This window comes from Microbacterium sp. zg.Y909 (genome assembly GCF_024626565.1).
Genome location: NZ_JANJFJ010000003.1, coordinates 1 through 47,008 on the forward strand (window position 1 = coordinate 1; position 47,008 = coordinate 47,008).

Genomic DNA, 47,008 nt, shown 5'->3' on the forward strand with positions numbered 1-47,008 from the left:
GCATCGAGGACCGCTTCCTGGTATCGGTCGCGCAGGTCGGCGATCTTGCCGGCGGTCGTGGAGAGGTCGGGCTGGTCCGTCACCGTTCCACCCTAGCGACAGCGCCCTCCCGGACGTTGGAGGGTGGAGACAAGGGGTCGCGGCATCCGCTGTGGGAATCCGTCGAGGCGTAGGGTGTCGCCATGACGCTCCCCACCGCAGGCTTCCCGCTCGCAGCGGCCGTCTCGCCCCGGCTGCAGGTCGTCGAATCGACCGACTCCACCAATGCCCACCTCATCCGCGACGTCGAGCACGATCCCGCCGGTCACCCGCATCTGTCGGTGCTGCTCACCGACGACCAGCGGGCCGGTCGCGGTCGCCTGGACCGCTCCTGGACGACGCCGGCCGGCACCGCGCTGGCGGTGTCGGTGCTCGTGCGCGTCCCCGATCTTCCGCCGCACGCGCGCGGCTGGATCCCCCTGGTCGCCGGCGCCGCGATGACGCGCGCGCTCACCGATCAGCTGCGCGGGCACGCCCACGAAGTGGCGCTGAAGTGGCCGAACGACGTGCTGCTGGACGGCGGCAAGGTGTGCGGCATCCTCGCCGAGGTGGTTCCCGGCGATCCTTCGGCGGTCGTCGTGGGGGCAGGGGTGAACACCAGCATGCGCCGGGTCGACCTGCCGGTGCCCACCGCGACGTCGTTCGCCGCCGTGGGCGTGGACATCGACCTCGACGCACTGCTCGCCCGCTATCTGCGTTTCATCGAGGAGCAGCTGGCCGCCCTGACAGCCGCGGGCGGCGACGCCGCGGCATCCGGAGTGCGCGCCGAGGTCGAGGCGGTCTGCGACACGATCGGCCGCGACGTGTCGGTGAGCATGCCCGACGGCGGCGTGCTCCTCGGCCGGGCCGTGCGGCTGGATGCCGACGGGCGCCTGGTCGTCGAGGTCTCGGGCGTCGAGACGATGGTCTCGGCCGGGGACGTCGTGCACGTGCGCTGAGCGGCGTTCCGCGTGCCGGACGTCTGCTGTCGTCCCCGCCCGTCACAATGGTGGGGTGACCCAGCCCATGAGCTTCGCGGGGCGTCCGCTGACGCCGGCGCCCGGCGCGCCGACGCCCGAACTGAGGGTGGCGCGCCTGCGCGGCCATGCGCGGCGCATGTTCTGGCCGGCGCTGGTGCTCATCGCGGTGGCCGGGGCCGTCGGCTACTTCTACGGGCACGTGCCGGCGCCGTTCGAGGACTGGATGCTGCCGACCGCGGCGGCCGCGATCGTGCTGATCGTCGTCGTGCTGCCGTACCTGTCCTGGCTCTCGCGCACCTACACGATCACGACCCGACGGGTGATCGCGCGTTCGGGGCTGTTCACCACCCACCGCACCGAAGTCGCCCACGCCCGCGGGTACACCATCCGCGAGCGACGGGGACCGCTGCAGCGACTGTGGGGGGCGGGCACGCTGATCCTCTCCAACGGGGTGGACGCGCCGGTGGTGCTCAAGAACATCCCCGCGGTGTCACTCGTGCATGAGGTGCTCGCCGACCAGGTCGAGGTGAGCCAGATCCTGGCGCACCGCGATTCCCACGCCATTCAGACGATCGCCGACGCCGCCGGACCGCCGCCGCCCCTTCCCGGTCGCTGAGCGCGTGCTGCCCCGCGCATGCGGGAGGATGAAGGGGACGAAAGGAACGGCATGGCGCTGCGAGTCGGAGTCGTGGGTGGGGGGCAGCTGGCCCGCATGATGATCGCACCGGCGGTGGAACTGGGGGTCGAGCTGCGGGTTCTGGCGGAGGAGCCGGGCATGTCGGCCTCGCTCGCAGCGTCGGCGGTCGGCGATTACCGCGACGCCGACACGGTGCTCGCCTTCGCGCGGGAGGTGGACGTCGTCACCTTCGACCACGAGCACGTGCCGCAGGACGTGCTGCGCGCCCTCGTCGATGCAGGAGTGCCGGTGCACCCCGGGCCCGACGCGCTGAGATTCGCGCAGGACAAGCTGCTCATGCGCGCCCGCCTGGACGAACTCGGCATGCCGCAGCCCGAGTGGGCCGCCGTCGCCGAGGCATCCCAGCTTCAGGACTTCCTCGACGCGCACGGCGGACGCGCGGTCGTGAAGACCCCGCGCGGCGGCTACGACGGCAAGGGAGTGCGGGTCGTCGCTGCGGCGGCCGAGGTCGAGGACTGGTTCACCGCTCTCGCCGAAGACGCCCGAGGCGGCGAGCTGCTGGTGGAGGAGCTCGTCGATTTCACCCGCGAACTCGCCCAGCAGGTGGCGCGCCGGCCCTCCGGCGACCTGCGCTCGTATCCCGTGGTCGAGACCGTGCAGCGCGACGGGGTGTGCGCCGAGGTCATCGCTCCCGCCCCGCATGCCTCCGCACGGCTCATCGACGTGGCCCGCGGCATCGGCGAATCCATCGCCACCGGGCTCGGGGCCACCGGCATGCTGGCCGTCGAGCTCTTCGAGACCGTCGATGGGCGGGTGCTCGTCAACGAGCTGGCCATGCGCCCGCACAACAGCGGCCACTGGAGCCAGGACGGCGCGGTCACGGGTCAGTTCGAGCAGCACCTGCGTGCGGTGCTCGACCTTCCGCTGGGGGACCCGTCGCCGCGCGCGGCGTGGTCGGTGATGGTCAACATCCTCGGGGGCCCCGCCTCGGGCGGGCTCGACGACCGCTTCGACCGGGCGATGGCCGAGCACCCCGGTGCCAAGATCCACACCTACGGCAAGGCGCCGCGGCCCGGCCGCAAGGTCGGGCACGTCACCGTCGCCGGCCCCGATCTCGACGACGCCGTGTACGAGGCGCGTGCCGCCGCTGCCCACTTCGACGGCTGATCGAGGCTGCGAGAGGGTGCCCGAGGCTGTCGGGGCGACGCCGGGCGCGCGCCGTTGCGGGGAACTTGCAGGAGCGCGGCCTAGCCTTGACAGGTGACCCGGCCGCTGCATTCCTCTGAAGAACCCCTCGTCGGCGTCGTGATGGGCTCGGACTCCGACTGGCGGGTCATGAGCGACGCGTCGCAGGCGCTTTCGGACTTCGCGGTGCCGCACGAGGTCGAGGTCGTCTCGGCCCACCGCACGCCCGACAAGCTGCTGCGCTACGGCCGCGAGGCGCGGGCGCGGGGCCTGAAGGTCATCATCGCCGGCGCCGGGGGAGCGGCGCACCTTCCCGGCATGCTGGCTTCGGTGACGGAGCTGCCGGTGATCGGGGTTCCGGTGCAGCTGGCCACCCTCGACGGTCTCGACTCGCTGCTGAGCATCGTTCAGATGCCCGCCGGCATTCCGGTGGCGACGGTCTCGATCAACGGCGCGAAGAACGCCGGCCTCCTCGCGGTGCGCATGCTGGGCATGTCCGACGATCGGCTCGCCGAGCGCGTGGCCGGCTACGCCCGCGACCTCGAGGGCCAGGTGGAGGAGAAGAACCGCCGGCTGAAGGGCGCCCTGTGAGCGTGACCACGCCGCCGCGCGTGAGCGCTGCGGGATCGACCGGCGCGCGGACGCGACTGCTGCAGGAGCGCCCGCTGCGGCATCCGGATGCCACGTCGCCCGCGGTCATGACCCGTCGTGCCTGGTGGCTCGTCGTCCTGAACTTCTTGGTGCCCGGCTCTGCGCAGGTGCTCGCCGGCAGCCGCCGGCTCGGCCGCGTCGGCCTCGCCGCGACGCTGACGATGTGGGTGCTGGTCGTCGTCGTCGGGCTCCTCGCGCTCCTCTGGCGCCCGGCGCTGTTCACGCTCGGCAGCAACTGGTTCGCGCTCACCGCCGCACAGGTGCTGCTCATCGGCTACGTCGTGCTGTGGTGCGTGCTCACGGTCGACACGCTGCGTCTCGTGCGACTGGTTCGCGTTCGGCAGCGCGCCCGCGCCGGCATCGCCGCGCTCGCGGTGGCACTGCTCGTGATCGCCGGTGGGGGCACCGCGTATGCGGCGTACTCGGTGGGCACCCTGCGCGGTGCGTTCGGCAGCATCTTCGGGCAGAGCGGCCCCAGCGTGCCGCCGTCCGACGGCTACTACAACATTCTGCTGCTGGGCGCCGACAGCGGCGACGGCCGCGACTCGATGCGCTTCGACAGCATCTCGGTGGTGTCGGTGAACGCCGACTCCGGTGCCGTGACGATCACCGGCATCCCGCGCGACATCCAGAACGCGCCGTTCTCGGAGGGTCCCATGCGGGACCTCTACCCTGACGGCTTCGAGGGCCATGCCGACCTCTCGTGCGGCTGGGGGGCCGGAATCAACCAGCTGATGAACGCGGTCCAGGTGTGCCGCGACGGCTCGGGCCTGTACCCCGACGCGGCGGACCGGGGCTCCACGCCCGCCGTAGAGGCGACGAAGGATGCCGCGGAGGGAATCCTCGGCATCGAGATCCCGTACTACGTCTTCATCGACATGCACGGCTTCGCCGCCATGATCGACGCGCTGGGCGGGGTCGACATCACGGTCGCCGAGCGGCTGCCCAAGGGCGGGGGGCCGGCGTACGACGGCCAGCCCGCTGACGAGTGGGCGATCGGCTGGATCGAAGCGGGCGATCAGCACATGGACGGCGACACCGCCCAGTGGTACGCCCGCTCCCGCTACACCACCAGCGACTGGGACCGCATGCAGCGACAGCGGCAGCTGCAGCAGGCGATGCTCGAGCAGCTCGATCCGTTCAACGCGCTGACGCGGTTCAACGACATCGCCGCCGCCGGGCAGGACCTGATCGAGACCGACCTGCCCCAGTCGATGCTGGCGTACTTCGCCGACCTGGCGCTGAAGGCCAAGGAACAGCCTCTGACGACGCTCGAACTGACCCCGCAGGGAATCGGCATCGACCCGGACGACCCGGACTACGACCGTGTGCACGAAGCGGTGCAGGCGGCACTGCATCCGCCGACGCCGACCCCCGCCTCGGAGGGCTGAGCGGTGACGACGACACTGCGGGTCGTGCTGGAGGCGCCGGCGCCCATCGGCGACAGGCAGGCCCAGGCAGGGCGCGAACTGGCCGGGGCGATGGTGCGCACGGCGCCGTCGGGCTGCGATGTGGCCGCACTCGTTCCGTCGGTGCCCGACGACGTGCTCGCAGACCTGCAGGCGCAGGTCCCCGGTCTCGCGCGGGTGGACACCGCACCGCTCGCGCGCCGCGAGCTGGCGGCATCGTGGCAGCTGGGCATCGCTGCCGGGGTCGGCGGGGGGATGATCCACGCCACCGGCCTGGCTGCGCCCCTGGTTCGACACGACCGCGTCTACCACCACGACCAGACCGTCGTCACGATGTGGGACCTCGCCGCCTGGGAGGCGCCCGACGAACTGGCGAGACCGTTCGTGTCGTGGCAGAAGGCCATGCTCAAGCGGGTCGGCAAGCACGCCGATGCCGTCGTGGTGCCCACCCACGCGCACGCGGAGCGTCTCGCCGAGATCGCGAAGCTCGGTGAGCGCATCCGCGTGATCGCCGGCGCGGCTCCCGAGGGGTTCGGCGTGCCGACCGACGAGGTCGGGCGACGGCGCGCGCTGGAGCTTCCGGGGGAGTACGTGCTGGTGGACGGTACCTGGCGTACGGGGCTGGATGCCGCATTCGCCGCCGTGGCCCGCGGCGGGGCGGGGCTGCCCATCGTCGTGACCGGCGTCGCGGGCTCCCGTGGCGCCGAGGTCGCGGGGCTCGCCGTCGAGGCCGGTCTCGCCGCAGACCGGGTGCATGTGCCGAGCGGCCTCGACGCCGCCGACCGTGCCGCCGTGCTGAGCGGGGCCTCGGTGCTGCTCGCCCCGGCGGCCGTCACCGCCTTCCCCTGGCTCGTCGTCGACGCGCTGACGCTCGGCACGCCCGTGATCGCCGCGGACTGCGCGGTGCATCGCGAGGTCGTCGTGGATGGCGCCGTGCTCGTGCATGCCGCGGCCGAGGGACTCGCCGACGGGCTGCGGCAGGTGCTCGAGTCGGATTCCGTGCGCGAGCGGCTGTCGGTGCTCTCCGCAGACCGCGGACGTGCATTCTCGTGGCAGGGAGCCGCGGAGCGGGTATGGCAGCTGCACGCGGAGCTCTGACGCCGCGCGCGCCGCGCTACCTCGGCGAGATCCCCGCGGTGTTCTCGTAGCGACTCAGGAAGGCAGCGAGGGCTTCGCGCGTGACCTCGGCTTCCGGACGGAAAGTCGGCAGCCCGCGATCCTCGTCCCACCCTTTGGAGATGCCGGTATCCCGTAGCCAGGCGATCGCGCGGAAGTCGCGGTGGGCGGTGTCCACGTCCCGGAAGGGCGATGTCCGGGGCGCGGTGAAGGGTGGGCGACCGGCCGTGTCGTAGAGGTGGGCGGCGAGGGACGCACGCTCGAGGGGGCGGTCTTCGCCATCCGTCTCCGAGCGACCGCGCGCCGGGGGGGAGCCCAGAGCGGCCAGCGCCGCGCGCAGCTCGCCCTCGGTGACGGTGTCCGCCGGGCGGAACAGCTCGCGTCCGGAGTCGTCGGTCACGGTCGGGAGGACACCGCGCTCGGTCAGGCCGAGGATCTCCTCGAAGAAGAGGTGATCGCGCGATACGTCGGCGAACGGCGAGGTTCCCAGGCGACGCAGGCGCTCCACCGCGGCGCCGGAGTCGCCATCGAACAGCACCCTTCCGCCGCGCAGCAGGATGCCGCGGCTGCACAGCGCCGACACCATATCGAGGTCGTGGGACACGACGACGAGCGTCTTCCCCTGCGCGTGCAGCTCTCGGATGCGTGCCAGACACTTCTTCTGGAACGGCTCGTCGCCCACGGAGAGGATCTCATCGATCAGGAGGACGTCCTGCTCCGTGTGGATGGCGACAGAGAAGGCCAGGCGCAGGAACATACCCGACGAGTAGTGCTTCACCTCGGTGTCGATGAACTTCTCGATCTCGCTGAAGGCGACGATGTCGTCGAAGCGCTCGTCGATCTCCTTGCGGGACATGCCGAGGATCGCGGCGTTCAGGTAGATGTTCTCGCGCCCGGAGAGGTCGGGGTGGAAGCCGGCTCCGACCTCGATGAGCCCGGCCACCCGGCCCCGGGTGAGCACTTTCCCCGAGTCTGGCCTCAGCACCCCCGAGATGAGCTTGAGGAGTGTCGACTTTCCGGAACCGTTGAAGCCGAGAAGTGCGACCGCCTCGCCTTCTTCGATTTCGAACGACACGCCGTCGAGGGCGTGGAAGCTGGTGGACAGCGGTTTGCGGCGCACGGCGGCGACGAAGGTCTCCTTGAAGGAGTGTGTGTGGCGCAGTGTGAACTTCTTGCGGACGTCGTCGACGACGATCCGAGCCCGTGACGGCGATGACTCAGAGATCCTGCGCAAAGCGCCCCTCCAGACGACGGAAGACGAACTGCCCCAGAAGCAGGACGGCAACCGACAGTGCGGCCGCGTAACCCGCATACAGCCACATGTCGGGCAGCGGCTGCGCTCCGCCCGGGCCGAGGGGGAACCAGATGCCGTAGTGGAACAGCTCGACTGCAGGAGTGAGAGGGTTCAGCCGATACAGCACGAACGCCCAGTCGGGGACCTGGTCGGACACCATCCGCCACTGATACATCACCGGAGAGGCCCAGATGGCCATCATCACGATGATCTCGACGAAACTCTGCGCGTCGCGGAAGGTGACGTTGATCGAGCCGAACAGCATTGCGAGCCCGGTTGCGAGGACGGCGACGATGGCGAGCGCGACGAGCAGGGCGACGATCTGAAGAAGGCTGGGCGCCCAGCCGAAGAGCAGCGCGATCGCGACGATGACGATGATCTGGGGGATCACATTGACCGAAGCCACCAGCACGCTCGCGATCGGGAACATCTCCCGCGGAAGGAAGATCTTCTTGATCAGCGCCGCGTTGTCGACCAGCGAGCGGGTGCCGTTGGAGAAGGCCTCGTTGAAGAACGTCACGATCGTGATGCCTGCGAGCAGATAGATCGGGTAGAACTCGATGGACTTGTTCAGCCCGAGGAAGACGCCCAGCGCGACGAAGAATACGACGAACTGCACGAGCGGTTTGACGTAGGACCACACCCAGCCGAGGACGGAACCGCGGTAGCGGATCTGGACGTCCTTGCGCACGATCAGCGAGAGGAGGTAACGCCGGCGGAAGACGTCCGCGATGCCGAGACTGCGCCCGGGGTCCTCCAACGATGAGGAGTCGGGAGACAGCGTGGACATCGTTTCCTTCTCGAGGTTGACAGGTGCCGGAGGCGCTTACATCCTATGCGGCGCAGCTCACGGGTCGGTGTGAGGCGGCGCTGGTAGGCTCCGGGAGGTGTCCTCCACCTCCGACCTCTCGCGTGTCTCACTGTGACTCTCTTCAACGCTCTCGGCCAGCCCGCACTGTTCAGCATCCTCGACGGCGCTGACCGCACCGCTGAGTTGTCGCCGCGTGAGACGCGCGTCCTCGTCGGAGCGATGAACTTCCACGCGCTGGTCGCCCCCGGACGAGAACTCGATGTCCACGTCTACGACGGCCCTCCCGCGGCGGTACCGCGCACCACGGATGATCGGACGTTCGACGGCCTCGATCCCGTCTTCCGCACGCGACGATTCAGTCTCCGGATGCAGAGTCTCGTCGCCCCCGAAGACCGTGCACGGATCGCCGCCGAGGCGCCGGCGGCCGCGCTGGCGGACAGCCCGGCGCGTCACATCCTCCTCACGCGCGACAGCGCGCTGGAGGCTGATCCGCCGCGCTACGCGCCCCGCGGCGTCCTACGGCGTGTCGCCCGCTCGGTGCGGACCCGATGGCCGCTTCTGTACGACGACCTGCGTGATGTCGAGCTCGCCCGACACCGACGGCCGCTGCACAACGCGGTGGCGCGGGTGGACTACCCGGCATTGTTCGAGCCCGGCGGCATCCACCACGATTCGCAGATCCTTCTGGCGCCCCCGGCTCCGCAGGACGCGCCGCGGGCGGTGCTGTTCGGTCTGCACTGGTTCGAGCTGGGCGGCGCCGAACGGTGGGCCATCGAGACGATCCGGATCGCGCGTGCGGCGGGTTTCGTCCCGGTCGTGATGACGAACCGGGATTCGCACCAGCCGTGGATCACCCGGGCAGAACTCGACGGCGCGGTGGTGGTGCCGTTCTCGGAGCCGACCGTGGTCTCGCAGACCCCGGGCGTGGAGGAGGCGCTGCGCGCGGTCCTGCACACCTTCGACGTGCGCGGTGTCGTCGTGCATCACAATCAGTGGCTTTACGACCGGCTTGCGTGGGTGCGTGCGTCACGACCGCAGATCCCCATCGTGGACTCCACGCACATCGTGGAGTACCGCGGTGGTGGGTACCCCGTCAGCAGTGCCGTGGTCGCCGACCAGCTCACCGCACACCATGTCATCTCCCCGTCGCTGCAGCGCTTCATGGTCGAGGTGCAGCGCGTCCCTGCGGAGAAGGTCGTCATGGCGCCGCTCGGCGGCCTCACGGTCGACACCGTCGGTGCTGACGAGGTGACCTTCCGGCCGCGGCAGCAGGGGGCGCCGCTCACGGTGGCGTTCGTCGGACGCATGGCACGCCAGAAGGGTCCGGAGGTCTTCGTCGAGACCGTCGCGCGGCTGCGCAAGCGCGGCGGCGACCGCATGCGGTTCATCATGCACGGCGATGGCGACCTCGCCTCATGGGTGGATGCGATGATCGCGGCACGCGGACTCGACGATGTCATCGAGCGACGGACCTCCGCCTCCCCGGTGCAGGACACGTTGCGCGATGCTCATGTGCTCGCGGTCTCGTCGCACAACGAGGGCCTCACGCTGACCACGCTCGAGGCTCTCACACACGGGGCGGCGGTCGTCTCCACCGACGTGGGGGCGCAGGGCGATATCGTGCCGGCACGGGCGCGCGTGCCGCGGGAGGCGCATCTGGCAGTGCGCGGGCTCGCGGAGGTCATATCGTGGCTGGAGCGCGATGAGCGCGCCCGCGAGGAATTGTGGCGCGAAGAGCGCGCTGCAGAGATACGCCTGTTGCGGGCGACGTCAGCGACCGAATGGTTCGCACAGGAGGTACGTACGTGGTGACAGTGGCCGCCGTTGTGGTGACCTTCAACCGACTGGAGAAACTGAGGCGGGTTCTGGCATCCATCGCCGCTCAGACCCACCCGGTCGAGCGACTGATCGTGGTGGACAACGCGTCTACTGATGGGACGGGCGACTACCTCGCCTCGCTGCAGCTCCCCGTCCCGGTCGACGTGGTGTCGATGCCCACCAACGCGGGCGGTGCGGGCGGATTCGCAGCCGGCATGGAGCGCGGGTATGCGGCCGGGGCCGATCACGTCTGGATCATGGACGACGACTGCTACCCGGAGCCGACCGCGCTGGCGGCGCTCGTCGGGGGGTTCGACGACGCGGTGGCCGAGCTCGGCGCTGACGTTCCGTTCGCATGCTCGGTGGTCACCTTCACAGACGGCACCATCTGCGAGATGAACAACCCCGTGCCGACGTGGGACTGGGGACGGCTGCTGGTGCGCGGGCAGCGCAACGTGATGGTGACGACGTGCTCGTTCGTGTCCGTGCTCATTCCGCGCTGGGCGATCGCCGAATACGGGCTGCCCTACGCCGAGTACTTCATCTGGTTCGACGACCGGGAGTACACGCTGAGATTGAGCGCGCGCTGCCCCGGCGTGCAGGTTCTCGACAGCGTCGTGGTGCACGACATGGGCGACAACAAGGGCGTCAATTTCTCGATGGTCACGGCCGCATCGCTGTGGAAGTTCGCGTACGGGGTGCGAAACGAAGCCTCGTATCAACTGCACCACCGCAGTTTGCTGTATTTCCTGGAGTTCGGCGCACGCCTGTTCGTAAGCCTGCACCGTGGCCGCGTGCCCCTGCGACTGCGGTTGACACTGGCACGCAAGTGGCTGTCGGGAATCACCTTCAACCCGAGCATCCGCTACCCGTCACCTCGACGCGCTTAGCCGCGGCCCGCTCGCTGGTAGGCTCGCGGGAGCACTACTGGGGAGTATTCTGATGCGATTTCACATGCGCGCCGCTGTCGGCGCGCTGCTGTCCCTTGCCCTCGTCGGGCCGCTGAGCGCGGCTCCCGCGGCGGCAGATCCCGTCGGCGGGAACGCGCACGTCTCTGCGGTGCCCGCGATCGCCGAGGACACGCGACTCGATTTCACCGACGTCGGAGAGGGCACCGCTTTCTACACAGAGATCATGTGGCTCGCTGACAGCGGCGTCACATCCGGCTGGGCCGACGGGACGTTCCGCCCCTATCAACCGGTGACCCGCGACGCGATGGCGGCGTTCCTCTATCGCTTGGATGGTTCGCCGAGCTATACCCCGCCGTCGGTTTCGCCTTTCGTCGACGTGCCCACCTCTTACCAGTTCTACAAAGAGATCTCGTGGCTCGCGGAACAGGGCATAACGACCGGATGGGATACCGCTGCCGGCCGGGAGTACCGACCCTGGAACCTCATCACACGCGATGCGATGGCGGCGTTCCTCTATCGCTACGACGGCAGCCCCTCGTTCGAGCCCAGCGCGGCATCGCCATTCCGTGACGTCTCGGCGACGAGCTCGTTCTATCGAGAGATCCTGTGGCTGGCCTCTCGCGGGATCTCGACCGGCTGGGACGTGGGAAACGGATGCCGTGACTATCGTCCCTTCGGTAACGTCGCCCGCGATGCGATGGCCGCATTCATGTACCGGTCGGTGAACGGCGGAACGTCGCCCGTCGTCGGCGGCACGTGCTCGCCCCCGCCGCCCGGGCCCGTCGTGTCCGACCCCGTTACTCCCGGTGCATTCTGCGCCAAGGAGCTGGCCGGATGGTACGGGCGAAGCGCACAGGGGGTGCTGATGCAGTGTGCGACTGCGCCGCACGACAGCAGGCTCCGCTGGCGAGCGGTGTGAAGGTCGAACCGTGACTCTCTGACGCAGGAGCGTCCGGCTCAGCCGCGGAGGTACTGAGTCAGCATTCGGCTCGTCTCACCCGTGGTGAAGCCGGTGCTCTCGAGCTTGCGCCCATCCAGGACGCTGTTGCGAGGGCGCGGTGCTACGGGCGCGCTGGCGGAGCTGAAGTACTCCTCGGTGGTCACCCCGGTGACGCGCGCAGGGTCGTTGCCCGTAAGCGCGAAGACCCGGCGTGCGACGTCCGCCCACGTGGTCGGCTCGCCGCTCCCCGTGAGGTTGTACAGGCCGTAGGGCGCGTGGGTGGAGACGAGATGCCGGATGCCGCGTGCGATGTCGTCCGTGAAGGTGAGCCGCCCCACCTGGTCGTCCACGACCTTCGGGTCGATGCCACGCTCCGCGAGAGAGGCCATCGTCCGCACGAAGTTGCCGCCTTCGCCGATGACCCAGCTGGTGCGCACGATGTAGTGCCGCGGGACGGTCGCCACGAGGGCGTCACCGGCGGCCTTGGTCTGTCCGTAGACCCCGAGCGGTGCGACCGGGTCGTCCTCGGTGTAGGGACCGGGCTTGGTCCCGTCGAAGACGTAGTCGCTGGACATGTGGACGAGCGTGATCCCGTTGGCCGCGGCCACCCGGGCGAGCCCGCCCACGGCGGTGACGTTCGCGGCCCATGCGTCGCGGCGGCCGGCAGCGGTCTCGGCCGTGTCGACGGCGGTGTACGCGGCGGCGTTGACGATCACGTCGTAGTCGCGCCAGTGGCGCGCCGACTCCAGGCCGGGCGCGGTGATGTCCAGGGTCGAACGGTCGGCGTATTCGACGTGGCCGGCATCGCCGTACTCGGCCCGCAGCGCCCGGCCGAGCTGCCCGCCGGCTCCGAGCACCAGGATCTTCTTCGGGGGCACGGGGGTGACATCGGCCAGGCGCGGGTGCGCGGCATCCTTCGCCGACAGCTCCGCTTGATCCAGCGGGATCGGCCAGGCGATCGCCGCGGTCTCATCGGCCAGGTTCAGGAACGTGTACTGCGCGTCGGGGGACCAGTGGTCGTTGACCAGGTATGTGTACGCGGTGTCCGGCTCGAGGGTCTGGTACGAGTTGCCCACACCGCGCGGCACGAAGATGGCCTTCGACGGGCCGAGCTCCGCGGTGAAGACCGCACCGAACGTCGGTCCTTCGCGGAGGTCCACCCACGCGCCGAAGATGCGACCGGTCGCGACCGAGACCCACTTGTCCCAGGGTTCGGCGTGGATGCCGCGGGTCGTGCCGACGGCGTCGTTGAACGAGATGTTGTTCTGCACGGGACCGAAATCGGGCAGGCCCGCCGCGGTCATCTTCTCGCGCTGCCAGTTCTCCTTGAACCACCCGCGGCTGTCGCCGTGCACGGGCAGGTCCCAGACGACCAGGCCCGGGATGCCGGTCTCGGTCGGTCGCAAGGGCTTGCCGTATTCGGTCATCACTGGCCCTTCGCCGCGTAGAAGGCCTCGACGCCGTCCTTGGCCGGCGCCCACCAGTCCTCGTGGGCGCGGTACCAGTCGATCGTGGCGGCAAGTCCCGCCTCGAAGTCCCGGTAGCGCGGCGCCCAGCCGAGCTCCGTGCGCAGCTTCGTGGAGTCGATGGCGTAGCGCAGGTCGTGCCCGGCGCGGTCGGTGACGTGGTCGTACGCGTCGGCGGGCTGGCCCATGAGCCGCAGGATCAGCTCGACGACGGTCTTGTTGTCCTCCTCGCCGTCGGCGCCGATGAGGTACGTCTCACCGATCTCGCCCTTGTCGAGGATGGTCAGCACGGCCGACGAGTGGTCGTCCGCGTGGATCCAGTCGCGCACGTTCTCGCCCTTGCCGTAGAGCTTGGGGCGGATGCCGCGGATCACGTTGGTGATCTGGCGGGGGATGAACTTCTCCACGTGCTGGTAGGGCCCGTAGTTGTTGGAGCAGTTGCTGATGGTCGCCCGCACCCCGAACGAACGCACCCACGCGCGAACAAGGAGGTCGCTGCCGGCCTTCGTGGAGGAGTAGGGAGACGACGGGTTGTAGGGGGTCGACTCGGTGAACCGGGCCGGGTCGTCCAGCTCGAGGTCGCCGTAGACCTCGTCGGTCGAGATGTGGTGGAAGCGCACATCGTGCTTTCGCGCCGCCTCGAGCAGGGTGTACGTGCCGACGATGTTCGTGTCCAGGAACGGCCGGGGGTCGTGAAGGCTGTTGTCGTTGTGGGACTCGGCTGCGAAGTGCACGACGGCATCGGTGTCGCCGAACAGCTCGTCCACGAGCGCGGCGTCGGCGATGTCGCCCTGCACGAAGCGCACGCGGTCTTCGGGGAGGTCCTGCAGCGAAGCGCGGTTGCCCGCGTAGGTCAGCTTGTCGAGGACCGTCACGTGGTCGCCCGTGTGCTCCACGACGTGGTGCACGAAATTCGAGCCGATGAAGCCGGCACCGCCGGTGACGAGCAGTCTGCGCATCAGTGTCCCCTCTCCAGGGTCTCAAGCAGATACGTCCCGTATCCGGACTTCACCAGCTTCTCCGCCCGTTCGCGCAGCTGCGCGTCGGAGAGGAACCCCTGGCGCCAGGCGACCTCCTCCGGCACGCCGATCGACAGTCCGGTGCGCCGCTGGATCGTGCGGACGTACTCCGCGGCATCCGTCATCTGGTCGAACGTTCCGGTATCGAGCCAGGCGGTGCCGCGGGGGAGGACCTCCACCTGCAGCCTGCCCTGCTCGAGGTACGCCCGGTTGACATCGGTGATCTCGTACTCGCCGCGGGGAGACGGCGACAGGTTGCGGGCGATGTCGACGACGTCGTTGTCGTAGAAGTACAGGCCGGGGACGGCGTAGTTGCTCTTGGGCACGGCGGGCTTCTCCTCCAGCGAGACCGCGACCCCGGCGTCGTCGAACTCCACGACGCCGTAGGCGGAGGGTTCGGCTACCCAGTAGGCGAAGACGGCGCCACCCTCGACATCGGCGTAGCGCTTCAGCTGCGAGCCGAGGCCGGGTCCATAGAGGAGGTTGTCGCCGAGGACGAGGGCAACCTTGTCGTCGCCGATGAAGTCGGCGCCGATGGTGAAGGCCTGCGCCAGGCCGTCCGGCGCCGGCTGCTGCGCGAACGTCAGGGAGATGCCGAACTGCGACCCGTCGCCCAGGAGTCGCTCGAAGAACGGTGCGTCATGCGGAGTGGTGATGATGAGGATCTCGTCGATGCCCGCCAGCATGAGGGTCGACAGCGGGTAGTAGACCATCGGCTTGTCGTACACGGGGATCAGCTGCTTGGAGACCCCGAGCGTGATCGGATGCAGACGCGTGCCGGAACCACCGGCGAGGATTATGCCCTTCACCGCTCCATCGTTCCACACGCGGCGCGACGGATGCGCCGGTCGCAAGGTCTTTCCATGGTGAGAAGGATGCCGTGCGGACGGGGCGCCGGAGTGAGACTCTTCGCACCGTTGGTGATATCCCGCAACTTCCGCAACACTTGATTCATGACGCGCCCCCCTGCACAGGACCGTGCCACGCGCTCGCGCGCGGTGTCGGTCATCCTTGCGGCGCTCCTCGTCCTCGTGGGTGGGCTCGTCACCACGCCGGTCGCCGCAGCGGTTCCCGTCACGGCGCCCACCGTGGTGAAGACCGCCGACCTTTCGCAGTTTCAGCCCGGCAACATCATCTCGGATGCCGTCTTCTACGACCCGAACACGATGACCGAGGCCCAGATCCAGTCGTTCCTCAATGGCAAGGTCCCCACCTGCCGCTCGGGTCACGTCTGCCTCAAGAGCAAGACAGATACGACGCGGAGCATTCCGGCCGACGCCATGTGCAACGCGTATCAGGGCGGGGGCGTCGAATCGTCCGCCCGCATCATCTTCAAGGTCGCCCAGGCGTGCGGGATCAACCCCCAGGTGCTGCTCGTGATGCTGGAGAAGGAACAGAGTCTGGTCACCGACACCTGGCCCTATGATTCGCAGTACCGCATCGCGATGGGGCAGGGGTGTCCCGACACGGCAGGGTGCGACTCGCGGTATTTCGGCTTCTTCAACCAGGTGCACGGGGCCGCCTGGCAGCTCAAGCGCTATGCCAATCCCCCGGGGACGAGTAACTACTTCACGTGGTACGCACCGGGCAACACCTGGAACGTGCGGTACCACCCGAATGTGTCGTGCGGGTCGTCGCCGGTCTACATCGCCAACAAGGCGACCGCTGCGCTGTACTACTACACGCCCTACCAGCCCAACGCCGCATCGCTGCGCGCGGGGTCCGGCGAAGGGGACGCGTGCTCCAGCTACGGCAATCGCAACTTCTATCGATTCTTCACGGATTGGTTCGGAAACCCGGTCTACCGCGTAGAGGGGGCGATCGCGACCTACTGGAGCGCCCAGGGCGGGGCAACGGGCTGGGTGGGTGAGCCCACGGCGGCGATGCGCTCGTGGCCCTCGCGCGGGTGGTCGCAGCGGTTCACGGGAGCGGACTTGTACTTCGCCATCGACGGCACTCAGGTGTACCCGACCATCGGCGGCACCCGCGACGAGTATCGACTCGTGGGCGAAGCCGCCAGCGGACTGGGCTGGCCCGACGGTGCGGTCTACGCGGCCGGCGGCGGCTGGTACCAGGACTTCCGCGGCGGCCGCATCTATGTGCGCCCCGGCGACGGTCGCGCCTTCGCCGTCGCCTCTCCGATAAATGAGGTGTACGAGGCGGCCGGCAACATCGGCGGGACGCTGGGCTGGCCCTCCAACCGCGCGTACCGGTACCAGGACGGCTCGCGGCAGGATTTCGCGGGTGGCAGCATCTTCCAGGGTCCGACAGCGACGGTGGCACTGGACGCGACGCTGACAGCGGCGTACGTCGCATCGGGCGGTCCCTCAGCGCTAGGGTGGCCGGTCAGCGTCGGCTCCACCGCAGCCGGTCAGCACATCGTGCTCACGAAGGGCCTCCTGCTGCGCTCGGGCAGCACCACCGTCACGGTGCGTGGGGCGGTTTTCGATGCGTATGCCGCGGCCGGCGGAATCACCGGTGCGCTCGGCGCGCCGACGGGCGCGGAGAAGAGCGAGGGCACGGCCCGCGTGCAGACCTTCCAGAACGGCACGATCTACTCCACGAGCGCCGGCGCCTACGCCGTCACCGGTCTCGGAGCCGCACTCGCGGCGAATGGCGGGACCGCCGCGCTGGGCTACCCCACGGGTCCGCAGCGCGGCGCCGGCCCGTCCTACTCGCAGGACTTCGGACGCACCACGTTGACCACTGGACCGGCAGGCGCGTTCACCGTTGCCGGGGCCATCGGCAACGCCTATCGGGCGATGGGCGGCGCGGCAAGCTACCTCGGTGCCGCGAAGGGCCCGGAGATGGCAGTGAACGGGGGCTTCGTCCAGGAGTTCGAGGGTGGGCGCATCGTGTGCAGCACGCGGGCGACGGTCGCCGTGCCGTCGGCGGTGGCCGCAGCGCACGACGCCGCGGGTGGTCCGACCGGTCGCCTCGGCTGGCCGACCACCGCCGCTGCGGCAACGCTGGCCGGAGGGTGGAAGCAGTCCTATGTCGGGGGCGACATCTTCGTCGCGCCTGACGGGAGAACCGCGGCCGCTGTCTTCGGCGTCACGCTGCGCACCTACCTCAACGGCGGCGGCCCGGCCGTCCTCGGGTTCCCCACGGGACCTGAGGCCGAAAGCGCGGCCGGTTGGTCGCAGCCGTTCCAGAAGAGCATGGTATTCGTCCCTCGCGGCGCCCCGGCGTCGGCCGTGAGCGGCGCGGCGTACGACACCTTCGTATCGGCCGGGGGTGTCGGAACGCTCGGCTTCGCCCTGGGCCCGGTCAGCCGCACCGGCGGTGGAGTCGCCTTCCAGCCGTTCGCGCAGGCGACGATGTACATCACCCCGTCGGGTGCGTTCTTCACCATGGGTTACATCCGCACCTTCTACAACTCGCTCGGCGCGTCCGGGGGAGTGCTGGGGGTGCCCACGGGCAACGAGTACGCCACGGCGGGCGGCTTCCGTCAGAACTTCGCAGGCGGGTCAGTCCTCGTCTCGGGAACGGGCGCGTTCGTCGTGCGGGGCGCCCTCGGTGCGGAGTACCTGCGCCGCGGTGGCGAGACGGGGCCGCTCGGGTGGCCGATGGGGAACGAGACTTCCGGGCCCGGCTTCTGGCAGCAGCGCTTCCAGAACGGCACGCTCGTCCTTCGTGCGGACGGCACCTACGAGGTGCGTTGACCGGCGTTGCCGGGCTGCATTGATACGCTTTGTCCGATGTCCCGCTCTTCGACCGACCGCGTCCTCGTCATCGTGCCCGCATGGAACGAGGCGGGCATCGTGGGTGCCACGGTTCGTGAGATCCTCGCCACCGAGGGGCCGTACGACGTCGTCGTGATCGACGACGGGTCCACCGACGACACCGCGGCCCAGGCCCGTTCCGCGGGTGCGACCGTCTTGCCGCTGCCGTTCAACATGGGGGTGGGTGGGGCGATGCGCACCGGTTTCACCTACGCCCAACGGCACGGCTATCGCCGAGCGATCCAGGTCGACGCCGACGGCCAGCACAATCCGGCCGACATCGAGAAGGTGCTGGCAGGACTGCAGGATGCCGACATCTCGATCGGGGCCCGCTTCGCCGAGGTCGGCGATTACGAAGCACGAGGTCCGCGCCGCTGGGCGATGAGGTTCCTCGCCGGAACGGTGTCGCGTGTGGCGCGCACCCGCCTCACCGACGTGACGAGCGGTTTCCGCGCCGCGGGTCCCCGCGCGATCGACCAGTACGTGCGGTACTACCCCGCCGAATACCTGGGGGACACCGTGGATTCCCTCGTGAGCGCGCTGCATGCCGGCCTCACGGTGACCCAGGTCCCCGTGGCTATGCGACCGCGCGCACACGGGACCCCGAGCCAGCGCCCGCTCGGCGCAGCCGTCTACCTCGTCCGGTCCGTGTTCGCACTCAGCCTCGCGCTGATGCGCGGCCGACGCAGCGCGGAGGAGGCGCCCGCGTGATCCTCATCATCTCCGGCTTGGTCTTCGGGCTCGCCGTCCTCGGTCTCATCCTCGTGCTGCTGCTGCGCCGTCAGCTGCGGGAGAAGTACGCGACGCTCTGGCTGCTCATCGGCATCGCTTTCCTGGTCCTCGCCCTCTTCCCGGAGCTTCTCCTCGGTCTGTCCGCAGCGCTCGGGGTGGCGGTGCCGTCGAACCTCCTGTTCGCGCTCGCGATCGTGCTCCTCATCGGCGTGGCGCTGCACCTGTCGTGGGAGCTCTCTCACGCTGAGGATGAGGTGCGGCGGGTGGCCGAGGACGTCGCCATTCTGCGCGCCGAGGTCGAACAGCTCCGTTCCACCCCCTCTCCGGGAGCACCCGGTGAGTCGGACCCCGGCGCACAGAACCCGGCGGAATGAGCTCACAGGCGGCCCCGGGGCGGGGCCTGGTCGGCATCCTGGCGGCCACCGCGGTGGCTGGGCTGCTCGGGTACGTCGTACAGCTCGCCGCCGGCATCCTGCTCGTCGACGCCGACCAGTACGTCGCCTTCGCCGCCTACTGGTCCCTGCTCTATCTGCTCGTGTCGGCGATGTCGGGCGTCCAGCAGGAGGTGACCCGGGCCGCTGCACCACGACGCGCCGGCGCCGCCTCCGCGGGCAGAGTGCTCCGGCGCTACGCCCTGCCCCTGGTCGTCGCTGTCGTCGTGGTGGTCGTGGCGATCACGATCGCACAGATGGCTACGGCGGGCGCCGTCCGCGGAGTGATCACAGGCGCCGCGCTGCTCGTCGGGGCGTGCGGGTATCTGGTCGTCGCCATCCTCTCCGGTGTGGTTTACGGGCTGCAGGTCTGGTCTGCGGCGGCGCTGCTGACGCTCGTGGATGCGGTCGTCCGGGCGGCGCTCGTCGTGTCGGCGCTGCTGCTCGGAGCGGATGCCGCCGTGCTCGAGGTGCTCGTCTCCGTCCCGTTCGTGCTGGCAGCGGGCGTGGTCTGGCTCGTATACCGGGGCCGCGTCAGAGGGCGTCTGGGGATCGACGTCGACACCGGTCGCCTGCTTCGCAACACCACCCACACGGTGGCCGCCGCCACCGCGATGGGCCTCATGATCACCGGGCTTCCGCTGCTGATGGGGGTGGCGTTCTCCGCGGAGCCCGCCGAGGTGACCGCCGCCCTCATCTTCACCATCACGGTGACACGCGCTCCGATCGTGGTCCCGCTCCAGGCGCTGCAGAGTTATCTGGTGGCTCGACTGAGGGACGGAGGGGGAATCGTGCCGCGCCGGCTCGCTGCGCTGCTGGCCGCGGCGCTGGCCGCCACCGGGGTGCTCGCCCTCGCAGGTGCTCTCATCGGGCCGCCGGTGATCGCGTTCATCACGTCGGACCGGTTCATGGTGACTCCGGCCCTCGTGGCCGCCATCGTCGGTGGCGCCGCGCTGGTGGGTCTGCTGACCGTGACGGGGGCTGCGGTGCTGAGCGCCGGCCGCCACGTGGCCTATTCGACCGGCTGGATCGCGTCCGCAGTGCTGACGGTGGTCTTCCTGCTCGCGCCGGGATCGTATGACGTCCGCCTCGTGATGGCCATGATCATCGCGCCCATCGCCGGAGTCGCCCTGCACGGGGTCGTGCTGTGGCGAGCCGCGCGACGGCGAGGGAGCGCTCAGGGATCCGGCGACGCCGTGCAGTAAAGTCTTTCCGGGCCACGAGCTGAGGAGTTCCCGAATTGTCCTATGTCGCCTTCGTGCCCACTGCGGTGGTGTGCGCTCTCGTGCTCGTCGTTCCCGGGCTCGTGCTGGGGATCGCTCTGCGGCTGCGGGGCATCTGGCTCGCCGCTACGGCGGCGCCGCTCGGGCTGACCGCACTGGCCACGGCGGCGATCGCGGCGCCTGCGGTCGGCATCCCCTGGGGGCCCTTGCCGGTCGTTGCGGTCACGCTCGTGGCCGCCGTGCTGATCGCGATCGTCGTCACCCTCGTGCCGGCGACCCGGCAGACGCGCACGGGCGCACGTGGCGCCTGGTGGCCGGTCATCGTCGCCGTGATCGCGGCGGGATCGCTCATCGCGTTCCAGCTCGTGCGCGTGGCAGGTTCGCCGGAGGCCTTCTCGCAGTCGTATGACAACGTCTTCCACCTGAACGCGGTGCGCTGGGTGATCGACACCCAGAGCGCATCGCCCTTCACCCTGGGACGCATGACCTCACCCGAGGGTGCTCTCGGGTTCTATCCGAGCGCCTGGCATGGGCTCACGGCGCTGACCGTGGGGCTCACCGGGGTGTCGATCCCGGTGGCGATCAACGCGGTGAGCTTCGTCGCGGCCTGCGCAGTCTGGCCGCTGGGGGCGGTGCTCCTGACCCGCACGCTCTTCGGCGGACGCCCGGTCCTCACCGTCGCGGCCGGCATCTTCGCGGCAGCCTTCCCCGCATTCCCTCTGCTGCTGCTCAACTACGGCGTGCTGTACCCGATGTTTCTCTCCTATGCCGTGCTCCCGGTGGCCGTGGCCGCTCTCGTGGGCCTGGTCGGCGTGGTGCGCGCTCCGGACGGCCTCGGCCGGTGGCCCGCGCTCCTCGTCCTGGTGGGCGTCGTGCCGGGCATGGCGGTGGCCCATCCCGGCGGCCTCGTGTCGCTCCTCGCCTTCTCCGTGCCGATGGTGGTCGTCGCAGCCGTGCAGGCCTTCCGCTCCGGGCTCGAGCGCTCCCGCAGGTGGCTGCTCATCGGTGCGCTGGCCGCCTATGCCGTTCTGGGTTTCGTGGCGCTGGGTATCGTGCGCCCGCCGGCCGACCAGATCTACTGGCCGATCGCCGAGAGCATCGGACAGGCGGTCGGCGAGGTGCTCACCGCCTCGGTCTACTTCATGCCGGTAGCCACGGTCGTGGCGGTGTTCTCCGTGGTCGGCATCGTCGCAGCGGTGCGGCGTCGCGACGCCCTGGCCTGGACGGCGCTGGGCCTCTGGGTGATGGCGGGCGTGCTGTACGTCGTCGCCGCCGCCAGCACGAGCGAGACGCTGCGGCTGCTGATCACGGGGCCCTGGTACAACAACATCCCCCGGCTCGCCGCCCTGTACCCGCTCGCCACGCTGCCGCTGGCAGCCCTCGGCGTGCAGAGCACAGCGGATGCGGCGAAGAGAGCGTGGGAACGCCGTCGCGCCCCGCTGCGGCGCCCCGTCGTCGTCGGCGTGGCGCTCGTCGCGGGTGCCGCGCTCGCCGTCGGCACGCAGGGCGCCGCGATCCGCGACGCCGTGGATCAGGCCAGGGGCGTGTACGCCATCTCGGACGAGTCATGGATGCTGACACCTGACGAGCTCGAGATGTTCCGTCTCGTGGCCGAGACGGTACCGGAGGACGAGCTGGTCGGCGGCAGCGCGTGGACCGGTGCGGGGCTGGCGTACGCATTCGCGGGGCGCCCGGTCCTCATGCCGCACCTCCTGATGGACATCGACCCCGACATGCGGCTCTTCCTCGAGGGATTCGACTCGGCCGACGCGGGCGATCCGGCGTGCGAGGCCACCGAACGGCTCGAGGTGAAGTGGGTCCTCGACTTCGGCGACCAGCAGATCAACAACCACGATCAGGTCTTCGAAGGCCTGGACGAACTCGAGGAGTCCGACAACGTCGAGCTCGTCGAGAGGATCGGCGAGGCGGCGCTATACCGCGTGGTCGGCTGCGGACTGTCCTGAGACAGGCATCCCGAGCGCCTTCTCGAAGCTCCTGCGTGTCTCCTCGGCCGTGCGGTGCCAGGTGAATCCGGCCGCGCGGGCCCGCCCTGCGGCGGTCATCGACTCGCGCAGCTGCGCGTCGGAGGTCACCCGCCGGAGCAGCTCAGCGAGCATGGCGTGGTCGTCCGGGGCGAAGAAACGGGCTGCTTCGCCGGCCACGTAGCGGTGTACGCGGATGTCGCTGAGGAGCACCGGGATGCCGGCACCCATCGCTTCCAACGTGGGCAGCGAGAAACCTTCCGCGTACGAGGGGATCACGAGCGCATCGGCCGTCGAATACAGGTGGCGCATTTCGTCGTCGTCCACCCAGCCGCGCAGGTCCACGCTGTCCTGCAGGCCGAGTTCGCGCACGAGTGGCGCAAGTGGGTCCTCGCCCCGTCCTCCCGTGATCACGACACGGGGACGCTCCTGCGGGGGCAGCAGCGCGGCGGCGCGGATCAAGGCGTCCCAGTTCTTGTGCGGCCGGCGGTTTCCCATCGCCACGACCATCGGACCCTCGGACCCGGCGAGGGAGCGGTCGACCCCTTCCGGTGCCGAGCCGGCGAGCGGGATCACATCGAGCTTGCGGCGATCCACGCCGAGGTACTTCACGATCTCGTCGGCCGATTCCGGACTGATCGTGACGATGCGCTCCGCGTTGCGGGCGGCGAGCTTCTCCATCAGCTTCACCGGCGCCGTGTACAGCGGTGTGGACATGTACTCGGGGTGGCTCCAATAGAGCATGTCGTGCATGGTGACGACGGTGGGCATAGCCGTCTTCCGCGGCCCCAGCGTCGCCGGCGCGTGCACGAGATCGGCACCGGCTGCGCGTGCAGCGCGCGCGACCTGCGTGAGCTCGCCCCAGGCCCATGCGAACCGGTTCTCGCCGCTGATCCCCGACTCGATGATGCGTCCGGGAAACCATGAGCGGTCCAGCAGCGCACCTTCCTTGCTCAGGTACCCGACGTACTCCCAGTCTCCGCCGAGGGTGCCGAGTGCGCGGTACAGCTCGCGCGTGTAGGTCTCCATGCCGCCTTTGGTTCCGGAGTACGAGAGAAGGTCGACCAGAACTCGAGGCATGGTCACCCAGCATACCAAGGCGGGCAGAGAGCGATCAGGCGCGCTGGATGTCGCCGGGGAGCATCTCCGGAGGACGGAGGGGCTCCTTGCTGGGCCTGGCCCAGGCCATCGCGCGTCGCTCGACGAGGGTCCAGCTCAACCACGCCAGCATCAGTGTCACCGCGGCGGCCGCGAGCATGTACAGACCCAGTCCCCATGCCCCCACGCCCACCAGGACGAGCAGCTGCTGAACAGGCCACGCGTAGATGTAGAAGCCGTAACTGACGTCGTTGCGGGCGATGAAGGCCGGCTGCGGCACGATCGCCGAGAGCCACAGCAGTCCGTAGGCCAGCAGCGGCGCGGCCGCCTGTCCGCCCCAGTGGGGCACGCCGACGATGAGCAGCCCGGCCAGCACCAGGCTCGCGACGCCCAGGACCGGGCTGATCCCGGAACGCTCGACGATGAAGTACACGAACGCCCCGCCCAGGAAGAACGGCGCGAGCTTCGCCAGGAGCACGAAGCTGCCGTCCAAGCCGAGCCGCTCCGCGGCGGGGATGGCGATCCACACGAACAGGCTGAGGACGTAAACGACACCGGCCAGCGCGGCATTTCGCCGGTACAGGGCGAGACCGCCCAGCAGCCAGACGATCATGTAGCAGCAGAACTCGAAGAACAGCGTCCACAATGAGCCGTTCCAGGCGCCCGGGTAGGGCACGGACTGCAGCGTCGTGCCGATCGTATAGGTGTCGATGTAGAGCGTGACGTTCGACCAGATGTACTGCAGCGGCGTGACCGGCGTGGTGAGGAAGCCTGCCAGCGTCCCGTGCTCGATCAGTGCGGCCAGCGGGGCGAAGACGAACGCCGTCACGACGAGGCAGACCAGGAAGGCGGGGAAGATCCGAGCGATCCGGTGAAGGAGGTACGCGGCGGGAGTGGTGCGCAGCCGGCTGCGGGTGATGAGGAAGCCGCTGAGGACGAAGAACCCGGCGACGGCCCACCCGCCCAGGTTTTCGCCCTGGATGTGGGGACCCTCGCCCGCGCCGGTGATGTAGTACGAGTGCGCGACGAGTACGAGAGCCGCCAGGATGAGGCGGAACATGTTGAGGCTGTTCGCGCGGTACGGGTAGGGCGTGCTGTGCAACAGCGTGCGCAGGCTCACTTCAGGAGATTCCGCGCCGCCATCTCGTCCAGCGAACGCTGATAGGCGTCGCCTTCGACCGGCTCCTGCAGCACCCATTCCGCGAAGGCGCGGACGCCGTCCTCGAACGCGACGGCGGGGGTGAACCCGAGGACCTCGCGCAGGCGCGTCGTGTCCGCGATGTTGTGACGGATGTCGCCCAGCCGGTAGTTGCCGGACACCCGCGTGGGGACTTCGGTGCCGTAGGCGGCGAAGAGGGCCTCGACGACCTGCAGCACCGTGGTGGGCACCCCCGAGCCCACATTGAACACGCCGCCGGCGGCTTCGGGGCGGACGGATGCCAGGAACGTCGCCTCCACGACATCGTCGATGTACACGAAGTCACGCGACTCCAGGCCGTCCTCGAAGATGTTGATCTCTTTGCCCTGGCGGATCAGAGTGGAGAAGATCGACAGGATGCCGGTGTACGGGTTCTTGAGCGATTGGCCGGGCCCGTAGACGTTCTGGTACCGGAGCGCGACTGGCTCGATGCCGATCGTCGGCGACACCGTCATGATGAGCGATTCCTGCATCTGCTTGGTGATGCCGTAGACGCTCGACGGGTGGAGCTTCGCGTCCTCGGCCGTCGGGATGACGGTCAACGGCCCTTCGCCGGCCATGTGGACCTCGAAATCCCCCGCGGCCATCTCCTCATCGGACCGGTGGGGAGGAAAGACGGTGCGGCCGTCTTCGGTGAGGTAGGAGCCCTCGCCGTAGATGGAGCGGGATGACGCGATCACGAGCCTGCGCACCGAGTGCTCGGTGTTGGCGAGCAGATCGAGCAGCTTCGCGGTGCCGCCGACATTCGTCTCGACGTAGCGGTCGATCTCGTACATCGACTGCCCGGTGCCCGTCTCCGCGGCGAGATGGACGACCACCGTCGCCCCCCGCAGCGAGCGGGTCAGGTCTTCGGCAGATGTCACGCTGCCGTGGATCACCTCGGCGATTCCGTCGAGCGACCGCAGCAGCGGCGATGTGCGCGCCGGGTCGTCCCCGTGGACCTGGGGAATGAGGGCGTCGAGCACGGTGACCGTGTGCCCGCCGGCCACCAGCCGCGCCGCGAGGCGCGATCCGATGAAGCCGGCCCCGCCGGTGATCAGGACATGCTCCGCCATCTGGTGCTCCTGCGTTCGAGGTCGCGGTCCGCCGCGTCAGAGGAAGACGTGGGCCAGCGTCGATCTTATCCCGGCACCTGTGCCGTGACGCAGAAGCCCGGGGAGCTCCGCCATCGCGTGCAGTCGGGAGAACAGCCGCAGGTGCGCCGCCGACGCGGTGCGCCGCCAGCCCTTCGCCTGCGCGAGCCCACGTGCCTGGCGGTAGTACGAACGCTCATCGCGGAAGCGTCGGCCGTCGAGCAGGGCCTTCTGGGAGGCCGACCCGCCGTGCCTGCGGTAGGAGAACACGACCGTCGGGTTGTAGGCGAGGGTCCCGTCCTCGAAGGCGATGTCCATCAGCAGCGCCAGATCCTGGATGATCGGCAACCCGTCGCGGAAGTCGATCCGACGCAGCGTCGCGGTGCGGAAGGTCAGCGACGGCCAGTAGAGCCAGTCGCCGCGGATCAAGCTGGTGGCCATCGCCTCGCCGCGAAGCACCGCGATGCCGTGGCCGCCCCTCGGTGCCAGCACGCCCTGCTTCACCCGGTCGACCAGCGGGCGGATCGAGGTGCCGTGCTCGTCGATGACGTCGACACCGGGCTGGATCACGTCGGCATCCGGCACCGCCGCGATGGTCCGGCTGATCACGTCGACATAGTCGGGATGCAACAGGTCGTCGCACCCGAGGATCGTGATGTAGGGCTGCGTGGCGCGCCGGATCGCTTCACGGTAGTTCTCGGTGATGCCGAGGTTCTCGGCGTTGCGGGTGTAGGTGACGCGGTCATCGTCCAGCTCTTGGAACCACGCGGGGACGGCGTCATCCGGATAGCAGTCGTCGATCACCTCCAGGCGCCAGTCGGGGTTGCGCTGGGCACGCACCGAGTCCACGGTGCGGAACAGCAGGTCGGGGTCGCCCCAGTACGGGATGAAGATCTCGAGAGTCATGGCCCTCCCAGCCTACGAAATCGCCGCCCGATAGACTGACGCGGATCGGCGAACCGCCGTCGCCCCGACACGAAAGCACTCCCTCCATGGACCTCCTGATCGTCGGCTCCGGCTTCTTCGGCCTCACTATCGCCGAGCGAGCGGCCGCTGCCGGCCGCCGCGTCACCGTCATCGACCGCCGCCACCACATCGGGGGCAACGCGTACAGCGAAGACGAAGTGACCACAGGCATCGAAGTGCACCGATACGGTGCGCATCTGTTCCACACCTCCAACGCGACGGTCTGGGAGTACGTCAATCGCTTCACCGCGTTCACGGACTACGTGCACCGTGTGTACACCAACCACAAGGGGGTCGTGTTCCCCCTGCCGATCAACCTCGGCACCATCAACCAGTTCTTCCAGGCCGCCTACTCGCCCGACGAGGCGCGCGCGCTGATTCAGGAGCTCGCCGGCGAGTTCGACCCGCGCGACGCGCGCAACCTGGAGGAGCGTGCCGTCGGGCTCATCGGGCGGCCGCTGTACGAGGCCTTCATCCGCGACTACACCGCCAAGCAGTGGCAGACCGATCCCAAGGACCTGCCGGCCGAGGTGATCAGCCGATTGCCCGTGCGCTACACCTACGACAACCGCTACTTCAACGACACCTGGGAGGGCCTTCCCGTCGACGGGTACACGGCGTGGCTGGAGCGCATGGCCGACCACCCGAACATCGACGTGAAGCTCAACGTCGACTTCTTCGACGTCTCGCAGCCGCTGAGCAAGCAGGCGACGGTGGGGCGGCTTCCCATCGTGTACACCGGTCCGATCGATCGGTACTTCGACAACGTCGAGGGTGAGCTCTCGTGGCGCACGCTCGACTTCGAGGAGGAGGTGCTCGATGTCGGCGACTTCCAGGGCACGTCCGTCATGAACTACGCGGACGCCGACGTCCCGTACACCCGCATCCACGAGTTCAAGCACTTCCACCCGGAGCGATCTGATCGGTATCCCGCCGACCGCACGGTGATCATGCGCGAGTTCTCGCGATTCGCGACCGGCCAAGACGAGCCCTACTATCCCGTGAACACCGCGACGGACCGTGAGCGCCTGCGCCGGTACCGTGAGCTGACCAAGGGTGAGGCCGACGTGCACTTCGGCGGTCGGCTGGGCACGTACCAGTACCTCGACATGCACATGGCGATCGGCTCAGCGCTGTCCATGTGGAACAACCAGCTGGCGTGATGTCCGACGTCGTCTCTGTACGCTCCGCCCCCAGCGGGATGCGCAGGAGACGTGCGAGTCCGCGGCGCGCCGACGTCGACGGGCTGAGGGCGCTGGCCATCGCCCTCGTCGTGGTCTACCACGTCTGGTCGATGCGCGTGTCGGGAGGCGTCGACGTCTTCCTGATGATCTCGGCGTACTTCCTGACCGCCTCGTTCATCCGCCGGGCCGAGCGGGGCGCGCCTCTGCGACTGGGTTCCTACTGGCTCGGTCGGTTCCGACGTCTTCTGCCGGCGGCCGCCGTGACCCTTCTCGGCATCCTGGCGTTGGTGTGGGCGTTCTTCCCTTCGGCCCAGTGGGCGGATCTGCGGCGTCAGACGTGGGCGTCGCTCTTCTACGTCGAGAACTGGGACCTCGCGGCGTCAGCCGTCGACTACTACGCCCGCGACACCGTGCTGCCCAGCCCGCTGCAGCACTTCTGGTCGCTGTCGGTGCAGGGCCAGGTCTTCGTGCTGTGGCCGTTGCTGATCCTGGCCACCCTGGCGATCGCCCGGCGGATGTCGACGTCACCGCGCAGGGCACTCATCGTGCTGTTCACCGCGGTGTTCATCGCGTCCCTGACGTATTCGATCATCACCACGGCCACCAACCAGGCGTTCGCCTACTTCGACACCTTCGCCCGGCTGTGGGAGTTCTCCCTGGGCTCGCTGCTGGCGCTGCTGGCCCCGTGGATCCGCTTGCGCGGCGTCATCGCGGTCATCCTCGGCTGGGTGGGCCTGACGGCACTCATCCTGTGCGGCGTGCTGCTCGACGTTCAGGGCGGGTTCCCCGGCTACCTCGCCCTCTGGCCGACCCTCGCCGCGGCAGCGGTGATCGTCTCCGGTGACGCCGCGCCGCATTCGGGTCCCGCGCGCCTGCTGTCCACAAGGCCCCTGCAGCGCCTGTCGGGGATCGCCTACGCCCTCTACCTCGTGCACTGGCCCGTGCTGATCACCTACATGCTGGTGACCGATTCCACGCAGGTTGGCCTGCTTGCCGGGGCGGGAATCATCGCGGTCTCGATCGCCCTGGCATCCCTCATCACCCGAGCCGTCGAGAAACCCGTGCAGCGTGCGCTCGCGGACGCGCCGCAGCGGCGCGCCGTCGTCGCGGTCATCGCGTGCGTGGGCCTGGTCGCCGTTCCGCTGGCCTCCTGGCAGGCAGCGGAGGCGATCCGGAACGCAGCGACGGCCTCGCAGACCAACCCGGGGGCCGCGGTGCTCTACGATCCGCCCGCGCGCGAACCGGCACCCGACGCGCCGCTGGTTCCGCTGGGCACCGACGTCGGCGACGAATGGGTGGGGCTGGCGGGGGAGTGTGCGGGTGAGCTGGCCCCGGCGCGCAGCGCCCTCGAGGGGACCTGCGTGTCGACCCGCACCCCGCACGCGCAGCGCACCGTCCTGGTGGCGGGCGACTCGCACGCCCAGCAGTGGATGGGCGCTCTCGAGCCGCTGTCGGAGCGCGAGGGGTGGCAGATCGTCGCCCTCCTCAAAGCGGGGTGTGCGCTCGCGGAGGATGAGAAGCCCGTGCCGGGCGTGGAGGGTTGCGCGTCGTGGCGCGAGGCCGTGCTCGATTACGCGGCCGATCTGCAACCGGACCTCGTCGTGCTCATGGCGACGAAGTCCGTGCCCGACGACGACGATGAGCGGATGCTGCGCGGCGTCGGCCGCACCATCGAACGACTGCGGCAGTCGGGGGCGCCGGTGCTGGCGCTGCGTGATAACCCGCGGTTCGACGAGGACATGTTCGTGTGCGTCGAGGACAACGGTCGCGACGACCCGGTCTGCTCGCGCGATCTCGCGGATGTGATGTCGGCGGTGAATCCCGCATCGCGTCTCGCCGACGAGGGCGTCGCGGTCGCCGACCTCACGGCGTACCTCTGCCCGAACGGGACCTGCCCCGCCGTCATCGGAGGCGTGGTGGTGTATCTCGACGACAACCACCTCACCCGCTCGTATGCTCAGACGCTGGCGCCCCGAGTGCGTGAGGAGATCGCCCGTCTCACCGGATGGTGAGAGTCAGCCGCCCACACCAGAGGCACGGAGCCGCTCGGTGAGGGTGGGGGCGAGACTTGCTGCGAAGGACCTCGTCAGGTGGTTGTCGTCGGTGTATACGATCAGGCCGCCGATTCGCCACAGGCAGCGATCAGGGGTGCAGAACAGGTCGGTCATATCGATGGTCGGCGCCGCCGCGCGGTCCGCTGCCGCGCGCATGGGGTCGGCGAAGTCGGCGGCGGCGCGAGGCAGGTCGCAGTCGCGCGCGCTCGGGGTGGCGAGGCAGTCGATCGCTCCGGGTGCTCCCAACTCCGGCGTCCCGCGCACCTCCGGCGGGTCCGCCAGCACGATCACGTTCTTGCCCGCCTGCTGGAGCGTGCGGATCGTCGCCTCGACGGCTTCGGCGCTGAGCGGGTGGTCTGCCGGGTCGTCGGAGACGTACAGGCGGGTGCGGTTGGTGAGGACGACGTCGGTGATCGAGGGGTCGGAGACCAGTGCGTCCAGGACGGCGGCCGTCGGCTGCGGGCAGAGCTCGCCTCCGACGGGGTCGAAGCCCCACGGGCCGCCGATGGGGTCGGCGGACACCAGGGGGCAGCCGGATACCAGGAACGTCGACAGCCCCCATCCCTCGCTCTCCGCCGCTCGCTCGAATGCCTCGACCCACCGGGTCGCGTGGGAGTCCCCGACGAGCGCGACGCGCGTCGGGCTCTGCGCGTCGACGAGGTCGCATCGTCGGTGGGATGCGAGCTCCACCGTGATCTCGCACGCTTGCACCTCCTCCGTCGGGAGGTCGGCGGCGAAGGAGGCGACAGGTGCCGCCATCGGCACCTGATCGGCAGGGCCGCAGCTCGGGTCGGTCATCGCGGAGGCGCCCCAGCAGGCGTCGGGCTTCGCGGCGGTCGTCGGCGGCGGTGGAACCGTGGCGAGGGCGAGCGGAAGCGCCAGAGCCGTCACGGCCGTCATCGCCGCAAGCGTCGACAACAGCGAGCGCCTTGCTGCACCACGGGCGAGCCAGGGAAGGGCGCGCACGGGGTCCTCCACGAGGGTCTTCGACGCCCATCCCAGCAGCAGGGAGGCGCACAGCACCGCGAGTGCCTCCCAGGTCGAGAGCCGGTGCCCCGTGATGTAGGGCAGCAGGACGATGAGTGGCCAATGCCACAGGTACACGCCGTAGGAGACGTCCCCCACGAACTGCACCGGCCGCAGGGCCAGCAGACGCGTCGGTGCAGCGGCGACGGACGGAGTGCCTGCTGCGATGACCAGCACCGTCGCCAGCACAGGCAGAGCGGCGGTGAACGAGGGAAACGGCGTCGTCGCGTCGTAGAGCACCATCGTGGCGCCGATGGCCGCGAAGCCGAGCCATGACGCAGCGGCCGCCGGGCGAGGGGAGAACCATGCCGGCCGCCGGCGCAGGCCGAGCGCCAGCAGGGCGCCCGCACCGAACTCCCACGCGCGTGTGAAGGTGGAGTAGTACGCGACGTCCGGGTCGGTCGCGGTGAACACGACCGAATAGACGAAGCTGCCCGCGGTCGCCGCCAGTATCAGGGCCGTGATGCCGACCATACCGCTGCGTCGCAGGCGGCCGGCGACCGCTGCGCCGCCGACGAGAAGCACGGGCCAGAGGATGTAGAACTGCTCCTCGACACCCAGGGTCCAGAAGTGCTGCACCGGGGAGGCCGTGTTGGACATCGCCATGTAGTCGACGGATTGAGCGGCCATCGCCCAGTTCTGCACGTAGAACGCCGACGCGATGATCTCCCAGCCGAACTGCGACCAGCGGGTCAGGGGGACCCAGAGATACGTCGCAGCCGCCGTAAGTGAGAGTACGAGGAGCGATGCCGGCAGCAGACGCCGCGCGCGCCGTGCCCAGAACGAGGCCAACGATATCCGCCCGCGGGCGGCGTACTCCCGCAGGAGGTGATCGGTGATGAGGTAGCCGGAGACGACGAAGAAGACGTCCACTCCGATGTACCCGCCCGTCAGGCGGTGCGGCCACAGGTGGAACAGCAGCACCCCCATGACCGCCAGCGCCCGGAGTGCCTGGATCTCCTGACGTGCAGGGGGCTTCGCTTCGAGGGCGCGTGGTCTGCGCAGCGGCAGATCGAGAAGCGTGGAGAACCGGGTCACAGGCATCCGCAGGGGTGTGGGGGACGAAAGCACTTCAGGTTACGCGATCACCCTGTGTCGAGGCGTGGTCGCTGGGCGATTCCCCGGTTCCCGCACAATAGGATCGACCGTGTGAGTTCAGTGCGGACAGTCGGCGCCCCGGGGTCGCTGCGCCGTTACGTCCACTCGTTGTGGCTTCTGACCGCGCGCGACCTCAAGGTGAGGTACGCGACCAGCCTTCTCGGCTACGTGTGGTCGGTGCTGGATCCGCTGGTGATGAGCGCCATCTACTGGTTCGTGTTCACCCAGGTCTTCCAGCGCACGGTGGGCGCTGAGCCTTACATCGTGTTCCTCATGACGGCGCTGCTGCCGTGGGTGTGGTTCAACGCCGCGGTCTCCGACCTCACGCGCGCCTTCAACAAGGACGCGAGGCTGGTGAGGTCCACGGCCATTCCGCGATCGATCTGGGTGAACCGCATCGTCCTGAGCAAGGGCGTCGAGTTCCTCTGCTCCCTGCCGGTGCTGGTGGTGTTCGCGGTGTTCGCCGGGGCGCAGGTGGGGTGGGGGCTGCTGTGGTTCCCCGCCGCGGTGCTGCTGCAGGCGGCGCTTCTGGTGGGCCTCGGACTGCTCGTCGCCCCGCTGTGCGTGCTGTGGTCGGATCTCGAACGCACAACCCGGTTGATCCTCCGCGCGCTGTTCTACGCTTCACCGGTCATCTACGGCGTCGCGGATCTGCCGGAGCCCTTCCGGGATCTGGCTGTGTTCAACCCGCTCGCCGGCATCTTCACGATGTATCGGGTCGGATTCTTCCCCGAACAATGGGACACCCCTGCCGTCGTGATGTCCGTGGTGATGACGGTGCTTTTCCTGGTGCTGGGGATCTTCTCGTTCCGGCGGCTCGAGCCGTCGGTGCTGAAGGAGCTGTGATGGCGAAGGTTGTCGCCATCGAGGCTGTGGACCTGGGCGTCCGCTTCCGGCGTGGCCGGCGGGGTCGGCGCAGCATCAAGGACCTGTTCGGCGGCTCCCGCCGACGCACCCCGCCCGGTGACTTCTGGGCCCTGCGCGACGTGTCGTTCACCGTGCAAGCGGGCGAGGCCATCGGCGTCGTCGGGCGCAACGGCCAGGGCAAGTCCACGCTTCTGAAACTGGTGGCAGGGGTGCTGCTGCCCGACACCGGCCGTGTCGACGTCCACGGTGGTGTGGCCCCTCTCATCGAGATCACGGGCGGCTTCGTCGGCGATCTCACCGTGCGGGAGAACGTGCGCCTGACGTCGGGTCTGCACGGGATGCCGCGTGCGGAGGTTGCCCGCCGCTTCGACGACATCATCGGGTTCGCTGAACTGGAGGAGTTCGTCGACACCCCCTACAAGCATCTCTCCAGCGGAATGAAGGTGCGCCTGGCGTTCGCGGTCGTGTCGCAGCTCGAGGAGCCGATTCTGCTCGTCGACGAGGTCCTGGCTGTCGGTGACAAGGCCTTCCGTGAGAAGTGCTATCGGCGCATCGACGAGCTGCTCGCGGAGGGACGGACGCTCTTCTTCGTCAGTCACAACGAGCGCGACCTGCGTCGTTTCTGCACCCGTGGGCTCTACCTCGACAAGGGCAGACTCGTCCTCGACGCGCCGATCAACGAGGTGCTCGACCGATACAACGCCGATTACACCTCGGGGTGAGCCTGCTCGCCGTCGGCCGCCCGCTCACCGGGAGGCGTCGGCGCGTCGGAGGAACGCCGCCATCGCGTCGCGCGTCACCGTCGCATACGGGCGGAATTCGCGGTTGCCGCCCACCTCCCAGCCGGTCGAAATGCCGGCGCCGCCGAGCCAGGCGATCGCGGTGTGGAATGTGTTGCTGGGAGGCACGTCGACGAACGGGGCCGACGCCGACGCCGTCGCCCCGGCCGCGAGCGAGCGGTGCAGGAATGCCGCCATCGCGTCGCGCGTGATGGTGTCGGCCGGGCGGAAGCGGCGGGTCCCGTCCGCGTCGGTCCATCCGGTGGAGATGCCCTCGTCGGCCAGCCAGGCGATCTCCCGATAGAAGGGGTGCGTCGTCGCCACGTCGGCGAAGGGGGAGGTCGTGGGCGCGGTGAAGCGTGGCGACCCGGCGTAGCGGTAGAGGAACGCGGCCATCGCGTCGCGTGCCACTCCGGTCCAAGGCTGAAAAGCGCGCAGGCCGGATCCGACCGGGTACCCGGTGGTGATCCCCCGGCCGGCCAGCCAGTGGATGTCGGCGGCGAACTCGCTGCGGAAGGCCGACCCGCTCCGCGAGCTGACGTCCACGAACACCATTCCGCTGTCGGGGACGTACGAGGCGAAGTTCTGGGTGTAGTAGGGCCGGCCGGCCGAGGAGAGCGCATAGCCGATGCCCAGGTGGGTGGCCGTGGGCGCGAGGATGTTTGCGCGGTGCCCCGCCGAGTTCATCCAGGCATCCACCACGTCTGAGACCCGCTGGCCGTAGGCCACGTTCTCGGAGGCGCTGCGCCAGCCCGCGGGGTACCGCGTGTGGTAGCCGGTGCAGTGCTCCATCCGCTGGGCATTCGCCTGCTGCTGCGAACAGCTCTGCGCGATCGAGTCGAGCGCAGGCAGGGGGAGCACAGGGTTCAGGCCGTGGGCGGCGCGATGGGCGTTCGTCTCGGCCAGGATGACGGAACGCGCGTCCACCGTCGGATCGGCGGAGGCAGGAGAAGGAGCGGCGAGCGCGCCGGCGACGACGATGAGGGCGAGTGCGGCGGCGATGCGGCGGTGCGGCAAGGAGTCTCCAACTCGTCGGGGCGCCGTCCATGCTAGGGGTTCGCCCGTGCCGGCTGCGCGCGGACGGCCCGGATAGAGTGGTGGACTGTGCCTTCCGTAGCCGACATCGCCATCATCGTCACGGTGCACCACGAGGGCCGCTTCCTCGTGCCGACGCTCCGCTCGCTGGGCCGCTGCATCGTCGAAGCGGCGCCGGCACGGGTCGAAGTGGTCATCGTCGGCGATCGCATCGACGAAGCGACCCGGAGCGCCGTGGATCAGGCGCTGCGTAGCGGGGCGTTGAGTGCCGCAGAGCGCGTCGAGGTCATCGACGTGGATCATGGCGACCTCTCCCTCGCCCGAAACGACGGCATCGCCCGTTCCCAGGCCTCGGCCGTCGGCGTGCTGGACGCGGACAACCTGCCCTCCGGCAACTGGCTCGCGCATGCCCACGCCCTGCTGTCCGCGCAGGACGTCCCGTCCGTCGTGCATCCAGAACTCGTGGTGACGTTCGGCGCCAAACGCGAGGTCTGGCCGCTCATCTCCTCGGTGTCGCCGCAGTTCCAGCGCGGATGGCTGGCCTGGTTCAACCCCTGGGACGCCTTCGTTCTGGCCGACCGTCGCGTGTTCGAACGCTACCCCTACCGCCCTTCTCCGCCCGGGGGCGGATTCGGCCCCGAAGACTGGGCCTGGAACTGCGACACGCTCGCCGGCGACGTCCCGCACGTCGTCGCCGCCGGGACCACGCTGTTCTACCGGGCGTCGCCGCATGGACTGGCCGCGGCGCATCACGCGAGCCTGCTGCCGCGCAATGAGCTGCTCTCGAGTCGCGCCGTCGCCGTCGAGGCGCTGCAGCGGATCGGAGCGTCGGCCGCCGCGCCCGGACGTCCGGCGAGGCGACGGCACCCCGTCGGACGGGCGCTGAGCCTGGCGCGGCGCACCGCAGCCTACCTGGCGCGCCCGGTGCGCGAGAGGCTGCGCCGACCCGCCCCTCCCGTGGCGATTGCGGACGATCTCGCCGCACGCCGCGACGACTGGTCGAAGGCTCACGAACTGCAACCGGAGATCCCCTTTCCGTCGGATGACACCCTGCGGGGATACGGCCGCTGGGGAACGGACTGGGGAACGACCTTCCTTCCGGAGCAGCGCGCCTACTGGTCGGCCATTGCCGCACTGCCGGAACAGATCGACGTGCTCTTCATTGCCCCCTGGCTGCGCACAGGGGGTGCCGACCTGCTGACGGCGCAGTACATCGCTGCCGTGCGCCGCACCCGACCGGATGCCACGGTGGCCCTCATCACGACCGAGCCGGAGCCGTCGACGCGCCTCGGCGCGCTGGAAGGCGTCACCGTGTTCGAGCTGGGCCGGTTCGAACTGCTGCCGCAATTCGGTGTGCGGGTCCTCGGCCAGATCATCGCGCAGCGCCGCCCCGGCACCGTGCACGTCGTGAACTCGACGCTTGGGTTCGACGTGGTCGACGTGTTCGGGGCCCCGCTCGCGCAGCACTCGGATCTCTTCGTCTCGACCTACGTCCTCGACAGGCTTCCCGACGGCACGATGTGGTCCTTCCTGCACCACCGGTCCCGGGATTTCTACCGGCACCTCGCCGGAGTGCTGACCGACAACGCGAAGCTGGTCCGGCACATGGCGTCTGCCGAAGGGGCGCCGGAGGATGCCTTCGTCGTCCATCCCGCAGCCGTGCAGGAGCCCGACCTGGGCCTTCGTGCCCGCCCACTGACGGCGGACGCCCCTCTGCGCGTCGTCTGGGCAGGACGGTTCGATCGTCAGAAGCGCCTCGACCGGCTGGTCCCCATCGCGGAGGCGCTGCGCGGGCTTCCCGTGGAGTTCCACGTGTACGGAGACGCCGTCATCGGGGATGACCCTGCCCTCACGTCGACCCTCGACCGGCTGCGGAGCATCGGGGCGGTGCTGCATCCGCCCTACACGTCCGGGTTCGCCGAGATGGCGCGTGAGGGCGGCGAGGTGCTGCTGCTGACCAGCGATCGCGAGGGGCTGCCCAACACCGTTCTCGAGGCGATGTCCAGTGGGATGCCGGTGGTCGCTCCCGACGTCGGTGACATCGCGCGCGTGGTCACCACGGCCACCGGCTTCCTCGTCGGCGACCCCGAGGACACCTCGGGGTACGTGGCTGCCCTCACCCGAATCGTCGAGGACTTCCCCGAGGCGCTGGCGCGGGCGCGGAGAGGGAGGGAGCGGGTTATGGCGGACTTCTCGGCGGCGCGTCTCGATGCGACCCTCGAGGCGCTGCCCGGATACCTGCCGCGGGCCGAGGGGGGGAGGGCTGCCGCGCACCACTGGTACACCGACGACGCGACCCGTCGGCTGCTGGAGTCCGGGGACCCGGTGACGCTGGTGTACACCGGCTCCAACGGCCACTCCAACTTCGGCGACATCCTGCAGAACAAGAACATCCTCGATTACTGGACGCAGCGGCCCGACCGCACTCCGGTGCTGTTCCTGCCGGCGTTCGCCGGTGACCCGGGCGAACGGGTGGCTTCGCTGCGCCGGTGGTTCGATTGCCCGCATATCGTCCTTTTCAGCGACCGGCGTCGCGACGCCCCCAAGGGACTGCGGGAGATCCGGCCGCCGGTCACCGGTGCCCCCCTGCACGTGGTGGGCGGGGGTTACCTGAACGCGATGTGGGGGAGCGAGCACTTCTCGGCCATCGACGCGATCGCGACCGACCTGGGGGCCTCGCAGGTGGTCTTCACAGGGCTGCAGGTCGATGATGCCGCGCTGAGCGGCTTCCGGCGGCTCGCTGAGCGCCACCGGGTGCCCTTCATCGGGCTGCGGGACAGCACATCTCTGGCACGCGTGAGCAAAGGTCTGGACATCCCCGCCGTCGATACCTTCGACGACCTCACCGAAGTGCTCGAGGACTGGGCGGGACCATCCGCCGTGCGCCCGCGGTCACCCGACGGCGGTCTGCGCGTGGCCGTCCACATGAACACCTCCGGCTATGCCGGCGGCGAGGAGGCGCTGTCGGTGTGGCGCGAGGCGCTCGAGAGTGTCGCTCAGCTGGGGCCCGACGAGGTCTATCTGCTCAACGCCTACGCCGACGCCCGCTCGGAGGTGCAGGATACGCTGCGCACGATGGCCGCGCTGGCGGAGGATTTCCCCTTCGGCCGCGTCACCGTCATAGACCTGGCGGGTGCTGCGCTGGGCTACACCGCGGGGTCGGGCCTTCCACCGGTGCTGGAGCCGCTGCGCACCGTGGACTTCGCCCTGTCGTCCTCGTACCACACTGCGCTCATGATGACGTTCCTCGGCGTGCCGACGTACCTCATGGGGGCCAATGCGTACTTCGGGCAGAAGGCGGAGCTGTTCCGCCTCCCGCCGCTGGCGGACTTCCTGACCGATCCGGCCGCGTCCCTGCCTGATCTCAGCGCGCAGCGCCTGCGGCGTCGCGCGTGGGTCGCCGAGCTCGACGAGATGACCTTCGAGGCGCCGGCGTCCGGCGACGCGGACTCGTCAGCCGCGCCGTAGCAGGCGGCGAAGACACCGCTTCACCGTGGCGCCGACCGAGTAGTACTGGGCCTCGCGATGGATGGCGTCCCGCATCTCGCGGCGCAGCGCCTCGAACTGTCGGGACGATGCGGCGGCGACCTCGTCCTGGCGCGCGCGCATGCGCTCCTCCATCTCGTGGAGGCGTTCATCGAGGAACTTCGACAGGTACAACAGCGATCCGAGCCCGTGCGAGGACAGATCCTCGCGCAGCGCGCGGTCCCGCACGATCCGGTCGTAGCGGAAGTGCAGATCCGTCGCGCCGTGCACGCTGTTGGCCAGGGAGCCGTCGCGGTGATCGGGGCGCTGATGCCAGTAGGCGAGGGGATCGCCGGCGAGGTAGGCGATCGGACCGGCCAGCGCCAGCCGCAGATTGAACTCCCAGTCGCCCACGACAGGAAGAGCCTCATCGAATCCGCCGATCTCCTCCAGCGCGCGTCGCCGCACAAGCAGGCCGATCGGGACGACCCGGTTCGACAGGATGAGGTCGAACACCGTGACGACGTCTCCCGGTGGGGTGAACATCCAGCGGTCGAACTCCTCGATGTGCCCACCGACGACGCGCTCCATGATCACCTCGGTGGGTACGGCGACGCCCACGAGAGCCTCGTCTGCGTCGAGTGCTCCCGTCGTCGCTTCGAGGAAGTCGGGTCGCCAGGTGTCGTCGTCGTCGTGGATCGCGATGTACGCGCCTGTGGTGGCCTGCACTCCGCGGTTGGACGCGCCTTCCATCCCGAGTGAGTGCTCGTGGTGGATCACCCGGCAACGACCCGCGAAGTCGTCCGCGCGGGCGGCGACGAGATCGTCGACCGGGGCGGGGGATCCGCCGTCGTTGACGACGACGGCTTCCCAGTCTGCGATCGTCTGCATCAGGATGTCGTCGAGGGCGCGTGCCAGCAGATGCGGCCGGTCCTTCGTACGGATGATGATGGAGACGCGCGGTTGAGCCATGGACATCGGCACCACCTCGTGTCGGGTTCAGGATGGGGTCCGCTTCGAGCCTAGCCGAGCGAGGGGAGACGTCTGCCCCCCTCGCCGTCGGACACGATCGGTCGGTCACGTCGCGCCAGCGCCGACGGTCGTCGGACCGGGCTCAGCCGCCTGTTCCCGCAATCCCCTCGAGGTCACGAAGGGAGTCCTCCAGAGCGGCGAGTGCGGATCCTGCGGCGTGTGAATCGCCCGTCGCCCATGCGTCCGACACCGACCGCAGGCCCGCCTCGGCGGCGCCCAGAGCGGAGGCCCAGGCGCGGCTCTTGACCTCGGGAACGGGGAAGGAGCGCAGCGGGCCGGCCGCAGCGAAGAGCCGATCCGCAGCAGGGAGGGCGGAGGGGTCATCCCGCAGGATCCGCTGCAGCAGTGACGACTCCTCCCTCAGGCTGTTCACCGCGTTCGAAGCGAGCGCGGTGAACTCCGCGTCCTGTCGCGCCTGCTGGACCTGCTGCGCCGCCGCGGCCGTTGCCGCCGCAGTTGCGTCTTCTTCGGTCGCAGGCGCGCTGGCCTCGCCCGTGGCCGCCTGCGCGGTGACGTCGGCTGCGCCGTCCGCACCGGCCGTCGGGTCGGCGCCCGGGAGCGCAGACTGCTCATCGGCCGCGCTGCCAGATGCGGGAGCGAGGGCGTCGGTGGCCCATGCCACCGCCGTCCCGCCGCACATCAGCAGCAGGGCGAGCCCCGCCGCGGCATACGCGGGACGGGGTCGTGCACTGCGGCGGCGCGGTCGGCGGGCTTGCGTCTCGTCGATCATGAGCGGGTCATCCCAGGGCGTCGAAGCGGTAGAGGAAGGCGGCCATCGCGTCGCGAGTGATGGGGTTGAAGGGACGGAACGACTTCTTGCCGCCCACATCCCAGCCCGTCGAGATGCCGCTGTCGGCCAGCCACGAGATCTCCTTGTAGAAGGAGTTCGTGGTCGGCACATCGCTGAACGGCGAGCTGGCGGATGGCGTGAACTTCGGCGATTCCGCGAAGCGGTAAAGGAAAGCGGCCATCGCGTCACGGGTGATGGGGCTGAACGGACGGAACTCCCGCTTACCGCCCCCGACATCCCACCCCGTCGTGATGCCCGTGCTCGCCAGCCACGAGATCTCCTTGTAGTAGGTGTTGCTCGTGGGCACATCGGTGAACGGGGACACCGGTTCCGGCGTGAAGTCCGGCGATCCGGCGTAGCGGTACAGGAATGCCGCCATCGCGTCACGGGTGACGTTGCCGAACGGCCGGTACTGCTTCTTCCCTCCGCCGACGTCGTAACCCGTCGAGATGCCCTGCGAGGACATCCACGCGATCTCGGTCGCGAAGGCGCTGTAAGCGGGGGAGCCGGGTTGGCTGCTGACGTCGGTGAAGACGGGCGGTGCAGCGGGAGCGCGGGGGGTCACCGCCCCGTCGATCCCCGTCCGCTTCTGTCCCGCGGCCAGCGTGATGGCGTCGGCCTGCGCGAGTGACGGCTTGTTGCTCCACCACTGATCAATGGCGGTGGGCGCAGCCTCAGGTCCGTATGCCTCGAATCCGACGGTGTACGTCCCTGCCGTCAGCCGGTCGAACGAGTACGGCGTCTTGGCGTTGGGTGCGGCCTCTGCGCCCCACATGCTGCGGATCCAGCCGGTATCGACGCGCTGGTAGAGCATCACGCCCGCGACGGGGCTCCCATCGGAGTCGGCGCCGTACCCCGACGCGGTCACGGAGCCGGAGAGCGTGGCGTCATGCGGCGCCGCTGTGAGCGACAAGCGAGGGACGCCCGAGGCCGGGACCGTGAGCTGATAGGTGTCGCGGCCCGTCTTCAGGTACTGCGCCTGCCAGTAGTCCCGTCCGCCCGCATCCAGCCCCAGGTAATACTGCCCGGGACGGAGGCCGCCGACGGTGAACACGCCGTCGCCGTCGGGGAGCAGGACCCCGCCGACCGGGACGGCGTCGGCGCCTTCGTGACGCACGACGCTGAGGTTGGCCCATTCGGCGTCGGCCGGGATCCCGGTGATGGTGCCGCTGACGACCGCACCCGTCGCCAGCGTCGCATCGACGCCTGAGCGCAGACCCTCCGCCGGTACGTGGACCCGGGTCGCGGCGGCCGCTGTGGGCTGGTTGTCGTAATACTCGGGCACGAGGTTGATCCCGGATGTGTCGGTCGGATCCACCGCGAACTCGACGACATGGTCACCGGCGCGTAGGCCACGCACGGTGTAAGCGCCCGTGTCGCGCTGCGGCGTCGCCGAGGCCCAGGAGGACAACTGATCGTCGGCGGACCTGGCGTAGACGCGGACGGATTCTATCCACTCGGGTGGGGTGCCGGCGGGAAGGGTCACACGGCCGCTGATGGTCGACGAACGCGAAAGCGTGGCGCTGATGCCGCGTACGTCTTTCCCCGCAGACAGCGTGACCGGCACGGCGTCGGCGGGCGACGTACCGCCGTGGTAGCTGTTGAGCAGGTCGGGCCATACTTGCTCGCCTGCGTCATCCCAATACGGTTGGGCCGAGAACTCGACGCGGTACTCTCCGGCGCGCAGCCGGTTGATCGTGTAGCTTCCGGTTCCGGGGTCCACTTGTGCCCATCCCCAGCCTCCGCCGCCTGCGGCGTACGGGGCCGCCGACACCGCGACACCCTGCAGCCAGTCCCGCGGTGATCCGGTGGGGAGGCTGACGACACCCGAGATCGTGCCACCCACCTGCATGCGGGCATCCAGGCCGGTGCGTACCTGGCCGCGCGTGACGGCGACGGGCCGCGCATCCGCAAGGTCATCGACACCGGGGTGGTACTGGTCGATCAGGTTGTCCGGGAACGAAGAACCGGACCCGTCGGGCGGGGCATACCCCGCCCGGAACTGCACGCGGTATTCCCCGGCCGGAAGGCCGCTGACCGTATACCGGCCCGTGGCCGGGTCGGGCGAGCCGTAGTTGCCCCGTGGCACGCCACGGCCGTCGACGGCCTCGATGATGACGCGTGCGAGCCAGGCAGGGTCCGCGCCGGCGGTGAGCGTCACGGTGCCGGTGAGCGCCGCGCCGAGATCCAGCGTCGCGTCGATGCCGGGCGTCGTGGCGCCCTCGCGCACCGCGACGCTCGGCGCCGTCTGGTGGTCGCCGCCCCCGAAGTACGCGGGGACGAGGTTCGTCAGGACCTCTTCACCGAGAGCGTCGTCCCAGTACCTGTTGCCGCGGAACTCCACGCGGTACTCGCCCGCCGCGAGTCCGTCGATCCGGTATGATCCGGTCTCCGGGTTCACCTCGCCGACGCCCCACTCCCCATTGCCGCTGACAGGAGAAGCGCTTACCCGGACGCCGCGCAACCAGTCCGCCGGCGCATCCGGTGAGAGCGTGACGGTGCCCGTGATCGTGCCGGATGGGGCCATCGCGGCGTCGATGCCTGTCGTGTTCTCGCCGGCTACGGCGTCGACCAGTGTCGCCGCGGCGAAATCATGCGTGTTCTCGTAGTACTGCCTGACCAGTCGTGAAACGCCCACGCCACTCACGCTGTCCCACTCGTAGTGGCTGAAAGCGACCCGGTAGGTGCCGGGCACGACGTCGGTCATCACATAGGTGCCGTCCGCCTCCACCTCGGCGTACGCAGAATCGCCGCTGTCGGCGAAGGCATTCACCGACACGTCGGCCAGCCACTCCTGGGGCGCCCCCGCGGGCAGGGTGACGGTGCCCGAGATGGTGGCGCCGGTCGGCTCCGCCGCCGCCGGCGCGGCAGGCGCGCCGCCTACGGCGAGTATCGCAGTCAGCAGCACGGCGAGAATCGCCGCCCACCGCCTGTTCCCCTGCGTTGCGAAACCACGACGTTCGACGTTCACGTTGCCCCCAGGCAGCTCCCCGCCGTCCCCCAGCGGGCGGCGTCCACGTTGAACATAGCGCATTCACAGACAACTCTAAGGAGACTCTGATGAAGCGCAGATGGGGCAGGCAGGCGAGGATGGGTCCCACCTACCCCGGAGGATGATGCATGACCCGCCTGCGCAAGGCCCGCCCTCTGACCGCGATCTCTCTCATCGGCATCCTCGTCGGCACGGTTCTCGTCTCCCCGTCCGTCGCGGTCGCATCCGTCGCACCCGGCTCGAGCGCCTTCGTGGACGTGTCCGGTGACCCCTCCTCGCCTGCCTACAGCGAGTTCGCCGCAGAGATCGCCTGGCTGGCATCCGAAGGCATCAGCACGGGCTGGGAGACAGCGCCGGGGCGACGGGAGTACCGGCCGTTCCGCCCGATCACCCGAGACGCGATGGCCGCTTTCCTCTATCGCTACGCCGGGTCGCCGGACGTCGTACCGCCCGCCGACGCGCCCTTCGTCGACGTGGGGGCGGATTCGGAGTTCTCCACGGCCATCACCTGGCTGGCGGCGACGGGGGTGTCCACTGGGTGGGAAACAGGCGATGGTGCACGCGAGTTCCGCCCCTGGGATCCGATCACGCGGGACGCTATGGCCGCGTTCCTGTTCCGCTTCACCGAGGGCGCCGCGGCGGTGCCCGCCGCCCCGCGCTTCACGGACGTGTCCACCTCGACCCCCTTCGCGGTCGAGATCGGATGGCTGGCAGCTCGGGGCATCACCTCCGGCTACGACCTGCCGGGGGGTGTGAGCGAGTTCCGCCCGGGCAGCCCGATCACCCGCGATGCGATGGCCGCCTTCCTCCAGCGTCACTCACAAGGCGGTCTGCCTCAGTTCACGGCCGTACCCACTCCCAGCATCCAGGGGACGCCCCGTGTCGGTGCCGTGCTGACGGCGGTGAGCGGCGTGTGGGAGCCGCAGCCCGAGACCCTCGCCTTCCAGTGGTTCCGCAACGGTGCGCCGATCCCGGGGGCGGTGGGCGACACGTACGAGGTGGGATCGCTCGACGCCGGGCGCGAGTTGGCGGTGCGGGTGAGCGCCTCACGTGACGGGCTGCTCCGGGCTGTCAAGCGCAGCGCGACGGTGCCCGTCTCGATGGAGTACGGCTCCACCCTGCAGCCGGGGCAGACGATGAGCGCGGGCGCGAGCCTGCGCTCATCCGACCGCCGACATCGACTGCTGGTGACCGACAGTGGCAACCTGGAACTGTATACCGGCGACGTGCTGACCTGGCAGTCCAGGACGAAGGGCGGGGGTGGCACGCTGCTGCGTGTCTCTCAGGACGGGGTGCTCTCGCTCCTGCGACCCGACGGCACGGCGGCGTGGTCGAGTATGCCGGCCGCCGGGAGCGACGCAGTGGTGCGCCTCGAAGACGACGGTGCGCTCGTCGTGCGTGCGGGGTCGGGCGAGTCGCTCTGGTCTTCCGCGGTGGAGGGCAGCATGGTCTTCGGGCTGCCCTTCGAGTCCGGGCAGCGCTGGCAGGCGGGAGGCCCGCACAGCGGCACGGCGGTGCACTGGAACGGACTGGATTTCGGCCCGGCCGGCACCGGCACCTCGCGTCGGGTGGTGGCGATCGCGCCCGGCATCGTGCGCTGGGCATCTTGCGGCACCGGCGGCTTCCTCGTCATCGACCACGGCGGCGGGTGGACGTCGGGGTATTACCATCTCGTCAATGAGCAGACCGAGCTCATCGGGCGCCGCGTCGACACGGGTGCCTACCTCGGCGACGTAGGACGCACGGTTCCCTGCGGCGGCGGCGCGACGTTCGACCACGTGCATCTGACCATCACCTACAAAGGCCAGCCGGTGCACATGAACGGATTCGCCCTCGGCGGCCAGACTGTCTACGCGGCCGACCGGCAGTACCACGGGCATTGGCGGGATGCCGCTGGGAACCGTATCGTCACCGCTGTCGGGGGTGCGGCGTGCTGCATCGTCGCGCCCTGAATCCCGGCAGGGTTGATCAGTCGGTGGGCGCGGAGACCGTCAGCGGCGGCATGGGTTCCCACGTGGCATCCTCGGCGATCTTGCGTCCGTCGCGGATGCCGCGGAAGAGGTTCGACGTTCCCCGCACGGTGCGCTCGACGAACAGCAGCCTGATGAGTTCCTTGCCGAAGGTCAGCGCCGTGCCGAGTCCGAAGAGCACCGGGTTGTAGACACCGAGCCTGCGGTAGTACTGCTTCATGTGCCCGCGGTTGCGCATGATGTAGTAGCGGTACGCGTTGCTCGACGCGTTCATGTGGCGGATGCCCATGTCCCACTGCTTGATCTCGCGGGTGCGGCGCAGCACGAACTCGTCCACGATGACGGCGGTGGTCTTGCGCGAGGCGAGCCAGCCGTACATCTGGTCGTCCCAGTAGATGAAGAACCGGGGATCGGGCAGACCGATCTGCGCGACGATGTCGCGGTGGATGAACATCCCCTCGAAGCAGCCGGAGTTCATCTCCTTGTACCCCGACTCGTCGAAGCCCGCCGGCGCGAAGGGGATTGGGATCGCCAGCGGCTCTGCGATGCGGTACTGCCAGTAGAACTCGCTGCCGTCGTAGTCGTAGCGTCGCCCCTGGATGGACTTGAACCGTGGTGCCCAGGCGCCCATGCGGGCGAGGCCGTCGGGCATGACCTCGACGTCGTCGTCCATGAGCCAGATCCACGTCGACCCCAGCTCGTACGCGATGCGCATACCCTCGCTGAACCCGCCGGAGCCGCCGGTGTTGGTCTCCATTCGGCGGTAGACGATCTCGGTGCCGATGCGGTCGCGGAAGGACTCGACCACCTCGGTCGTGTCGTCGGTGGAGGCGTTGTCGACGATAACGAGGTGCCCGGGCTTGGGGTCCATCGTCGTGATGCTCTCCAGCAGCCGGGTCAGCAGGCCCGAGCGGTTGTACGTGACGACGACGATCGTCGCCGTCGCGGGGTCGAAGAGCGCGGAGGCGGAGGCGTCGGAAGCGGAGGGCATGGCGCCTCGATCCTACCCCGCCCCGCCCAGGGAACCCCTCGGGAGGCCCGTCGCCGGTGGCAGGTCCGACCCCTGCGAGGCCTCGTCGATGCGCTCCCGCCATGACCGGGACTGGCCGGCGCGCACCGCGCACAGCACGAGCATGAGCCAGCCGTAGCCGGCCAGGGTGAAGCTCTCGAAGACCGACTCGACCAGCAGCGCCACGAGGATGAGCGGCGTCCACGCGTAGAGGATCGACCGGCGTTCGCTGGCGACGAGCCACGCCCGCACGAATGCCAGGCCGGCGAACACGCCGAAGAGCACGAGCCCCACCCAGCCGACCTGCAGCAGCACGTCGAAGTAGGCGCTGAGCGCTGAGCGGTGCGAGTCGCGCAGGATGTAGTTGATCGTGCCGAACGGGAACTCATCGGTCCAGGTGCCGCTCCATCCCCAGCCCTGAACGGGCCGTGCACGCACGAACACGACGATCTGCGCCCACAGGTCCGCGCGGGTGGAGAAGTCCCGCGCTGCGCCGATCCACGCGATGATCGAATGCCGAGCCAGGTACGCCACGGTGATCCCCGCGACCAGCGCGCCGCCGAAGAGCCACTGCACCGAGCGGCGGTGGTCGCTGCGGGTGCGCCGCACGAGTGCCAGCGCCCCGGTCGCGGTGGCCACGGCAAGGGCGAGCACCAGCACGGTGGGGGAGTCCGAGAGCGCGGCGAGCGAGCCGGCGAGCACCGCGGAGTAGAGCGACACTCCCGGGCGCACCGACATCGTGCGGTACTCCACGAGAAAGGTGATGAGCGCAAGCACCGCGATGAACCCGAGCGAGTTGCGGGTGCCGAAGATGCCCTGGACGGGACCGAGCATGGCGATGTTGCCGTCGATCCCGAGGAAGCGCAGCGGCAGGTCGAGAAGGATGCCGGAGAGGATCTCGAGTCCGAGTGACACGGTGAGCAGCACCCGCATGACGTCGCCGAGCGCGCGGGCGGTCTGCAGCGTGTCGCGCACGTGCCCGATGACGACGGCGATGAAGGCGAGCCCCGACAACCCCAGCCAG

At 69.5% G+C, this 47,008-nt stretch carries 36 protein-coding genes and 1 pseudogene; 20 read left to right on the forward strand and 17 right to left on the reverse strand.

Annotated elements, in window-relative coordinates; translation table 11 throughout:
- The first annotated feature begins 182 nt into the window (after positions 1 to 182).
- The 6 genes from NQ160_RS00410 to NQ160_RS00435 all read left to right on the forward strand — a co-directional run bounded on the left by NQ160_RS00410 (position 183) and on the right by NQ160_RS00435 (position 5,978).
- Positions 183 to 977: a biotin--[acetyl-CoA-carboxylase] ligase gene (locus NQ160_RS00410; protein WP_257513248.1), complete on the forward strand. Its 795-nt coding sequence runs from the start codon at positions 183 to 185 to the stop codon at positions 975 to 977.
- 55 nt (positions 978 to 1,032) lie between these two features.
- Positions 1,033 to 1,614, forward strand: coding sequence for a PH domain-containing protein (locus NQ160_RS00415; protein ID WP_257513249.1), 582 nt, complete (start codon positions 1,033 to 1,035; stop codon positions 1,612 to 1,614).
- 51 nt (positions 1,615 to 1,665) lie between these two features.
- A complete protein-coding gene (locus NQ160_RS00420) occupies positions 1,666 to 2,802 on the forward strand; it encodes a 5-(carboxyamino)imidazole ribonucleotide synthase (RefSeq protein ID WP_257513250.1) in 1,137 nt (378 codons plus the stop codon).
- Positions 2,803 to 2,943: 141 nt separating this feature from the next.
- Complete coding sequence (gene purE, locus NQ160_RS00425) at positions 2,944 to 3,411, forward strand: 5-(carboxyamino)imidazole ribonucleotide mutase (RefSeq protein WP_257513282.1); 468 nt, start codon at positions 2,944 to 2,946, stop codon at positions 3,409 to 3,411.
- The gene (locus NQ160_RS00430; protein ID WP_257513251.1) at positions 3,408 to 4,862 is read left to right on the forward strand and encodes an LCP family protein; all 1,455 of its coding nucleotides are present in this window, start codon (positions 3,408 to 3,410) and stop codon (positions 4,860 to 4,862) included. Before purE ends, NQ160_RS00430 begins: the two co-directional genes overlap by 4 nt.
- A gap of 3 nt (positions 4,863 to 4,865) precedes the next feature.
- Complete coding sequence (locus NQ160_RS00435; protein ID WP_257513252.1) at positions 4,866 to 5,978, forward strand: glycosyltransferase; 1,113 nt, start codon at positions 4,866 to 4,868, stop codon at positions 5,976 to 5,978.
- A gap of 16 nt (positions 5,979 to 5,994) precedes the next feature.
- Here the strand turns inward: NQ160_RS00435 and NQ160_RS00440 are convergent, their stop codons facing one another.
- From NQ160_RS00440 to NQ160_RS00450, 3 genes and pseudogenes are all read right to left on the reverse strand, one after another.
- Positions 5,995 to 6,504 (reverse strand): S-layer homology domain-containing protein, encoded by a 510-nt coding sequence (locus tag NQ160_RS00440; protein WP_257513283.1) that lies wholly within the window; start codon positions 6,502 to 6,504, stop codon positions 5,995 to 5,997.
- A pseudogene (locus tag NQ160_RS00445) lies at positions 6,490 to 7,230 on the reverse strand (ABC transporter ATP-binding protein); the annotation flags it as partial. The gene NQ160_RS00440 and the pseudogene NQ160_RS00445, both read right to left, overlap by 15 nt.
- Complete coding sequence (locus NQ160_RS00450) at positions 7,214 to 8,080, reverse strand: ABC transporter permease (protein ID WP_257513253.1); 867 nt, start codon at positions 8,078 to 8,080, stop codon at positions 7,214 to 7,216. The pseudogene NQ160_RS00445 and the gene NQ160_RS00450, both read right to left, overlap by 17 nt.
- A gap of 132 nt (positions 8,081 to 8,212) precedes the next feature.
- On the opposite strand from NQ160_RS00450, the gene NQ160_RS24805 reads away from it, so the two are divergent.
- The 3 genes from NQ160_RS24805 to NQ160_RS00465 all read left to right on the forward strand — a co-directional run bounded on the left by NQ160_RS24805 (position 8,213) and on the right by NQ160_RS00465 (position 11,749).
- Positions 8,213 to 9,913: a glycosyltransferase gene (locus NQ160_RS24805; protein WP_257513254.1), complete on the forward strand. Its 1,701-nt coding sequence runs from the start codon at positions 8,213 to 8,215 to the stop codon at positions 9,911 to 9,913.
- Positions 9,907 to 10,809, forward strand: a complete 903-nt coding sequence (locus tag NQ160_RS00460; protein ID WP_257513255.1) for a glycosyltransferase — start codon at positions 9,907 to 9,909, stop codon at positions 10,807 to 10,809. Before NQ160_RS24805 ends, NQ160_RS00460 begins: the two co-directional genes overlap by 7 nt.
- A 64-nt stretch (positions 10,810 to 10,873) precedes the next feature.
- Positions 10,874 to 11,749, forward strand: a complete 876-nt coding sequence (locus NQ160_RS00465; RefSeq protein ID WP_257513256.1) for an S-layer homology domain-containing protein — start codon at positions 10,874 to 10,876, stop codon at positions 11,747 to 11,749.
- A 38-nt stretch (positions 11,750 to 11,787) separates the two neighbouring features.
- Here the strand turns inward: NQ160_RS00465 and NQ160_RS00470 are convergent, their stop codons facing one another.
- From NQ160_RS00470 to rfbA, 3 genes are read right to left on the reverse strand one after another with little or no spacing between them, the layout of a single operon-like run.
- Positions 11,788 to 13,197 (reverse strand): bifunctional dTDP-4-dehydrorhamnose 3,5-epimerase family protein/NAD(P)-dependent oxidoreductase, encoded by a 1,410-nt coding sequence (locus NQ160_RS00470; protein WP_257513257.1) that lies wholly within the window; start codon positions 13,195 to 13,197, stop codon positions 11,788 to 11,790.
- Complete coding sequence (gene rfbB, locus NQ160_RS00475; protein WP_257513258.1) at positions 13,197 to 14,195, reverse strand: dTDP-glucose 4,6-dehydratase; 999 nt, start codon at positions 14,193 to 14,195, stop codon at positions 13,197 to 13,199. Before rfbB ends, NQ160_RS00470 begins: the two co-directional genes overlap by 1 nt.
- Positions 14,195 to 15,064, reverse strand: coding sequence for a glucose-1-phosphate thymidylyltransferase RfbA (gene rfbA, locus NQ160_RS00480; protein WP_257513259.1), 870 nt, complete (start codon positions 15,062 to 15,064; stop codon positions 14,195 to 14,197). The genes rfbB and rfbA overlap by 1 nt, the downstream gene beginning before the upstream one ends.
- Positions 15,065 to 15,208: 144 nt before the next feature.
- Between rfbA and NQ160_RS00485 the strand changes: the two genes are divergently transcribed.
- Genes NQ160_RS00485 through NQ160_RS00505 form a run of 5 tightly spaced genes read left to right on the forward strand, consistent with a single transcriptional unit; the run spans position 15,209 to position 22,330 of the window.
- Complete coding sequence (locus tag NQ160_RS00485) at positions 15,209 to 17,920, forward strand: LGFP repeat-containing protein (protein WP_257513260.1); 2,712 nt, start codon at positions 15,209 to 15,211, stop codon at positions 17,918 to 17,920.
- A 36-nt stretch (positions 17,921 to 17,956) separates the two neighbouring features.
- Positions 17,957 to 18,691: a glycosyltransferase family 2 protein gene (locus tag NQ160_RS00490; protein ID WP_257513261.1), complete on the forward strand. Its 735-nt coding sequence runs from the start codon at positions 17,957 to 17,959 to the stop codon at positions 18,689 to 18,691.
- On the forward strand, positions 18,688 to 19,086 hold the full coding sequence (locus NQ160_RS00495; protein WP_257513262.1) for a DUF2304 domain-containing protein: 399 nt from the start codon (positions 18,688 to 18,690) through the stop codon (positions 19,084 to 19,086). The genes NQ160_RS00490 and NQ160_RS00495 overlap by 4 nt, the downstream gene beginning before the upstream one ends.
- Positions 19,083 to 20,348: a hypothetical protein gene (locus NQ160_RS00500; RefSeq protein ID WP_257513263.1), complete on the forward strand. Its 1,266-nt coding sequence runs from the start codon at positions 19,083 to 19,085 to the stop codon at positions 20,346 to 20,348. Before NQ160_RS00495 ends, NQ160_RS00500 begins: the two co-directional genes overlap by 4 nt.
- 35 nt (positions 20,349 to 20,383) lie before the next feature.
- On the forward strand, positions 20,384 to 22,330 hold the full coding sequence (locus NQ160_RS00505) for a DUF6541 family protein (RefSeq protein WP_257513264.1): 1,947 nt from the start codon (positions 20,384 to 20,386) through the stop codon (positions 22,328 to 22,330).
- On the opposite strand, the gene NQ160_RS00510 is transcribed toward NQ160_RS00505, so the two are convergent.
- From NQ160_RS00510 to NQ160_RS00525, 4 genes are read right to left on the reverse strand one after another with little or no spacing between them, the layout of a single operon-like run.
- Positions 22,298 to 23,428 carry a glycosyltransferase family 4 protein gene (locus tag NQ160_RS00510; protein ID WP_257513265.1) on the reverse strand — a complete coding sequence of 377 codons (1,131 nt, stop codon included), beginning with the start codon at positions 23,426 to 23,428 and terminating at the stop codon, positions 22,298 to 22,300. The genes NQ160_RS00505 and NQ160_RS00510 overlap by 33 nt on opposite strands.
- A gap of 34 nt (positions 23,429 to 23,462) precedes the next feature.
- A complete protein-coding gene (locus NQ160_RS00515) occupies positions 23,463 to 24,566 on the reverse strand; it encodes an acyltransferase family protein (RefSeq protein ID WP_257513266.1) in 1,104 nt (367 codons plus the stop codon).
- The gene (locus NQ160_RS00520) at positions 24,563 to 25,699 is read right to left on the reverse strand and encodes an NAD-dependent epimerase/dehydratase family protein (RefSeq protein ID WP_257513267.1); all 1,137 of its coding nucleotides are present in this window, start codon (positions 25,697 to 25,699) and stop codon (positions 24,563 to 24,565) included. The genes NQ160_RS00515 and NQ160_RS00520 overlap by 4 nt, the downstream gene beginning before the upstream one ends.
- 36 nt (positions 25,700 to 25,735) lie before the next feature.
- Complete coding sequence (locus NQ160_RS00525) at positions 25,736 to 26,623, reverse strand: glycosyltransferase family 2 protein (RefSeq protein WP_257513268.1); 888 nt, start codon at positions 26,621 to 26,623, stop codon at positions 25,736 to 25,738.
- Positions 26,624 to 26,709: 86 nt separating this feature from the next.
- On the opposite strand from NQ160_RS00525, the gene glf reads away from it, so the two are divergent.
- Together glf and NQ160_RS00535 are read left to right on the forward strand one after the other, a co-directional pair.
- On the forward strand, positions 26,710 to 27,846 hold the full coding sequence (glf, locus tag NQ160_RS00530; protein WP_257513269.1) for a UDP-galactopyranose mutase: 1,137 nt from the start codon (positions 26,710 to 26,712) through the stop codon (positions 27,844 to 27,846).
- A gap of 38 nt (positions 27,847 to 27,884) precedes the next feature.
- Positions 27,885 to 29,879, forward strand: a complete 1,995-nt coding sequence (locus tag NQ160_RS00535; protein WP_257513270.1) for an acyltransferase family protein — start codon at positions 27,885 to 27,887, stop codon at positions 29,877 to 29,879.
- Between the two features lie 3 nt (positions 29,880 to 29,882).
- On the opposite strand, the gene NQ160_RS00540 is transcribed toward NQ160_RS00535, so the two are convergent.
- The gene (locus NQ160_RS00540; protein WP_257513271.1) at positions 29,883 to 31,985 is read right to left on the reverse strand and encodes an acyltransferase family protein; all 2,103 of its coding nucleotides are present in this window, start codon (positions 31,983 to 31,985) and stop codon (positions 29,883 to 29,885) included.
- Between the two features lie 120 nt (positions 31,986 to 32,105).
- On the opposite strand from NQ160_RS00540, the gene NQ160_RS00545 reads away from it, so the two are divergent.
- On the forward strand, positions 32,106 to 32,891 hold the full coding sequence (locus tag NQ160_RS00545; protein ID WP_374113616.1) for an ABC transporter permease: 786 nt from the start codon (positions 32,106 to 32,108) through the stop codon (positions 32,889 to 32,891).
- On the forward strand, positions 32,891 to 33,634 hold the full coding sequence (locus NQ160_RS00550) for an ABC transporter ATP-binding protein (RefSeq protein ID WP_257513273.1): 744 nt from the start codon (positions 32,891 to 32,893) through the stop codon (positions 33,632 to 33,634). Before NQ160_RS00545 ends, NQ160_RS00550 begins: the two co-directional genes overlap by 1 nt.
- A 24-nt stretch (positions 33,635 to 33,658) precedes the next feature.
- Here the strand turns inward: NQ160_RS00550 and NQ160_RS00555 are convergent, their stop codons facing one another.
- Positions 33,659 to 34,708, reverse strand: coding sequence for a CAP domain-containing protein (locus NQ160_RS00555; RefSeq protein WP_257513274.1), 1,050 nt, complete (start codon positions 34,706 to 34,708; stop codon positions 33,659 to 33,661).
- An 87-nt stretch (positions 34,709 to 34,795) separates the two neighbouring features.
- Between NQ160_RS00555 and NQ160_RS24810 the strand changes: the two genes are divergently transcribed.
- Positions 34,796 to 38,194: a glycosyltransferase gene (locus NQ160_RS24810; protein WP_257513275.1), complete on the forward strand. Its 3,399-nt coding sequence runs from the start codon at positions 34,796 to 34,798 to the stop codon at positions 38,192 to 38,194.
- Here the strand turns inward: NQ160_RS24810 and NQ160_RS00565 are convergent.
- The 3 genes from NQ160_RS00565 to NQ160_RS00575 form a co-directional block, all read right to left on the reverse strand.
- Positions 38,180 to 39,169 (reverse strand): glycosyltransferase family 2 protein, encoded by a 990-nt coding sequence (locus tag NQ160_RS00565; RefSeq protein WP_257513276.1) that lies wholly within the window; start codon positions 39,167 to 39,169, stop codon positions 38,180 to 38,182. The two genes, NQ160_RS24810 and NQ160_RS00565, sit on opposite strands and share 15 nt — an antisense overlap.
- 136 nt (positions 39,170 to 39,305) lie before the next feature.
- Entirely contained in the window at positions 39,306 to 39,953 is a 648-nt protein-coding gene (locus NQ160_RS00570) for a hypothetical protein (protein WP_257513277.1), read from the reverse strand.
- Positions 39,954 to 39,960: 7 nt separating this feature from the next.
- Positions 39,961 to 42,921, reverse strand: a complete 2,961-nt coding sequence (locus NQ160_RS00575; RefSeq protein WP_257513278.1) for an S-layer homology domain-containing protein — start codon at positions 42,919 to 42,921, stop codon at positions 39,961 to 39,963.
- A gap of 212 nt (positions 42,922 to 43,133) precedes the next feature.
- Between NQ160_RS00575 and NQ160_RS00580 the strand changes: the two genes are divergently transcribed.
- On the forward strand, positions 43,134 to 44,957 hold the full coding sequence (locus NQ160_RS00580; RefSeq protein WP_257513279.1) for an S-layer homology domain-containing protein: 1,824 nt from the start codon (positions 43,134 to 43,136) through the stop codon (positions 44,955 to 44,957).
- 16 nt (positions 44,958 to 44,973) lie between these two features.
- On the opposite strand, the gene NQ160_RS00585 is transcribed toward NQ160_RS00580, so the two are convergent.
- Together NQ160_RS00585 and NQ160_RS00590 are read right to left on the reverse strand one after the other, a co-directional pair.
- A complete protein-coding gene (locus NQ160_RS00585; protein ID WP_257513280.1) occupies positions 44,974 to 45,966 on the reverse strand; it encodes a glycosyltransferase family 2 protein in 993 nt (330 codons plus the stop codon).
- 12 nt (positions 45,967 to 45,978) lie between these two features.
- On the reverse strand, positions 45,979 to 47,008 hold a 1,030-nt coding region (locus NQ160_RS00590; protein WP_257513281.1), incomplete at its 5' end, for an O-antigen ligase family protein.

Excerpts from the sequence above, each read along its gene's own strand:
- NQ160_RS00420 (WP_257513250.1), top strand. The coding sequence starts at position 1,666 with ATGGCGCTGCGAGTCGGAGTCGTGGGTGGGGGGCAGCTGGCCCGCATG.
- NQ160_RS00570 (WP_257513277.1), bottom strand. The coding sequence starts at position 39,953 with ATGATCGACGAGACGCAAGCCCGCCGACCGCGCCGCCGCAGTGCACGA.
- NQ160_RS00500 (WP_257513263.1), top strand. The coding sequence starts at position 19,083 with ATGAGCTCACAGGCGGCCCCGGGGCGGGGCCTGGTCGGCATCCTGGCG.
- NQ160_RS00465 (WP_257513256.1), top strand. The coding sequence starts at position 10,874 with ATGCGCGCCGCTGTCGGCGCGCTGCTGTCCCTTGCCCTCGTCGGGCCG.
- NQ160_RS00470 (WP_257513257.1), bottom strand. The coding sequence starts at position 13,197 with ATGACCGAATACGGCAAGCCCTTGCGACCGACCGAGACCGGCATCCCG.
- purE (WP_257513282.1), top strand. The coding sequence starts at position 2,944 with ATGGGCTCGGACTCCGACTGGCGGGTCATGAGCGACGCGTCGCAGGCG.
- glf (WP_257513269.1), top strand. The coding sequence starts at position 26,710 with ATGGACCTCCTGATCGTCGGCTCCGGCTTCTTCGGCCTCACTATCGCC.
- NQ160_RS00525 (WP_257513268.1), bottom strand. The coding sequence starts at position 26,623 with ATGACTCTCGAGATCTTCATCCCGTACTGGGGCGACCCCGACCTGCTG.
- NQ160_RS00450 (WP_257513253.1), bottom strand. The coding sequence starts at position 8,080 with ATGTCCACGCTGTCTCCCGACTCCTCATCGTTGGAGGACCCCGGGCGC.
- NQ160_RS00580 (WP_257513279.1), top strand. The coding sequence starts at position 43,134 with ATGACCCGCCTGCGCAAGGCCCGCCCTCTGACCGCGATCTCTCTCATC.
- NQ160_RS00485 (WP_257513260.1), top strand. The coding sequence starts at position 15,209 with ATGACGCGCCCCCCTGCACAGGACCGTGCCACGCGCTCGCGCGCGGTG.
- NQ160_RS00520 (WP_257513267.1), bottom strand. The coding sequence starts at position 25,699 with ATGGCGGAGCATGTCCTGATCACCGGCGGGGCCGGCTTCATCGGATCG.
- NQ160_RS00585 (WP_257513280.1), bottom strand. The coding sequence starts at position 45,966 with ATGCCCTCCGCTTCCGACGCCTCCGCCTCCGCGCTCTTCGACCCCGCG.
- NQ160_RS00510 (WP_257513265.1), bottom strand. The coding sequence starts at position 23,428 with ATGCCTCGAGTTCTGGTCGACCTTCTCTCGTACTCCGGAACCAAAGGC.
- NQ160_RS00565 (WP_257513276.1), bottom strand. The coding sequence starts at position 39,169 with ATGTCCATGGCTCAACCGCGCGTCTCCATCATCATCCGTACGAAGGAC.
- NQ160_RS00535 (WP_257513270.1), top strand. The coding sequence starts at position 27,885 with ATGCGCAGGAGACGTGCGAGTCCGCGGCGCGCCGACGTCGACGGGCTG.
- NQ160_RS00410 (WP_257513248.1), top strand. The coding sequence starts at position 183 with ATGACGCTCCCCACCGCAGGCTTCCCGCTCGCAGCGGCCGTCTCGCCC.
- rfbB (WP_257513258.1), bottom strand. The coding sequence starts at position 14,195 with ATGCGCAGACTGCTCGTCACCGGCGGTGCCGGCTTCATCGGCTCGAAT.
- NQ160_RS00490 (WP_257513261.1), top strand. The coding sequence starts at position 17,957 with ATGTCCCGCTCTTCGACCGACCGCGTCCTCGTCATCGTGCCCGCATGG.
- NQ160_RS00550 (WP_257513273.1), top strand. The coding sequence starts at position 32,891 with ATGGCGAAGGTTGTCGCCATCGAGGCTGTGGACCTGGGCGTCCGCTTC.